This is a genomic window from Hymenobacter psychrotolerans DSM 18569, from assembly GCF_900142395.1.
Taxonomy (GTDB): Bacteria; Bacteroidota; Bacteroidia; order Cytophagales; family Hymenobacteraceae; genus Hymenobacter; species Hymenobacter psychrotolerans.
Map to the genome: position 1 here is coordinate 1 of NZ_FRAS01000006.1, position 56,992 is coordinate 56,992.

49 protein-coding genes, 1 other RNA gene and 1 riboswitch (1 of these 51 cut by a window edge) are annotated in these 56,992 nt (G+C 61.9%); of the genes, 18 read left to right on the forward strand and 32 right to left on the reverse strand.

Translation table 11 applies throughout. The features are described 5' to 3' along the window. Positions 1-274, reverse strand: a 274-nt coding sequence (locus BUE15_RS07355; RefSeq protein WP_211617602.1) for a hypothetical protein, incomplete at its 3' end; no start/stop codon positions are given. A 28-nt stretch (positions 275-302) separates the two neighbouring features. Beyond that, entirely contained in the window at positions 303-983 is a 681-nt protein-coding gene (locus BUE15_RS07360; protein WP_073282634.1) for a hypothetical protein, read from the reverse strand. A gap of 95 nt (positions 984-1,078) precedes the next feature. Between BUE15_RS07360 and pseC the strand changes: the two genes are divergently transcribed. The 7 genes from pseC to BUE15_RS07395 all read left to right on the forward strand — a co-directional run bounded on the left by pseC (position 1,079) and on the right by BUE15_RS07395 (position 9,916). Next, on the forward strand, positions 1,079-2,248 hold the full coding sequence (gene pseC, locus BUE15_RS07365; protein ID WP_073282636.1) for a UDP-4-amino-4,6-dideoxy-N-acetyl-beta-L-altrosamine transaminase: 1,170 nt from the start codon (positions 1,079-1,081) through the stop codon (positions 2,246-2,248). A 75-nt stretch (positions 2,249-2,323) separates the two neighbouring features. Further along, complete coding sequence (locus tag BUE15_RS07370) at positions 2,324-3,049, forward strand: cytidylyltransferase domain-containing protein (protein ID WP_084548891.1); 726 nt, start codon at positions 2,324-2,326, stop codon at positions 3,047-3,049. Then, positions 3,049-4,542 (forward strand): UDP-2,4-diacetamido-2,4,6-trideoxy-beta-L-altropyranose hydrolase, encoded by a 1,494-nt coding sequence (pseG, locus tag BUE15_RS07375; RefSeq protein ID WP_073282638.1) that lies wholly within the window; start codon positions 3,049-3,051, stop codon positions 4,540-4,542. Before BUE15_RS07370 ends, pseG begins: the two co-directional genes overlap by 1 nt. 44 nt (positions 4,543-4,586) lie before the next feature. Next, positions 4,587-5,627, forward strand: coding sequence for a pseudaminic acid synthase (pseI, locus tag BUE15_RS07380; RefSeq protein ID WP_073282640.1), 1,041 nt, complete (start codon positions 4,587-4,589; stop codon positions 5,625-5,627). Positions 5,628-5,635: 8 nt separating this feature from the next. Next, entirely contained in the window at positions 5,636-6,940 is a 1,305-nt protein-coding gene (locus tag BUE15_RS07385; RefSeq protein WP_244535904.1) for a hypothetical protein, read from the forward strand. Between the two features lie 92 nt (positions 6,941-7,032). Further along, positions 7,033-8,379 (forward strand): DUF7033 domain-containing protein, encoded by a 1,347-nt coding sequence (locus BUE15_RS07390; RefSeq protein ID WP_139252176.1) that lies wholly within the window; start codon positions 7,033-7,035, stop codon positions 8,377-8,379. Positions 8,380-8,434: 55 nt separating this feature from the next. After that, positions 8,435-9,916, forward strand: a complete 1,482-nt coding sequence (locus BUE15_RS07395; protein ID WP_073282644.1) for a lipopolysaccharide biosynthesis protein — start codon at positions 8,435-8,437, stop codon at positions 9,914-9,916. Positions 9,917-9,936: 20 nt separating this feature from the next. Here BUE15_RS07395 and BUE15_RS07400 read toward each other — a convergent pair whose 3' ends face one another. The 3 genes from BUE15_RS07400 to BUE15_RS07410 form a co-directional block, all read right to left on the reverse strand. After that, positions 9,937-10,833, reverse strand: a complete 897-nt coding sequence (locus BUE15_RS07400) for a bestrophin family protein (RefSeq protein ID WP_244535905.1) — start codon at positions 10,831-10,833, stop codon at positions 9,937-9,939. A 67-nt stretch (positions 10,834-10,900) separates the two neighbouring features. Next, the gene (locus BUE15_RS07405) at positions 10,901-11,719 is read right to left on the reverse strand and encodes a universal stress protein (protein ID WP_073282648.1); all 819 of its coding nucleotides are present in this window, start codon (positions 11,717-11,719) and stop codon (positions 10,901-10,903) included. A gap of 243 nt (positions 11,720-11,962) precedes the next feature. Then, positions 11,963-13,414 (reverse strand): amino acid permease, encoded by a 1,452-nt coding sequence (locus BUE15_RS07410; RefSeq protein ID WP_073282649.1) that lies wholly within the window; start codon positions 13,412-13,414, stop codon positions 11,963-11,965. A 326-nt stretch (positions 13,415-13,740) separates the two neighbouring features. Further along, a riboswitch (SAM riboswitch) is annotated at positions 13,741-13,834 on the reverse strand. A gap of 279 nt (positions 13,835-14,113) precedes the next feature. Between BUE15_RS07410 and BUE15_RS07415 the strand changes: the two genes are divergently transcribed. Then, the gene (locus BUE15_RS07415; protein ID WP_084548892.1) at positions 14,114-14,539 is read left to right on the forward strand and encodes a hypothetical protein; all 426 of its coding nucleotides are present in this window, start codon (positions 14,114-14,116) and stop codon (positions 14,537-14,539) included. A gap of 180 nt (positions 14,540-14,719) precedes the next feature. Here the strand turns inward: BUE15_RS07415 and BUE15_RS07420 are convergent, their stop codons facing one another. The 5 genes from BUE15_RS07420 to BUE15_RS07440 all read right to left on the reverse strand — a co-directional run bounded on the left by BUE15_RS07420 (position 14,720) and on the right by BUE15_RS07440 (position 19,370). Further along, a complete protein-coding gene (locus BUE15_RS07420; protein ID WP_073282650.1) occupies positions 14,720-15,478 on the reverse strand; it encodes an EcsC family protein in 759 nt (252 codons plus the stop codon). Beyond that, positions 15,438-15,911, reverse strand: coding sequence for an SMI1/KNR4 family protein (locus BUE15_RS07425; RefSeq protein WP_073282651.1), 474 nt, complete (start codon positions 15,909-15,911; stop codon positions 15,438-15,440). The genes BUE15_RS07420 and BUE15_RS07425 overlap by 41 nt, the downstream gene beginning before the upstream one ends. After that, positions 15,912-17,204 carry a Gfo/Idh/MocA family protein gene (locus BUE15_RS07430; RefSeq protein WP_244535906.1) on the reverse strand — a complete coding sequence of 431 codons (1,293 nt, stop codon included), beginning with the start codon at positions 17,202-17,204 and terminating at the stop codon, positions 15,912-15,914. A 90-nt stretch (positions 17,205-17,294) separates the two neighbouring features. Continuing rightward, positions 17,295-18,104: a M48 family metalloprotease gene (locus tag BUE15_RS07435; protein WP_073282652.1), complete on the reverse strand. Its 810-nt coding sequence runs from the start codon at positions 18,102-18,104 to the stop codon at positions 17,295-17,297. A 111-nt stretch (positions 18,105-18,215) separates the two neighbouring features. Further along, positions 18,216-19,370: a DegT/DnrJ/EryC1/StrS family aminotransferase gene (locus BUE15_RS07440; RefSeq protein ID WP_244535907.1), complete on the reverse strand. Its 1,155-nt coding sequence runs from the start codon at positions 19,368-19,370 to the stop codon at positions 18,216-18,218. 156 nt (positions 19,371-19,526) lie between these two features. On the opposite strand from BUE15_RS07440, the gene BUE15_RS07445 reads away from it, so the two are divergent. Further along, positions 19,527-20,426, forward strand: a complete 900-nt coding sequence (locus BUE15_RS07445) for a hypothetical protein (protein WP_073282653.1) — start codon at positions 19,527-19,529, stop codon at positions 20,424-20,426. 224 nt (positions 20,427-20,650) lie between these two features. Here BUE15_RS07445 and BUE15_RS07450 read toward each other — a convergent pair whose 3' ends face one another. The 7 genes from BUE15_RS07450 to BUE15_RS07480 form a co-directional block, all read right to left on the reverse strand. After that, on the reverse strand, positions 20,651-21,547 hold the full coding sequence (locus BUE15_RS07450) for a glycosyltransferase family 2 protein (protein WP_073282654.1): 897 nt from the start codon (positions 21,545-21,547) through the stop codon (positions 20,651-20,653). A gap of 123 nt (positions 21,548-21,670) precedes the next feature. Beyond that, positions 21,671-22,384, reverse strand: coding sequence for a cell division ATP-binding protein FtsE (locus tag BUE15_RS07455; protein WP_073282655.1), 714 nt, complete (start codon positions 22,382-22,384; stop codon positions 21,671-21,673). Positions 22,385-22,516: 132 nt separating this feature from the next. Further along, entirely contained in the window at positions 22,517-22,720 is a 204-nt protein-coding gene (locus BUE15_RS07460) for a fructose-6-phosphate aldolase (RefSeq protein WP_073282657.1), read from the reverse strand. Positions 22,721-22,801: 81 nt separating this feature from the next. Next, complete coding sequence (fsa, locus tag BUE15_RS07465; RefSeq protein WP_073282659.1) at positions 22,802-23,458, reverse strand: fructose-6-phosphate aldolase; 657 nt, start codon at positions 23,456-23,458, stop codon at positions 22,802-22,804. A 107-nt stretch (positions 23,459-23,565) separates the two neighbouring features. Further along, positions 23,566-23,662: signal recognition particle sRNA small type (ffs, locus tag BUE15_RS07470), an RNA gene on the reverse strand. A 143-nt stretch (positions 23,663-23,805) separates the two neighbouring features. Then, positions 23,806-24,684: a T9SS type A sorting domain-containing protein gene (locus tag BUE15_RS07475; RefSeq protein ID WP_084548894.1), complete on the reverse strand. Its 879-nt coding sequence runs from the start codon at positions 24,682-24,684 to the stop codon at positions 23,806-23,808. A 144-nt stretch (positions 24,685-24,828) separates the two neighbouring features. Next, the gene (locus BUE15_RS07480; RefSeq protein ID WP_084548895.1) at positions 24,829-25,215 is read right to left on the reverse strand and encodes a carboxypeptidase-like regulatory domain-containing protein; all 387 of its coding nucleotides are present in this window, start codon (positions 25,213-25,215) and stop codon (positions 24,829-24,831) included. Between the two features lie 193 nt (positions 25,216-25,408). Between BUE15_RS07480 and guaA the strand changes: the two genes are divergently transcribed. Further along, positions 25,409-26,941, forward strand: a complete 1,533-nt coding sequence (guaA, locus tag BUE15_RS07485) for a glutamine-hydrolyzing GMP synthase (RefSeq protein WP_073282664.1) — start codon at positions 25,409-25,411, stop codon at positions 26,939-26,941. A gap of 81 nt (positions 26,942-27,022) precedes the next feature. On the opposite strand, the gene BUE15_RS07490 is transcribed toward guaA, so the two are convergent. Then, positions 27,023-28,894, reverse strand: coding sequence for a DUF4153 domain-containing protein (locus BUE15_RS07490; protein WP_073282666.1), 1,872 nt, complete (start codon positions 28,892-28,894; stop codon positions 27,023-27,025). Between the two features lie 148 nt (positions 28,895-29,042). Between BUE15_RS07490 and BUE15_RS07495 the strand changes: the two genes are divergently transcribed. Then, positions 29,043-32,276, forward strand: coding sequence for an AsmA-like C-terminal region-containing protein (locus tag BUE15_RS07495; protein WP_073282668.1), 3,234 nt, complete (start codon positions 29,043-29,045; stop codon positions 32,274-32,276). 8 nt (positions 32,277-32,284) lie between these two features. Here the strand turns inward: BUE15_RS07495 and BUE15_RS07500 are convergent, their stop codons facing one another. Together BUE15_RS07500 and dgt are read right to left on the reverse strand one after the other, a co-directional pair. Continuing rightward, on the reverse strand, positions 32,285-34,378 hold the full coding sequence (locus tag BUE15_RS07500; RefSeq protein ID WP_073282670.1) for a tetratricopeptide repeat protein: 2,094 nt from the start codon (positions 34,376-34,378) through the stop codon (positions 32,285-32,287). Between the two features lie 129 nt (positions 34,379-34,507). Further along, a complete protein-coding gene (gene dgt, locus BUE15_RS07505; RefSeq protein ID WP_084548910.1) occupies positions 34,508-35,932 on the reverse strand; it encodes a dGTP triphosphohydrolase in 1,425 nt (474 codons plus the stop codon). A gap of 92 nt (positions 35,933-36,024) precedes the next feature. Between dgt and BUE15_RS07510 the strand changes: the two genes are divergently transcribed. Beyond that, entirely contained in the window at positions 36,025-36,330 is a 306-nt protein-coding gene (locus tag BUE15_RS07510) for a DUF3817 domain-containing protein (protein WP_073282672.1), read from the forward strand. Here the strand turns inward: BUE15_RS07510 and BUE15_RS07515 are convergent. The 5 genes from BUE15_RS07515 to BUE15_RS07530 all read right to left on the reverse strand — a co-directional run bounded on the left by BUE15_RS07515 (position 36,327) and on the right by BUE15_RS07530 (position 42,113). Next, entirely contained in the window at positions 36,327-37,025 is a 699-nt protein-coding gene (locus BUE15_RS07515) for a DUF1361 domain-containing protein (RefSeq protein ID WP_073282674.1), read from the reverse strand. The genes BUE15_RS07510 and BUE15_RS07515 overlap by 4 nt on opposite strands. A 116-nt stretch (positions 37,026-37,141) precedes the next feature. Further along, entirely contained in the window at positions 37,142-37,276 is a 135-nt protein-coding gene (locus BUE15_RS22480; protein WP_262987459.1) for a hypothetical protein, read from the reverse strand. A 97-nt stretch (positions 37,277-37,373) separates the two neighbouring features. Next, positions 37,374-38,822 (reverse strand): TolC family protein, encoded by a 1,449-nt coding sequence (locus tag BUE15_RS07520; protein WP_073282675.1) that lies wholly within the window; start codon positions 38,820-38,822, stop codon positions 37,374-37,376. A gap of 32 nt (positions 38,823-38,854) precedes the next feature. After that, positions 38,855-40,273, reverse strand: coding sequence for an HlyD family secretion protein (locus BUE15_RS07525; protein ID WP_084548897.1), 1,419 nt, complete (start codon positions 40,271-40,273; stop codon positions 38,855-38,857). Positions 40,274-40,385: 112 nt separating this feature from the next. Further along, positions 40,386-42,113 carry a peptidase domain-containing ABC transporter gene (locus tag BUE15_RS07530; protein ID WP_073282677.1) on the reverse strand — a complete coding sequence of 576 codons (1,728 nt, stop codon included), beginning with the start codon at positions 42,111-42,113 and terminating at the stop codon, positions 40,386-40,388. Between the two features lie 354 nt (positions 42,114-42,467). On the opposite strand from BUE15_RS07530, the gene BUE15_RS07535 reads away from it, so the two are divergent. The 5 genes from BUE15_RS07535 (at position 42,468) to BUE15_RS07555 (ending at position 48,133) form a co-directional block, all read left to right on the forward strand. After that, positions 42,468-44,426, forward strand: coding sequence for an ABC transporter substrate-binding protein (locus BUE15_RS07535; RefSeq protein WP_084548898.1), 1,959 nt, complete (start codon positions 42,468-42,470; stop codon positions 44,424-44,426). 91 nt (positions 44,427-44,517) lie between these two features. Further along, on the forward strand, positions 44,518-45,840 hold the full coding sequence (gene hemL / locus BUE15_RS07540) for a glutamate-1-semialdehyde 2,1-aminomutase (protein WP_073282678.1): 1,323 nt from the start codon (positions 44,518-44,520) through the stop codon (positions 45,838-45,840). Between the two features lie 168 nt (positions 45,841-46,008). Next, positions 46,009-46,869, forward strand: a complete 861-nt coding sequence (locus tag BUE15_RS07545; protein ID WP_139252177.1) for a hypothetical protein — start codon at positions 46,009-46,011, stop codon at positions 46,867-46,869. A gap of 46 nt (positions 46,870-46,915) precedes the next feature. Continuing rightward, the gene (dcd, locus tag BUE15_RS07550) at positions 46,916-47,452 is read left to right on the forward strand and encodes a dCTP deaminase (RefSeq protein WP_073282682.1); all 537 of its coding nucleotides are present in this window, start codon (positions 46,916-46,918) and stop codon (positions 47,450-47,452) included. Between the two features lie 168 nt (positions 47,453-47,620). After that, positions 47,621-48,133 carry a hypothetical protein gene (locus BUE15_RS07555; RefSeq protein WP_073282684.1) on the forward strand — a complete coding sequence of 171 codons (513 nt, stop codon included), beginning with the start codon at positions 47,621-47,623 and terminating at the stop codon, positions 48,131-48,133. Positions 48,134-48,197: 64 nt separating this feature from the next. On the opposite strand, the gene gldC is transcribed toward BUE15_RS07555, so the two are convergent. The 7 genes from gldC to kaiC form a co-directional block, all read right to left on the reverse strand. Further along, positions 48,198-48,536: a gliding motility protein GldC gene (gldC, locus tag BUE15_RS07560; RefSeq protein WP_073282686.1), complete on the reverse strand. Its 339-nt coding sequence runs from the start codon at positions 48,534-48,536 to the stop codon at positions 48,198-48,200. A gap of 97 nt (positions 48,537-48,633) precedes the next feature. Beyond that, positions 48,634-49,758 carry a DNA polymerase III subunit beta gene (dnaN, locus tag BUE15_RS07565; RefSeq protein WP_073282688.1) on the reverse strand — a complete coding sequence of 375 codons (1,125 nt, stop codon included), beginning with the start codon at positions 49,756-49,758 and terminating at the stop codon, positions 48,634-48,636. A gap of 173 nt (positions 49,759-49,931) precedes the next feature. Beyond that, positions 49,932-50,345: a response regulator gene (locus tag BUE15_RS07570; protein ID WP_073282690.1), complete on the reverse strand. Its 414-nt coding sequence runs from the start codon at positions 50,343-50,345 to the stop codon at positions 49,932-49,934. 43 nt (positions 50,346-50,388) lie between these two features. After that, a complete protein-coding gene (locus BUE15_RS07575) occupies positions 50,389-52,104 on the reverse strand; it encodes a PAS domain-containing sensor histidine kinase (protein WP_170865210.1) in 1,716 nt (571 codons plus the stop codon). After that, positions 52,097-52,423 carry a circadian clock KaiB family protein gene (locus BUE15_RS07580; RefSeq protein ID WP_073282694.1) on the reverse strand — a complete coding sequence of 109 codons (327 nt, stop codon included), beginning with the start codon at positions 52,421-52,423 and terminating at the stop codon, positions 52,097-52,099. Before BUE15_RS07580 ends, BUE15_RS07575 begins: the two co-directional genes overlap by 8 nt. 10 nt (positions 52,424-52,433) lie before the next feature. Beyond that, positions 52,434-52,757: a circadian clock KaiB family protein gene (locus BUE15_RS07585; RefSeq protein ID WP_244535908.1), complete on the reverse strand. Its 324-nt coding sequence runs from the start codon at positions 52,755-52,757 to the stop codon at positions 52,434-52,436. A gap of 9 nt (positions 52,758-52,766) precedes the next feature. Then, complete coding sequence (gene kaiC, locus BUE15_RS07590) at positions 52,767-54,515, reverse strand: circadian clock protein KaiC (RefSeq protein ID WP_073282696.1); 1,749 nt, start codon at positions 54,513-54,515, stop codon at positions 52,767-52,769. A 131-nt stretch (positions 54,516-54,646) separates the two neighbouring features. Between kaiC and BUE15_RS07595 the strand changes: the two genes are divergently transcribed. Then, on the forward strand, positions 54,647-56,992 hold the 5' portion of the coding sequence (locus BUE15_RS07595; protein ID WP_084548900.1) for a glycoside hydrolase family 2 protein. Its footprint extends 528 nt past the window's final position; only the first 2,346 of its 2,874 coding nucleotides appear in the window; the start codon lies at positions 54,647-54,649; the stop codon falls past the right edge of the window.

Sequence of the window (56,992 nt, forward strand, 5' to 3'; positions counted from 1 at the left end):
AAACGCCAAAACTGGCCGCCTGGTGTTCTTGCAGGGCATTGCTTTTCAGGTAGGTGAGCAGAAAAAACAGCTTCACATCGCTGCCCGCCAGCACCGCCGTCGGCCGTTCGCGGTGAGCCGGAAACTGCCGCCGCTTCCCCGCCAGCGTATGCCAGCGGTGGTGCCGCTCCCAGGCCGGCGCGAAGGCGGTGAGCAAGTCGTCAAACTCGGCCACGTGCAGGCTGGTCAGGGCCAGAAACTGCCGGGGCCGCTCGCGTAAGGCACGGTAATCCATGCCCAAATCTACGGCTGCTCCTCGCGGATTAACTTAGCCACCTTTTCCGAATTAGGTCTACTGTAATGACGGGCTGCGGGTGCACGCCGGTATCGTTGAGCAGGAAGCTAAGGTAATTCTGTTGGTCTGTCTTTATGATTAACCACATATCCCGGCCATTGGCATGCCGAACGGCAGCAATGTCGGTTGCAGCCAAGCCCTGATTACCAGTAACAGTCCCCTGAGGCAGTTGTATCAGACTGTCTCGGGCTACTACTTCTCCCAGGCCTCCCTGCCGACGCATATCCACCACGAAATAGGTGAGGTTGGGCGGCGGGTAATTTGTGGTCAAACCGATATCTACCCAGTGCTTAGGGGTGAATACATAGTAGCGCCCCGGCCGGCCGGGCTGGGGCAGCGCCATTACTTCATATCCGAAATATACAGGTCCGCCGAGTTGCCCTCCGACCATCAGCTGAAAATTGCGGTTCAGGATTCGGTTGCCTTCTGCTATAAACTGCAGCGTACCGGCACTATCCGAAACGGAGCAGACATCCCGGTACAGGTCTGGCGCGCCTAGGGGAAGCGGGGCGGCCGCGCCACTCAGAAAGCTTATCCCGGCTCTATTGCCAAAATACCAGTTGTAATACTCCCGTTGCGCCAGAGCTTCGGGCTGCAACCAGCCACAAAGCAGACCGAGCAGCAGGCTGATGGGGCATAGTTGTTTCATATAGCCAACCTAATATTCTGATAGCAACAGATACTGGTAAAATTAACCGAAACCAGGAAGTATGCAATGCCGCCCGGTTGCGTATTTTTGCCCTCATGCCCACTTTCCAGCCCTCCCGTCCCATTGCCTACGGCCGCCAGCACATCACCAATGAGGATGTGCAGGCTGTGGTGGAAACTCTGCACTCCGACTACCTTACGCAGGGCCCGAAGGTGGCTGAGTTTGAGGAGAAATTCGCGGAATACATTGGGGTGAAGTATGCGGTGGCTGTGAGCAACGGCACAGCAGCGCTACACCTGTGTGCGCTGGCGCTGGGCGTGCAGCCCGGCCAGCGCGTCATCACCACGCCCATCACCTTCGCGGCCTCTGCCAACTGCGTGCGCTACTGCGGCGGTGAAGTACATTTCGCGGACATTGACCCAGCCACGGCCCTGATTGACCTACAGGCGGTGCGCCGGCTGCTGGAAAGCCACCCCAAGGGCCACTTCCACGGTTTGATTCCGGTGGACTTTGCCGGGCTGGCCGTGAATCTGGAGCAAGCCCGGCAGCTGGCCGACGAGTTTGGCCTCTGGATTATCGAGGACGCCTGCCACGCGCCGGGCGGCTTTTTCACCGACTCGCAGGGCCGGGAGCAGCGCTGCGGCAACGGGCAGTTTGCCGACCTGGCCATCTTCAGCTTTCACCCCGTCAAGCACATTGCGACTGGCGAGGGCGGCATGATCACGACCAACCGCGAAGACCTGTACCAGGAGCTGCTGAAGCTGCGCACGCACGGCATCACGAAGGACCCAGGCCAGATGAGCCGCAACGACGGCGGCTGGTACATGGAAATGCAGGAGCTGGGCTACAACTACCGCATGCCCGACATGCTCTGCGCGCTGGGTATCAGCCAGCTGACCCGCGCCGACGAGGGCCTGGCCCGCCGCCGCCAGCTGGCCGCCCGCTACGATGCCGCTTTTGCCGAAATGCCCGCCGTGCAGCCGCTGGCCGCCACTGAGGGCCACGCCTACCACCTCTACGTGATTCAGGTGCCCGACCGCAAAGCCCTGTATGACGCGCTGCGCGAGCGGCAGATTTTTGCGCAGGTGCACTACATTCCGGTGCATACGATGCCCTACTACCAGGACCTGGGCTGGCAGCCCGGCAACTTTCCGCTGGCTGAAACCTATTATGCGCACTGCCTCAGCATCCCGCTTTTCCCCAGCCTCTCAGATGAGGAGCAGCAGTACGTCATCGACTGCATTCGGGAAATTGTGGCTGAATAAGCACACGTGAAGTAGCCGAATACCTGCTTCAAGCTTCCGCCCATTCACTCATCCACTCACTCACGCATCCACTCATTGCAAAACGTTGGCATCATTTCGCAGGCCCGCATGACCAGCACCCGGCTGCCGGGCAAAGTGCTGCTGCCGGTGGCGGGCCAGCCTCTGCTGCACTACCACGTGGCGCGGCTGCAAGCCAGCGGCTTACCGCTGTATCTGGCTACTACCACGAATGCCACCGATGATCCGCTGGCGGCTTTTGCCGAAACCTACCAGCTGCCCTGCACCCGCGGCGACGAGCACGACGTGCTGAGCCGCTACTGGTTGTGCGCGGTCCAGCATAAGCTGGACGTACTTGTGCGCGTGACTTCCGACTGTCCGCTGCTTGATGGCGAGGTACTGGCCGAAGGGGTGCAGGAATACCTGCAGGCCAACGATCCGCGCCTGTACCTGTCAAATGTGCTGGAGCGCACGTTTCCGCGCGGCTTCGACTTCGAGGTGTTTTCGCGGGAGCTGCTGGAAGAAGCTTTCGAGCGGGCCACGCTGCCCTCCGACCGGGAGCATGTGACGCCGTACATTCATCAGAACCGCTCCGGCCGCGTCCGGTTCCGGCATATCACGCGCCCCACTGACCGCAGCAGCTACCGCCTCACCGTGGATACGGCCGAAGATTTCGAGCTGATGCGGCAGCTAATAGAAACCTACGGGGCCGCCACGCTTTCCGCCGAAGACCTGATTGCGCTGCTGGACCAGCACCCCGAGCTGGTGGCCCTGAACGCTCACATCGAACAGAAAAAACTCTGATGCCTCTTCCCCGCCTGCTCCTGCGCGCCGACGGCAACTCCCGCATTGGGCTGGGCCACGTGATGCGGCTACTGGCGCTGGCGGAAATCCTGCGCGAGGAAGCCACTGAGTGCCTGTTTCTGGTGCGGGAACCCGGCCCGAAGCTACAGGCCCAGCTTGCAGCGGCCGGCTGCACCGTGCTGGAAGTGCCCGTGCAGCCGCTGGCCGAAGAAGCCGCGTGGTTGGTACGCCACATCCTGCGCGCTACCGATATTCTGGTGCTCGACGGCTATGCTTTCACCTACAGCTACCAGCATACGGTGCGCGGCGCGGTGGCCCGCCTCGTGTACCTGGATGATCTGCACAGCTTTCCGCTGGCCGCCGATATGGTTCTGAATCCGGCAGGCGGCATCAGCCTCAGCCAGTATGAAATGCGCCAGCCCGGCGCGCGCCTGCTGGCTGGCCCGGCCTACGCGCCGCTGCGGCGGGTTTTCCGTCAGGCTTCCCAAGAGCCCGCCTCCACTGCCCCGCCCGATACCGTATTGGTCTGCCTCGGTGGGGCCGACCCCACGCACCAGACGCGGCATGTAGCGGCGGCCCTGCTGGCGCTGCCCACGGTGGTGCAGGTACACGCCGTGCTGGGCAGTGCCTATGCCGGCTGGGACGAGCTGCACGCCTGGGCGGTGCAGCAGCCTCGCCTCGTGCTGCACCGCAATCTGCCGGCGGACGAGTTGGTGGGGCTGATGCGCCGGTGCGGGGCGGCCGTGTGCTCGCCTAGCACCGTCAGCTACGAGTATTGCGCGGCGGGTGGCGGCATCCTGCTGCTGCTGCCCGTGGCCGATAACCAGCACGATATCAATCAGTATCTGCGCGAAACAGGGCTGGCCCTGCCCTACCCCAGCGCCCCGAATGTGCTGACTTCGGCGGAAGCGGGCAAACTGGCGGCGCAGCTACGGCAACGGCAGCGGCAGGTATTTGATGGCCTGGCGCCGGTGCGGCTGCGCCAGGAGTTCCGGGCCCTGCAGCTGCCGGCTCCGCCGTTTCACCTGCGCCCCGCCCGCCCCACCGACTCGGCCCAGCTGCTGGCCTGGACCAACGACCCCACGGTTCGGCAGCATTCATTCAACCCCAACCCGGTGCCGCAGGCGGAGCACGAACGGTGGTTTGCCGCTCGCCTCGCCGACGCGAACAGCTTACTGCTGGTGGCCGAAGACGCTGCGTCGGGCCGGCCGGTAGGGCTGATCCGGTTTCAGTTGGAGAGCACGCAAGCCACGCTCAGCTACCTGCTTGATGCTGCCTACCGGGGCCGGGGACTGGCGCCGCTGCTGCTGCTGGCGGGCACCCGCTTAGCGGTGCAGCATTTCCCGCAGGCACAGCAGGTGCTGGGGCACGTGCAAACCACTAATACAGCTTCATTAAAGGCTTTCGAGCGGGCTGGCTTTCGCTTATCTACCCAGCCCCTCACGCCGGCCCCCAACTCTGTCTCGTTTGTTTGGGAAGCTGCAGGAGTTTAGACAGGAGCCGCGGCGCTTCGGTGCGGCCTTCGTTTCTTTGCAGTATGAATATCTCCTTTGGCTCCCGCCTCATTGGCTCCGACCAGCCGCCGCTTATTATTGCCGAGCTCAGCGGCAACCACAACCAGGACCTCAACCGCGGCCTGGCCATTGTGGATGCCATGGCCGCGGCTGGTGCCCACGCCATTAAGCTGCAGACCTACACCGCCGACACGATGACGCTGCCCGGCGCCTACCGCATAGACGACCCCAATTCGCTGTGGTTTGGGCGCGAGCTGCACGAGCTGTACCAGGAGGCGCACACGCCCTGGGAGTGGCACCAGCCGCTGTTTGAGCGGGCCCGGCAGCACGGCATGCTGGCGTTTAGCTCGCCTTTCGATGAAACGGCCGTGGATTTCCTGGAAACCCTGGACGTGCCGGCCTACAAGATTGCCTCCTTCGAAAACACCGACTGGCCCTTGCTGCGCCGCGTGGCCGCTACCGGCAAGCCCGTGATTATGAGCACGGGCGCCAGCACGCTGGCCGAAGTGGCCGAGGCGGTGCAGGTGCTGCGCGAAGCCGGCTGCCGCGAGTTGGTGCTGCTGAAGTGCACCAGCACCTACCCCGCCACGCCCCAGAACACCAACCTGCGCACCCTCCCGCACTTCCAGCAGCTCTTCCCCGATGCCCTGGTAGGCCTCTCCGACCACACCATGGGCGTGGGCGCCGCCGTAGCCGCCGTGGCTCTGGGAGCCTGCGTGGTAGAAAAGCACGTAACCCTACGCCGCGCCGATGGCGGCGTGGATTCGGCGTTTTCATTGGAACCTGAGGAAGTAGCCCAGCTGGTCACGGAAACCGAGCGAGCCTGGCAGGCGCTGGGGCAGGTGCAGTATGGGGTGCAGCGCGCCGAGGAGAAAAGCCGCCTCTACAAACGCAGCCTCTACGTGGCCCAGGACATCCGGGCCGGCGAGTTGTTCACGACTGAAAACCTGCGCGTGGTGCGCCCTGGTGACGGTCTGCCCCCCCGCTACTACGACCAGCTGCTGGGCAAACCCGCCCGGCAGAATCTGGCGGCCGGTACGCCGCTTACCTGGGACGCTCTGTAGGCCAGTTTATGCCCGCTGCTCCCGTACCGCCCACTATTACGGCCCGTCTGCGCGACATACTGCAGCTGCGGTTCACGGACCTGTTTGCGGCCCTGCCGCCCCGTATGCTGGAGCCCATTTCGCCGGCAAATCCGCTGAAGCGGCTGGCAAAGGTGCTGGGCTACGCGGGACTACGGCTGGTAGGCAACGTATTTCAGCCCGTGCGCAACCCGGAGCAGCTACGGGGGGCGGTGTGGCTGTACGTGGTGAGCCAGAACAACTACGAAGCGCTTCAATTTCTGCGGGACACCCGGCCGGACGCCGTGCTGGTAGCCAGCCAAAGCAAGCAGATTGGGCGCTACAACGCGGTGGTGAACCGGCTGTCGTTGCGGCGGAAGCTGCTATACTACTGGCAGTTTCCACTGGCGCTACTTGGGCTGCGGCGCACGGAAGGGGCGCGGGCCTGGCGGTTTTTCGACCTTGTTTTTAACGCCATCGGCTACTACGAGGTATACCGGAGGGCTCTTCGTCACTATCGACCTAAAGCGGTGGTCTTCGCCAACGACCATAACGACGATGCGCGCGCCCTGCTGCTGGCCTGCCAGACCGAAGGCATCCCGACTGCCTACGTGCAGCACGCCAGCGTCAGCACCAACTTCCCGCCGCTGGGCTTCGACCTGAGTTTGCTGGAAGGCCAGGATGCGCTGGACAAATACCGGCAGTGCGGGCCGGTACGTGGCCGAGTAGAGCTGATAGGAATGCCGAAAGCGGATGCTTTTCTAGCTCGCAAAAACCAGCATCCGCGGGTGCAGCGGGTGGGAATTGCGTGCAACACGCTGGACAGCACCGAGGCTATTACAGAAACGGTGGCGTATCTTGTGGACGAATTTCCGACGCTCGTTTTCACCTTCCGCCCCCACCCCGGCGACCCGCGCGACTTTCGGTTTTTAGGCCACCAGCACCCACAACTGCTGTTTTCGGATGCACGCAACGAAAACGTGTTCGAGTTTCTGCAGCAGCAGGATGCCCTGATAGCCGCCGACACCAGCACGCATCTGGAAGCTACCTTGCTGAATGTAGCAAGCCTGTATTTCCGTTTCGGCACCCATGCCGTGGCCGACGACTACTATGGCTACGTGGCGCGTGGCCTGGTAGAGCGCGCCCGCACACTGCCGGAATTGGCAGCGCTGCTGCGCCGCTATCAGCAGTACAAACCGGCCGACTTGTACCAGCGTGCGGCCTACTACAATGCCACGCTCGGCACCCCTGACGAAGGCCACAGCCAGCAGCGCGCGGCACGGCTGCTCGATGAGTGGCTGAAAACTGTGGCGTAAGGCTTAGCTTCGCCTGCTCTCAGCAGCACTGGCAGCCGCTGGCAGGTGCCGGCCATTTCCAACTTGGCGTGATACTCCCTCCTCTTCCTTCCGTGGCACCTGTTTCAGCCGAAGTGCGGCGAGCGTACGTGCTGCACCATTTCTGGCAGGCTTATGAGTCCGTACCGGTTGGTGTAGCTATAGGCTACGCGAGTGAGCAGCCACAGGTGGAAATAGCTGATTGCGCCGACGGTTTTTTTGCGGGCCAGGAACCCTACCCTGCCGCTCCGGCACATCGGACTTGGCGGGGCCGAGAGCTGCCGTTTTTCTTCGCCCCCCATCCGGAGCAGCCACTGCTGGAGCTGCTGCCCGGCAACCGCGCGCGCATCAACTTCGACCTGTTTGCGGCGGCCTTTTATCTGCTCAGCGGCTGGCAGGAGTTCTTCTCTGATGAACGGGACCGGCACGGCCGTTTTCCGTACGCGGCCAGCGTGCAGCAGCGCTACGGCTTCGTGGCCGTGCCAGTAGTAAACCACTACTTCGATATCCTGAAAACGGCCGTAGAGCATGCGGCAGGACAACCCCTGACTCCGCGCTGCTGGGTAGATGGCGCGCCTTTCGCCACCTTCATCACGCACGATATCGACGAGCTGCACAGTGCCTGGAAGGCGCCTGCCAAAGCGGCTCTGCACCAGCGCAACTGGCTACGCTTCGGGCAGCATATCTGGCGTCATTTCACCCAACCTGACGCCTGGAACAATCTAGAGATAGTACAAAAAATAATTCACGGATATGGTGCCAGAAGCACCTTTTTTCTGTTGCCGGAACACCAGAAAGCAGCAAACGGTACTCCCAATGCCGACTATATCTTCTCCACTATCTATCGGCGGTCAGCTGAGCTGCTGAAAAACGGGGCCGAACTGGCCGTGCATGGCAGCATCGGCACCTCCACCAACCCCCAGAAACTGCGGAAGCAATGCGCTCAGCTCCCCGGAAAAGTGCTTGGCAACCGGTTTCACTACCTGTACTGGGAGCCGCGCACTACCCCTTTCGTTCTGGCTGAGACCGGAATTGCCTACGACTCGACGCTGGGATTTGCGGAGCATTTCGGCTTCCGTCACTCCTATTGCCTGCCGTTTCAGCCGTTCAATTTTCTGGCCGGCAAGCCTTTCGACTTCCTGGAAATCCCACTTAATGTGATGGATGCCACGCTGCATCATCCTAACTACCTGCAGTTGGGGCCGGAGGAAATTCTGCCCGCTCTCACGCCCATGTTCCAGGAGATTGAGCGGTTTGGGGGCGTGTGCACGCTGCTCTGGCACAACGACCACTTCGACCCGGCCAACGAAACCACCGGCCCGCGCCAGTTCGCGGAACTGATGCAGTACCTTCGCAGCCGTAACACGGCCTTCGTCAACGGCGCAGATATTTGCGCAACAATGCGCCATCTGTCATCCTGAGCGGCGCGAAGGAAACAGACCTATTACCTCATTACCACCTCACCTCACCACTATTTTGGGCATAGTTCGGCGGCAGGGGCTGCGCAACACGGTTATTTCTTACGTCGGGCTGGCGCTGGGCTTCGTGAATACGGTGCTGGTGCTGCCCAAAGTGCTGGAGCCGCACCAGATAGGCCTGACCAGCGTGCTGGTGGCGCTGGCCACCATGTTTGCGCAGGTATCGGCCTTCGGATTCGGCAATATGGGCATTCGGTTTTTCCCATATTTCCGGCAGCGTGAGGCGGGGCACCACGGGTTTCTGCCGTTTCTGCTGGGCGTGCCGCTGCTGGGATTTGCGCTGGTAGCGGCGCTATACCTGCTCGGCAAGCCGCTGGTGCTGAGCTGGTACGACGATGACGCGGCGCTACTCAACCAGTATTATGGGTGGGGCCTGGTGCTGGCCTTGTTTACGCTGCTGCTCAACCTGCAGGACGCCTACCTGAAAGCCCTCTACCACACCGCCTTTTCCTCTTTCTCACAGGAAATAGTTCTGCGCCTGCTCATTACGGCCGGCGCGCTGCTCTTCGGCAGCGGCTACCTCGATTTTCACGGCTACGTGCTCTGGTACATCGGCGTCAATAGCAGTATTGCACTGCTGCTCACGGTCTACACGGCTTTTATCGGGGAGCTGCACCTGCGGCCCACGCGGGCAGTGCTGGGCGTACGGCCCCTGCGCGAGATGCTCAGCTTCGGGGCCTTTGCGCTGCTGGGCAACGTGTCTGGCGTCATCATCACCACCATCGACTCGCTGATGGTGGGCTCGAAGGTGAACTTCGATGGGGCGGGCGTGTACAGCGTGGCATTTTTCATCAGCACAGCGCTGGTACTGCCGTTTCGGGCCCTGTACAAGATTGCCTTTCCGCTGCTGGCCGACTACTGGAAAGACCAGGACCTGCCGCGCATGGCCGATTTCTACCAGCGCACTACCCGCCTCAACACGCTGCTGGGCTGCTATCTGGCGCTGGGCATTGCTCTCAACCTCGACTTCATCTTTGCCCAGATGAAACCCGCCTATGCTGCCGGCGCCACCTCGGTGCTGATTCTGCTGGCCGGCCGCCTCTTCGACGGTATTACGGGCGTGAACGGGCTTATCGTCGTCACGTCGCCGCGCTACCGCTACGATTTGCTGTTCAATGCCTCGCTGGCCGCCGCCACGGTGCTCATGAACCTGCTGCTGATTCCGCGTATGGGCCTGACCGGCGCGGCTGTAGCGGCGGCCATTGCCCTGGTTACCATCAACATAGCCCGCACGTGGTTTGTATGGCACAGCTTCGGGTTGCAGCCCTTCGACCGGCGCGTTCCGCTGATCCTGCTGGTGGCCGCCGCCGCCGGTCTGGCGGCCTGGCTGGTGCCGTTCGTGCATTCGCTCTTCGTCACGATGCTGCTGCGCTCCTCCCTGCTGACGGTGGTATATAGCGGCCTGCTGCTGCTTACCAACGCCGAGCCCCAGGTGCGGGAGGTGCTGCTGAAGCTCCGGAGGCGCGTCCGGAAGCGGTAAGGCCATTGAGCAGCAAGGAGCTACATCACATAATAGGTGCTGTCGGCCCGCGCCGTTTCCTTGCTGGTGTCCCTTTCCCCAATCATTTGCCGCAGGTTGCGCTCAATGGTGCGGGCAATGGCCGTCATGGGGGTGTCTGTGGGCTTGCCTTCGAAGGGGTCCTGCAGATGAATGGCCATTTTCTCGATCAGAAAGAACGACGACGAAATGGCCAGCACTATCAGTACTTCCAGCACACCGAATATTTCGATGAGCGCGAAAGGCAGCAGTAGCACGAAGAAAAACAGCGAAAAATGAATGTAGAGGGTGTAAGTCACCGGAAATACGGTGTTCTTTATCCTCTCACAGCGCCCCATCGAATCCGTCAGGCGGGTGAGCGTGTTGTCTAGCTCCACCTGCTGATAGGCGTTCAGCCAGCCCTCCTGCAGGGCGAAGCGCAGGTCCTGCGCGTGCAGGTCCAGCAGCGCGTTCGGCACGTTTTCGTGCCTCGAAACGAAGGCCATATCCTCAGCCGACAAGTATTTCTGCAGCACCGACAGGTCCATGCGGTGGCGCAGCGACATGCCCAGGCTGTAGCTCCAGGCTATCTGGCGGTGCGTGACCCGCTCGACCCACTCCCGCACTGCGGCCGAGTCGTAGGGCTCTTCCACAAAGCACAGCACCTGGCGCACGAAAGAGCGTGAATCATTGACGATGGCGCCCCAGGCAATCCGCGCTTCCCACCACCGGTCATAGGCCTGGTTCGACTTGAAGGCCAGCAGCAGCGAGAGTACGGTACCCAGCACCATAGGCACGCTCAGCGGCAGCGAAATAGAAATGAGATGGAAAAACCGGTCTTCTATGGCAATCAGAGAAGCATATACAAACACAAACAGTAGCTCCACTTTTATCTTTCCAAAGACGTAGGAGAGCGGCATTTTCGTTTTTAACAACATGACAATCAACCGTAAAGCACGCTTTCTATACTACCTTATCTATCAGCAATCAGGCTACGGCCAGGCAGGGCACCTTTGCCGTGATGGCCGCCTGCCGGAAGGCGCTGCCGGAGCCGGCGCGCAGGGAGCCAAGCACGCGTTTCTTCTCGCTGGCCACCACCAAATCGATATCAAACTCGCCCAGAAAGGCCAGCACTCCCTCCGTCACGTCGCGCTGCTGCACCAGGTGCACCGAGTAGGTGATGCCGGCCAGCTGCGGGGCCGAATACAGCAGGCCGAGGGTGCGCTGCAGCTGGTCGGTGTGCCGGCCCGGCTTGAATACCAGCAAAAACGTGAGGCGGGCCTCGTTGCGGCTGAGTAGCTCCATGAGCGCCTGCTCGGGCAGTTCCGGCGTTTTGGCCTCCACATCCAGCACCACCGCAATGCGGCGGAACTTGCTGGCCTCCCCATACTCGGGGATGTAGAGCACGGGGCAGGGCGCATTGGTCAGCAGCCGATGCAGGTGCGCGGCACCCTTGGCCGGGCGGGTAAGTGGCACGGGAGCCAGCACCAGGTCGATGCTGAGCTCTTGCAGGTACTGCTTCAGCTGCTGGGCGCCATCGTAGTAGAGGTGCGCCACCTGAATGGCTTCTATCTCGAGGGCGTAGTGCCGCTGCAGCCGCGCTATGGCTTTGCCGAACTCCGGGTTTCTTTCCAGCGGAGCGCGGTCGGGGCGGGGCAGCGTGAGCAGGTCCGTGATGGAGTCGGGCAAGGGTGTGAGCTGCAGCAGCGTGATATGGCAGGTTTGGCCCTGTAGCAGGTTCAGCGCATAGCGGATCAGATGTACAGAATACAAGCTTAAGTCTGTCGGAATTACGATTCTCTTCATTGTCTCTTGCCTTGGCGGCCTTAGGTAGAAAAGAGGCCTGCCACACGTCAGGCTTCTGGTCTGCAAACCAAAAGCCGCGCTATTAAAGAGGAGTTAAACCAAGATTATAAATGAATTAATCCTGTTTTCTTTATACTCATTCGCCTTGCTGCAATGTCCCCTTAGCAGCCTGCTTCGGCCGGCCCCAAACGGCAAGAGCCGGAGCATCTGCCCCGGCTCTTGCTGCGTTACGCTTCAGGTACTCTACTTGGCTTGCCGCGCCTGTTGGCCCAGCTTGCTGTGCTTGCGGCCGTAGCCGTAGTAGATGGCCAGCCCAAGCGCCAGCCACACGGCCAGCCGCAGCCACGTTTCCCACGGCAACGATACCATCATCAGTACGCAGGTGAGGATGCCGAGAATGGGCACCAGCGGCACGAAAGGCGTGCGGAAGCCGCGCGGCGCATCGGGCTCCTTCTTGCGCATAATCAGCACCCCGACGCACACCATCACGAAGGCCAGCAGCGTACCGATGCTCGTCATTTCGCCGACCACTGAAATCGGGACGAAGCCGGCAAACAGCGCAATAAACAGGCCCAGCAGCAGATTGGACTGCAGCGGCGTGCGGAACCGGGCGTGGATGCGGGAGAAAACGGGCGGCAGCAACCCGTCTTTGGCCATGGAAAAGAACACCCGGCTCTGGCCCAGCAAATCCACCAGAATCACGGAGGTGTAGCCGATGATGATGGCCAGAATCACGGCCGACGACAGCCAGGCATAAGGTGTTTTCTCGATGGCAATGGCCACGGGCGCGGCGCTGTTTTTGAACTCGGTGTAGTTGGCCAGCCCGGTCATGACGTGGCCGAACAGCATAAACAGCACCGTGCACACCAGCAGCGAGCCGATGATGCCAATGGGCATGTTGCGCTGCGGATTCTTGGTTTCCTGCGCCATGGTGGCCACAATATCGAAGCCGATGAACACGAAGAACACCACGCCGGCCCCGCGCAGGATGCCGCTCCAGCCAAACTCCCCGAACACGCCGGTATTCTGCGGGATGTAGGGCTGATAGTTGGCCGGATCGATGTACTGCCAGCCCAGCCCGATGAACACCAGCACCACGGCCACTTTCAGCGTAACTACCAGCGCATTGAACCACGCCGAGCCCTGCGTACCCCGAATGATAATCATGGTGATGGCCAGCACGATGAGCATGGCCGGCACATTCACGAAGCCATGCACAAGGGTACCATCGGCCAGCTTGGCCGTTTCAAACGGCGACATAACCAGTTGCGGCGGCACATGAATGCCATAGTTGCCCAGAAACCGGAGCAGATACTGCGACCAGCTGATGGCTACGGTGGCGGCGCCCACCGAGTATTCCAGCACCAGGTCCCAGCCGATAATCCAGGCAAACAGCTCGCCCATGGTAGCGTAGGCGTAGGTATAGGCCGAGCCCGAAACCGGTACCATGGACGCAAACTCGGCGTAGCACAGCGCCGAAAAGGCGCAGCCGATGGCCGCCACCAGAAACGACAGCGTAACGGCCGGGCCGGCGTTGTTGGCAGCGGCAATGCCCGTAAGCGAGAACAAACCCGCCCCGATAATCACCCCGATACCGATGGTGATGAGGTTGAAGCCGTTCAGGGTTCGTTTGAGGGTGTTAGCGCCGGTTTCGGCCGCTTCCTGCCGCAACAGTTCCAATGATTTTTTGAGCATACAATAAGGCAGCACGAAGCCTGGCTTCGTGAATGGGTAAATAGGCCGGTGCCTTCTGACACGGGCAGAAGCGCGGGGCCGCTTGCCGCAGGAGCAAACGGGCCGGACAGCCAGGAAATACGAGGAAAAGGGAAAGTCAGGCCGGCATCAGCCTAGCCCATTTCGGGCCGGCCGCAGCCAGCCTCAAACGGCCGTTTCAGGCGCACTCAGCAACAACAACAGCCCGTGCTACAACAGCTGCAGGCTTCCGCCGCAAAGGGGCGCGGAACAACAGCAGCAACAGAGAAACGGGCAGTAAGGCGAGGCAGGAAATCCACGGCAACTTGTTTTTATATGGTCAGGAATTGGCACCGTTCCGGCAGTGTCCGGGTGGTTGCCGACGCTTCTCAGAGCCTGTCTCTCAGCGCCTCTTTATAAAAACAATCCTTTGTCGGTAAAGAATTGATGCGGCAAAGGTACGTCGGGGCGGCGCGCATTAACAAACCGGCCCGCAGTGCGCGGCAGCGCCGTTTCCGGCCGCCGACTGCCTGTAGCGCGGGAAGTTTAAGCTCCGGATTGACTTTTTTTTATTTTATCAAAAACTCACTGAATGCAAAAAACTGGCATTTCAGTTGCGTATACCGATTTCACAAGCCTCAAGGCGGTTTCCAGACAGCCGCTGTACTTCTTCGCAAATTCAACAATTCAAATACCCCAGTCATGAAAAAGACCCTCATTCTGCTCGCTGCTTTTGCTTTCTCGGTTGGTGCGGCTTCGGCCCAGACGGCTCCTGCCAAACCCGACCGCAAAGCCCGAATGGAACAAGCCGGCAAAACCATGAAAACGCCTGAGCAGCGCGCCGACCAGGCTGCCCAGCGCCTCACCAAACAGCTCGGCCTCTCGGCTGCCCAAACCGCGCAGGTACGGGAGCTGCACCTGGCCCGCCACAAGGAAATGCAGGCCAAGCGCGGCCAGGTAGCCACCACTACCGACAAAACCCAGCGCCACCAGGAAATGAAGGCCGGCAAGGAGCGCTACGAAGCCCAGCTCAAGCAAATCCTGAGCGCCGAGCAATACACGAAATACGCCCAGCTGCGCGCCGAGAAGGCCGAAAAGCACAAAGGCCACCGCAAAGCCAAAGGCTAACCTTCGCAATGACGACACAAAAAAGCCCCGCCGGTTTCGGCGGGGCTTTTTTGTGCATTAGCTCCCTGATTTCGACAACACCCTGCCATGCTGAGCGGAGCGAAAGACCTTCGCACGTGGAACACAATCGGGCTGACGTGAGAAGGTCCTTCGCTCCGCTCAGGATGACCGGCGCTCTACTTAGGAGGACAGGGTGTTTTCTGGTTCCTGCTGCGCAAACCAGCGCAGGCGGTAGCAGTTCATGGCCGTGTCGCCGAGCTGCTCCAGCAGCTTGTAGTTGGCCACCGCTCCCACTGCGGCCCCAATAACGGGCACCAGCTGGGCCATTTTGGCCAGGTCGATGTAGTCGCGGTACTCCTGCTGGAAGGTGCGCCAGTCGAAGTCGTGCACATCGGGCGGCAGGGTGTGGCGGTAGGTTTCCCAGGTGGCGAGGCGCTGGTAGGTTTCGTTGCGGGTGTGCTGGCTGCTGAAGGCCAGCTGGAAGATGTGCAGCAGGTATAGCCGCTCGGAATAGTCGCGCGCATCGTAGCCGTAGAGGGCCGCCACATCGAAGAGCAGCTTGAGCTTGAGGCTAAGCAGCAGCGGAAAATCGGCGAGGCCGAGCAGGAATCCGCCCGCGCCCGTTACGGCTCCTTCGGCGGCGGCCGTGTTGCGGTAGGCCCGGATGCGGCGGCGCACAGTCTCTTCCCGCTCCGCCAGCGTACCTTGCTGCCGCGGCTTCTGCGTAACGTACTCGGAGCCAAACAACACGCCGCGCACCATCTGCTTGATGGCCGTGGTAATGGCCTTGTGCAGCTTTTCGGGCAGCAACGCATTCAGCCGCGCCTGCACGCGCCGCGCCACCCGGTTGAGCAGCGAAGGTGGCTGCTGCATCCGGCGCTGCCAGGCGTGCAGCTCGTCACGGGCGGGTTGCTCTGGCGCTGTATAATTCATCGGCATCGGCTAGGTAGAGATGAACAAATTCCCTAAACGAATCTGCTACCACCGCATACGTGTTTGGCGCAGCTATTTCGATTACACTATACGCAGCACCCGCGAATAGCAGGCCGTACCACCAACTCTTGTGCATGTAATCAGCAAACAACAGGCATTTTTTGCCTGCTAAAGCTGGCACTGGTGGCTCTAGTGCGAAGTCAACTACCTGAGGGTAGAACTGCAATTCACTGAGTGCATAAAAGTAAAAGCCCCGTTTGTCTGTGCCAGTTGCAGTGAACGGGTCCATACCATTTGCTTGCGCGAAATAGCGCCTGAACTCTTGTGGCAGCCTGATTCCGTGCTGCTCCCAGCGTTGCAATTCATGGGCAGTGCAGCCGGGTTGCACGCTCATGCCTTGTCTGGCCCAGTCCGCTGACAATTCATTGAGCCACTGCATCTATTTCAACCCGTATATCCGTTCGATTATTTCCACCACTTTCATTCCTTCCAACGCATTGGTGGTGGCGAAACCGCGCTTCTGGATGGTATCTACTACGTTTTCGATGACCTGGACGTGGTTGGCGGCGCTGCCCTGGTAGGGGCCGTAGTCGTTGGCGGGGTTGGTGGGGGGCAGCGCGGGGAGCTGGTAGTCCTGGAGGTGGCAGTATTCCACTTTGTCCATGTACTGGCCGCCGAGGCGCAGGCTGCCGCGCTCAGCTACCACTGTGAGGGAGCTTTCCAGGTTTCGGTCCCAGACGGCGGTGCTGTACTGCAGGGTGCCGCTGCCGCCGCGCACCAAATCGAAGGTGACGAGGCCGGAATCCTCGAAGTCGGTGAGGCCGGCGTGGTTGAAGTCGCGGAAGCGGGCCTGAATGTTGTCGATGTCGCCGAACACCCAGTAGAGCAAATCCACGAAGTGGCTGAACTGCGTGAAGAGCGTGCCGCCGTCCTGCTGGCGGGTGCCTTTCCAGCCGCCGGCCTGGTAGTAGCGCGCGTCGCGGTTCCAGAAGCAGTTGATCTGCACCAGATAAATTTCGCCGAGGCGGCCTTCGTCGTAGACCTGCTTAAGCCAGGCGGCGGGCGGCGAATAGCGGTTCTGCATCACGCCAAACACGAGGCGGCCGGTTTGCAGGGCCGTGTGCACAAGGTCTTCGGCATCGCGCTTGCGCAGCGCAATGGGCTTTTCGACCACGGCGTGCAGCCCGGCCCGCAGGCCCTGAATGGCCTGCGGGGCGTGCAGGTGGTTGGGCGTAGCCACGGTCAGGACGTCGGCGGCGGGGCCGTGCTGCAGGTAGGCTTCTAAGGAGAGAAAGAACGGGACGCCGGCAAACTCGGCGGCCAGCGTGGCCTGCAGCTCCGGCCGCACATCAATGAGGGCGGTGAGCGTGGCGCCGGGGTGGCGCGAAACGAGGGCGGCGTGGCGGTGGCCGATGTGGCCCACACCGCAGATAACGAAACGAACGGCAGGAAGAGAATCAGCCAAGGCAGGCGGGGTTCGGGGCAAGGGAAAGTTCGGCAAGCTGCGAAAAAACGTGCGCTTCTCCTGCACCTTCCCCGCCATGCCCCGGAAGTCGTTGGGCACGGCCCGGAAACCGTTGGGCACGCCCCGGAAGTCATTGGGAACGGCCCGGGAGTCGTTGGGCACAGCCCGGAAGTCGTTGGGCACGGCATGGGAATCGTTGGGCACGGCATGGAAGCCGTTGGGCACAGCCCGGGAATCGTTGGGCACGGTGTGGAAACCGTTGGGCACGAGGTATCGGCGTAGCGCGACAAAGCCAGCTTCGGGCCTGCGGAAGGACTGAAACTGGCTTTGTTGCGGGTAGATGAGCGGCAGCCGGACTTACAGCAGGCGCTTCAGCTCGTTGAAATTGGTATTGCTGACCGTGCGGCTGGCGCAGCCCAGGGCCTGGGCGTTTTTCTGGATGTTGGTGATGCGCGAGCCGGGGTTGGGGTGCGTACTCAGGAACTCGGGCGTGCCGCCTCCCCCCTGCTTTTCGGCCTTGATGAAGAAGCCGGCGGCGCCGTCGCAGTCGTAGTAGCGGGTGCCGTTGAGGTAGATGGTGGAGTACTTGTCGGCGTCGAGCTCGTAGTCGCGGCTGAATTTGAGCTGCCCGATGCCGGCGGCCAGCTGCACGAGCTGGCTGGACGAGCGGTTGCCGAGCACGATGCCCAGCAGCAGGCTGGTGCCGTACTGCTTCTGCATAATCTGGGTGCTGTGGCGGCGGTCGGCGTGGGCAATTTCGTGGCCCAGGATGCCGGCCAGCTCACTCTCGTTGTCGAGAAACTTGATCAGGCCCGAGAATACATAGATGTGGCCGCCGGGCGTGGCAAAGGCGTTTTGCACGGCATCGTCCTTGATGATTTTGACGTCCCACGGGAATTGGGTGCGGTATTTCACGTTGCCGTTGTCGAGCACGCGCTTCACCACGCCATCGAGCAGCTGGTAGGCGCGGGCGTTTTTGGAGCGCTCCAGCAGCTGGCCTTTGGCGCGGTAGGTGGAGTCGGTCTGGCGGGCAACCTGGGCGCCCAGGTCAATGTCCTGCTGAATGGAAAACAGGCTAAAGCCCTGGTTGGGCTTGCTGATGGCGGCAGTGGTGAGGGCCGCTACGCCGGCCAGCGGCAGGAGCAGCGTCAGAAAAGAACGGCGCATAAACGGGAAGTGGAGACGTGGAAAAAGTGCTGTCTATACGGCGAAAAGAAAAAACAGTGCCAAGGCTACCTGGCAGCACAGTACCCCGAAGCGGCGCTTCGGGGTACTGTGCTACACCCCGGCCCGCACCGCCGCCGCCACGTACGCCACCTGCTCTTCGGTGAGCGTAGGATGAATGGGCACCGACAGCACGGTGCGGCACAGGCGCTCGGCCACCGGAAACTGCCCGGCGCGGTAGCCCAGGTAGTGGTAGGCAGGCTGCAGGTGGTTGGGCAGCGGGTAATACACCTGGCTGGGCACGCCGTGGGCGCCCAGGTGCTGCTGCAGGGCGTCGCGGCGGCCGGGCTCGTCGGCTACCGTGAGGGTATACTGGTGGAAGACGTGGGTGCTGCGTGGGTCGCGGGCTGGTACTGCGAGGCCCGGCACGTCGGCCAGAGTGGCATCATACTGCGCGGCCACGTGCTGGCGGGCGGCAGTCCACTGGCGCAGGTAGCGCAGCTTCACGCGCAGCAGGGCCGCCTGCAGGGTATCGAGGCGGGAGTTGAGGCCGATGTGCTCGTGGTGGTACTTGCGGGTCTGGCCGTGGTTGGCGAGCTGGCGCAGGTAGGCGGCGCGGGCCTCGTCGCGGGTAAACAGGGCGCCGCCGTCGCCGAAGCCACCGAGGTTTTTGCTGGGAAAGAACGATGTAGTGCCTACCTCTCCTACCGTGCCCGCCACCCAGGTGGCGCCGCCGCTGGTCGTGAACGTAGCGCCGATGGCTTGGGCGTTGTCTTCAATCAGGGCCACGCCGTGGTGGTCGGCGAGCGTGCGCAAGGCTTCCAGATCCGCGCACTGCCCGAACAGGTGCACGGCCACAATGGCGCCGGTCCGGCTCGTAATAGCGGCCTCCACGGCCTGCGGGTCGAGGTTGAACGTATCGGGCCGCACGTCGGCGGGTACTGGCACGAGGCCCAGCACGGCGGCGGCTTCCAGCGTAGCCACGTAGGTGAAGGCGGGCACAATCACCTCGGTGCCGGGCGGCAGGCGCAGCGCCATCAGAGCCAGCTGCAGGGCATCGGTACCGTTGGCGCAGGGCACCACGTGCGGGCCGCCAAGATAGGCGCTCAGCTCCTGGGCAAACTGCTGCACGGCCGGCCCCTGAATGAAGGCAGCTTCGTCGAGGGCGTGGCGCAGGGCCTCGTCCAGCTCGGCCCGGATGGGCGCATGCTGGGCCGGCAAATCGAGCAGCAGAATAGGACTGGAAGGAAGCGGCAGAGTATCGGGCACGGATGGCAGGCAGTTTTACAGCCCAAAGATAGAAGCACGCTGCCAGCAACCGCACCACCCGCCGGGGCGCAACCTGCAGCGTTCTGGTTGCGTTAAGCGAGCCAGGGGCAGCTACATCGCAGCTGCGCTATATGTTCCCTTAACTTTCTCCCTACTATGTTCAGGAAAACTCTCACCCTCCACGCGCTGTCGGCCATGTTGCTGATGGGAGGCGTTGCTTTCACGCAGACCAGCTGCACCGAAGGCCAGAAGAAAGAGGTGTCGGCCGAAAGCGACCAGGCCTATAACGACTTCGCCACGTTCGTATCGGATACGGAAGCTAAAGCTGACGCCGTAGCCAACGAAGCGGAAGCCGACTACGACCAGGAAACCGCGCAGCTCAAATCCGACTTCGACGCGAAAGTAGCCGCCGTAGACAAGTACGCCGACCAGTACGACGACGCCCGCCGCCAGGAAATAGAGGCGCTGCGCACGCGCTACACCACGGCATACGACAAGCGCGAAATGTCCTGGAAAAATCGTTCGGGTGGCACTGCTACCAGCGGCACTATGAAGGTGGGCAAGTACTACAAGCCCATGAACCCGGCCGCGCAGATTACGGCCGCCAACGCCCGCACTACCTACGAGAACTTCGTGCGCAACATCAAGCAGAACGAAGACAAATACGACATCGACGACTGGCGCTATATCAACTCGGAATGGCGCGCGCTGGATGAAGCCTACGACAAAGTGAAAGGCGACATCCCGGCCAAGGACTTGGCTGAAATCCAGAAGGAAAAGCTGAAATACGCCGCTTTCAAATCGTTCGATAAAACGGAAGCCCGCGTAGCCCAGGGCGCCGACGCCGTGAGCGGCGAGGCCAAAGAAGTGAAAGCCGAAACCGCCGACGAACGGAGCAAAGTAGGCCAGGCCGCCAGCAACACTGCTTCCGACGTGAAGGAAGCCGGCAAAGACGTCGGCCAGGGCGCAGCCAATGTTGGCAAGAAAGTGGGCGGGGCCGTGAAAGGCGCCTACAAGGAAGTGAAGTCGGAAGTGAAGAACACTGACAACGACTAAGCCTAGCAGCACCCACCCAGGGTAAGAGCCGGTTTCCGCGAGGGAGCCGGCTCTTTCATTTGGGGCAATACAGCTTGAAAAAGCACGTCATTCCGCGCTTGCCCAAGAATCTCGCCAGTAAAGGACTTACTATCACAACCTCAGCACGCTAGATTCCCCACCTGCAGTCAGCATGACGAACTGTGGTTGCTGTCTGCACGTGCAGACGCCTTGGTAACGCGGCCTTATTTCAGCTCGGTCAGGAGCCAGTAGAGCTTCAGAGCGTCGAGCTGGCGGAGGCTGGGCTGGGCTGAAAGCAGATTGCGCCGTACCTGCTGCTGCCGTAGCTGAAACGCGCCGCGCACGGCTTCTCCCAGCCCCCAGCGGTGCAGCTGCAGCGCCGCTTTCAGCAGCTTGGTGTCGGCGCCCAGGCCTTCGGCGCGGTACAAGCCGGCCAGGTTGCGCACGGCATCGTGGGTTTTCTGCAGAAACTGAGCCGCCGGCTCCAGCCCGTCGTGCAGCACGGGGTTGTCGAGGTGCAGCACTTCTACGCCCGCCTGCCGCAGCAGCCACCCAAATTTAGTGTCCTCGTGGCCGTAGCGTGTGAGGCTCTCATCCAGCCCAAAACGGCGAAACAGGTCGGCACGCACCAGCATGTTGTTGAGCGCAAGCTGGCCGTGCGGGGCGCGCTGCCGAAGCGCCGCCGGCCGGGCCTCGCGGCGGCGGCCATACAGCCAGCGCAGGTGCAGCTCCGTGGCCGCCGGGGCCGCCGGCTCGTAGGCGGTGCCTCCCACCAGCACCGGTGCCAGGTGGCAGGCGGCGGCGTAGCGGGCCAGAAACTGCGCGTCGGGCAGCAGGCTGTCGTTGTCGAGCAGCAGCAGCCACTCCTGTTTCGCGGCGCCGGCCAACTGGTTGCGGATGGCGGCGCGGCCTACATTGCAGGGCAACTCCTGGTAACACACGCCGGGCAGCGCGGCCAGCGCGCGGTTTGGGAGGCGCAGGGCTTCTTTGGAGCCGTCATCAAGGCAGTGGATTTCCAACGTACCGGGCCAGCCGGCAGCCTGGTCCAGCAGTGCATGCACCAGCGGCGTCACGTCGCGGTTGTACACCGGAATCAGTACCGACAGCCCAGGGGAATTCACGTACAGCTTGCTATCTAATGGTGCAATGGAATTGCTCTGCTCGATTCACGGTAAGCAAAAACCATTCTACTATCTGGCGAGAAGGGAGCAGCGCAGCCGTTGCAGGCCTGCTGCGGCTATATCTTAACTGATAGCCGTCAGGGAAAACGGCGTTGTTTCGGAATCCACCAGCTGGCCCTGCTCGCACTTGAGCACGCGCTTGGGGTACTGCTGGATGATCTGGTAGTTGTGGGTGGCCATCAGCACGGCCGTGCCGGAGTTGTTGATTTCCACGAACAGGCGCATGATGCTGTCGGCCACATCCGGGTCGAGGTTGCCGGTGGGTTCGTCGGCGAGTAGCAGCAGGGGCTCGTTGAGCAGGGCGCGCGCAATTACCACACGCTGCTGCTCGCCGCCGGAAAGCTGGTGCGGCATCTTGGCCGCCGAGTTGGCCAGCCCTACCCGCATCAGCACCTCCGAAATGCGCTGCTGCTTGCGGGCCTTGCCGCTCCAGCCGGTGGCATTCAGCACAAACAGCAGATTTTCGGCCACGGTGCGGTCGAAGAGCAGTTGAAAGTCCTGGAAGATGATGCCCAGCTTGCGGCGCATGAACGGCACTTTGCTGCTGCCCATCAGCTTGGGCAGCGGAAACCCAACCACGGTGCCCGTGCCACCGCCCAGCGCCAGGTCGGCGTAGAGGGTTTTAAGCAGGGAGCTTTTGCCGGAGCCGGTGCGGCCCACGAGGTAGGCAAACTCGCCTTTGTCGAGCGTAAACGTGACCTTTTGCAGCACGGTATTCACGTCCTGCATAATGTAGGCGTCGTGCAACTCAATAACCGGGTTGGAGGCAGTAGGCATAAGGGCGAAGATACAGGAGCCGGGCTTTCCCGAAAATACTATTCCGGGTGAAGCAAAAGCCAGCCGGCCGATACATTATGGCCTGTGCTGTACTTCCGCTTCACCCGGAACAGGATGCGCGAAGGCAGAAACTCAGATTTCCAGCTTCTGGAGCTTCCCGAATTCCAGCCCTTCAATGACGGATGCCAGCGCTACTTCCTTGTTTTCGAGGCCGTAGCGGTGCAGGTCTTTCAGGGGCCGGTCGGCGCGGAAATACGCAATCAGCACGAAGTTTTCGTCGCGCAGCTGGATATAGTCCGGAATCTTGGCCTTGCCCTTTACTTTGATGATGTACATGGGGTTGATTGCTGATGGTTGGTTGTGGATTGCTGATTGTTACGCCTGAGCGTCCAACAATCAACAACCAGCACTCAACAATCAGGCATTTACCTTGGCGTGGTCGGCCAGGAAGGTAGCCAGGCCTTTCTCGGTGAGCGGGTGGTTGAGCAGGCCGGTGATGACGTTCAGCGGGCAGGTCACCACATCGGCGCCCAGCTCGGCGCACTGAATCAGGTGCGGCACGTGGCGAACCGAGGCGGCCAGCACCTGCGTGGGGTAGCCGTAGTTCGAGAAAATATCCACAATCTGCTGAATCAGCTGCAGCCCGTCGGCCCCGATATCGTCCAGACGGCCCACGAACGGCGACACATAGGTGGCACCGGCTTTAGCGGCCAGCAGCGCCTGCCCGGCCGTGAAAATCAGTGTGCAGTTGGTTTTGATGCCTTTCTCCGAGAAATACTTGATGGCTTTTACGCCGTCCCGGATCATGGGCACTTTCACCACGATGTTGGGGTGCAGCTCGGCCAGGGCCTCACCTTCCCGGATGATGCCGTCGTAGTCGGTCGCAATTACCTCGGCCGACACGTCGCCGTCCACGATTTCGCAGATTTGCTTGTAGTGGCTCATCACGGCATCAGTGCCGCGGATGCCTTCTTTCGCCATCAGCGAAGGATTGGTGGTCACGCCGTCGAGCACGCCCAGCTCCACAGCTTCCTGAATGTCCTTCAGGTTGGCAGTATCAATGAAGAATTTCATGCGGGTAGGTTGGAAATAAAGATGCCCCAAAGCTAGCCATTCGCGGGCAAACAAGCCGCGCGGCTTTCTTCGGGGCACCTTCTTATGAATCTGACTGAAAAGGGCAAAAAAAAGCGAGCCAAAATCGCACCGCTCAACCGTCTACCCTTGCTACCTTCCGGTCCTGGGGGAGTTCAACAGGAGCTGGTCGTTCTGACTCGCCGTTGCAAAGGTACGCACATATTTGGGTTTTCGATGAGCTGGGTGCACAATTTCGCCTTCAGGGCCACGTGCGCAGGCTTGTTGTTTGATTATCAGGGACAATTTTTCGTCTCCTGCCTGCCACGCGGCCTTGGAGCAATGGCCCGTTATTCTTTTGTGAAGTGCTGCACCGCTACGGCTTCGCCCTGCGTCACGCGCAGCAGGTAGCTGCCGGCCGCCAGCTTCTCCAGCGGCAGCTCTACGGTGCCGCTGGCGCCGGGCAGGACCTGAACGATGGGCTGCACCGTCCGGCCCAGCATGTCCAGCACCTGCAGGCTGGCTACCTGGCGACTGGCCGGCAGCTGCAGCGTGAGCTTGCCGGCCGCCGGATTGGGATACAGTGAAACAGCCAGTGTGTTGCGGGCGGCCTGCGTAGACTGGGGCGTGCCGAAGGTGAGACGCATGTTGGCCAGCGCCGTGGATGTGGCCAGGGCGGTGGCACTGGTGAGGGCCGTAGATCCTGTGTAGCGGCGGGTGCTGTTGCGGCCCGTTGTGAAGCCGTAGCGGTATTTGGGCTGCTGGCCCGTAGTGGAGCTGGTGGCTCCGCCGTTGCGCAGCACCAACACGGCCAAGTTGTTGCTGCTACCGGTATAGGCGAAAGGCCGGTTCAACACCACTTCCATGTAGCCGGTGGGCGCGTTGTTGGTGAGGCTGCCCTTGAACACGCGCTGGTAGCCCGTGGTGTCGAGAGTGCCGGCGGTCAGCTCAGTAGCCGTAGTGGTCTTGAAGTAAATCACCACGTTTTCGATGGGCGTCACGATGCTACCCTCCACCTTATCGAAGGCGACGCGCGTAATGGAGCCGGTAGCCGTAATCTGGGAGCCAAGGTAAATGGCCTCATTGGCCGAATAAGGCGACCCATAACCCAGGGGCGCCGAAGCCGACGTGGCCGTGCCGTTCACGATAGTCACGACCTGGGCGGCGGCAGTGCCCGGGGCGAGAAGTCCGGCACCGAAGGGCAAAAGAAGGAGTAAGAGTTTTTTCATGCAGCAGGTGAAAGAAGGATGGGGTGGAAAGAAGGCAGCACCGGCAGTTTGCCAGCACTGTTACTTACGCAATATACCCCAAGTCTTATACTTGCCACATGCCAGCCGGAACGGCCGGTAATTTTTCGTGTTTCCGCCCGGGGGCTAGGCCTTCTCCCAGGCTTTCTTCGCCGATTTCACCTGTTTCTTGAGTTGCTTTTTGTAGCGGGCCACGGGGCGCATTTCCACTACCAGCGTGCCGGTGGCGGGCATTACGGCCGTGGTATCATAGTAGCCGGCAAAGCTGAAGCGGAGCGCCGGCGTAGCGTCCGGGCTCGGCAGCAGAAACTGCCCCACAGAATTGGTAATCACCGACGAGTTGCGGTTGTTAGCCAGCGCAACGGTAGCCCCGGCCAGCGGCTTGCCAGCCTGCCCTGTTACGGAGCCAACCAACTGATACACCGGCGCCTGCTGCATTGTCCCTGGCACGCTAATGGGCGCTGCCGTGGGTGTCAGGCACAACAAAGAGAGAAGTAGAGAGAAGGAAAGCATAGGCGAAAGGAAATCAACACAGAAACGAATACAGCTTACTAACGCAAATTACACTATTAAGGGTTAAAATGCGGACAACAAGTTGGAAAATGAGTATTTATAGCACAAAATCAATTATATATAGTATAACCCAGCCACGAAGGTGGCCGGAAGCAGGTTTGGCGCCACCAACCGCCCTGCTTACCTTTGCTCCATGCCTCAACAAATCCTGATTCTCGATTTTGGGTCGCAGTACACCCAGCTCATTGCCCGGCGCATCCGGGAATTGAATGTCTACTGCGAAATCCACCCGTATAACCACGCCCCGGACCTCACTGAGGATATCCGGGGCGTTGTGCTTTCGGGCTCCCCGTGTTCCGTGCGCGACGCCGACTCGCCCAACCCCGACCTGAGCCGCTACCTGGGCCGCGTGCCGGTGCTGGGCGTGTGCTACGGCGCGCAGCTGCTGGCCCACCAGCAGGGCGGCGAAGTGCTGCCGGCCACCATCCGGGAGTATGGCCGCGCCCGCCTAGCCCGCGTGCACCACGATTCGGCCCTGCTGCACGGCGTGCCCACCGAGTCGCAGGTCTGGATGTCGCACGGTGATACCATTAAGACCCTGCCTGGTGGCTTCGACATCATTGCCAGCACTCCTGAGGTGGCAGTGGCAGCGTTCAAGATTGATGGCCAGGAAACCTACGGCATCCAGTTTCATCCGGAAGTAACGCACTCGACCGACGGCAAAACCCTGCTCCAGAACTTCGTGGTGAACATCTGCGGGCTGGACCAGAGCTGGACGCCGGAGCACTTCGTGGACAGCATGGTGGAAACCCTGCAGCGCACCATTGGCGACGAGGACCAGGTGATTCTGGGCCTTTCGGGCGGCGTCGATTCCTCGGTGGCGGCGCTGCTGCTGCACAAGGCCATCGGCAAGCGCCTGCACGGCATTTTCGTGAACAACGGCCTGCTGCGCAAAGATGAGTACGAGGATGTGCTGCACTCCTACAAAGACCTGGGCCTGAACGTGCGCGGCGTGGACGCCTCGCAGGAGTTCTACGCGGCCCTCACCGGCCTCACGGACCCCGAGCTGAAGCGCAAGGCCATTGGCCGCACCTTCATTGAGGTGTTCGATAGGGAAGCGCAGAAAGTGGACGGCGCCCGCTGGCTGGCCCAGGGCACCATCTACCCCGACGTTATTGAGTCGGTGTCGGTGAAAGGTCCGGCCGTGACTATCAAGAGCCACCACAACGTGGGTGGTCTGCCAGAGAAGATGAACCTTCGGATTGTGGAGCCGCTGCGGGCCTTGTTTAAGGACGAGGTGCGCGAAGTAGGCCACACGCTGGAGCTGCCGGTGAATATTCTGCACCGCCACCCCTTCCCCGGCCCCGGCCTGGGCATCCGCATCCTCGGCGACATCACGCCGGAGAAAGTGGATTTGCTGCAGCGCGCCGATGCCATCTTCATCAACGGCCTGAAAGAGCATGGCCTCTATGAGAAGGTGTGGCAGGCCGGCGTGATGCTGCTGCCCGTACAAAGCGTAGGCGTGATGGGCGACGAGCGGACCTACGAACGAGTAGTGGCCCTGCGCGCCGTAACGAGCGTGGACGGCATGACCGCCGACTGGGCCCACCTCCCCTACGAGTTCCTGGCCGAAATCAGCAACAAAATCATCAACCAGGTGCGCGGCATCAACCGCGTGGTGTATGATATTTCGAGTAAGCCGCCCGCAACCATCGAGTGGGAATAGCGAGTAACTGAGTAGCGGAGTAACTGAGTAATCGTTCTGGCTTTATCAGCCCAGCAATTATTCAGTTACTCCGCTACCCAGTTACTCTTTCAGTTCCAGCAAGGCGTCGCCATAGAACGAGTAGGTTACCTTGTCGTCCTCGGCTTGCCGCTGCAGACTGCGCAGATAGAGGCTGAGCGAGGCTTTTGGGGTATGAACGCGCAGGGTCAGTTGCTCAGGAATCAGTTCAGTGGATTCCAGCGCGTTTGCTTTGCGCTGCTGTACTAATGAATCGGCCACTGCGCCCGGCTGCATGGCCAGCACACGCTGCCACTCCCGGTTTACTTGCCGCTCCAGCAGCAGCCGGTGGTGGTTGCCGGTGGTTCGCAGCCGATATGTCCCTTCCGGCAGGCGTAGCGTGACCAGCGTGTCGTTATTTTCGTGCTGGGATGCATCCAAGCGCCGCAGCCAGTAGCGGCCTTGCCCCAGCGGCTGGGCATCGGGCTGTTCGGCTGAAAACGAAACCCACCGCTCTGGGGCCACTTCTACTGCATAGTCTACCCAGCGAGGCAGGCCGCTGGCCGCGAATGGCCGTTCGTTCAGCCAGCTGCGCTGCTTCCATTCTGCCTGACTACGGAGCGAATCGGGCAGCGAAAAACGGGTGGCGAAAAACGGCTGCAGCTGCGCCAGTTTGTCGCGGGCCACAAAAAACTCGAAGATGGACGTGATGCGCCGGGCAGCCTCTTTCGGCAGCTTAGGCACCCGCTTGCCCGCCCCGTCCAGCTTGCCATCTTTCAGCAGCTTGTACTCCGCGGCCAACTCACGCAGCTGGCTGAGCTGGCTGCGCTCGGCCGTAGCAAACGCGCCCCACGGCCCCGCCGCCGACAGAAACACCACCGCCGCCAGCGAGGCCGGAATCCAGATGATGCCGCGCCCTTTGCGCAGCAGAAAGTAAGCGGCCATACCTGCCAGCCACAACGCCAGTATCAGCACGAAGTAGCGCTCCTCGGTGATGCCGTACGCCCCTACCCGCGTTCCGATGGCCACGAACAGCAACCCCAGCAGCGGAAACAGCGCCCGGTAGAACCAGCGCGCAAACGTCCGTATCCAGGTATTTTCGGCCGCGTTACGGATGGGGTGAATGAGTAGTAGCGCAAATATGCCCGCCACCGAAAACGCCAGAATCAGGGTAGAAACCCAGCCTTTGGGCAGGGTCCAGAGCACCACAATGCGGGCCAGGTAGGCGTAGAGAATCACCAGGTACAGCACCACCAGCGGCAGCAGCACAAACTGCGTGAACAGCTTCAGGCCCTTCGGGTAAGTGGTATCCTGCTCCAAGGCCTTCCAATCGTGCGGGACGCCGGCCAGAAAAAACCACGTGTTGAACCCTGTCGCCAGCACCGTAAACAGATGCTCGTAGATGTGCCGGTCAAGCTTTACATCGAACAGATTCTCGACGGCTACCAGCGCCAGCGCGCACCCCGCAAACAACACGCCTGAGTACAACCCGCCGGTCAGAATGCGCAGAAACAGCGTTTCGTTGTAGCGCCAGAAGCCCGGCGTATCGGCCTCACGGCGCAGTTCGGGCAGGTAGGGCACCACGGCCACCAGCAAGTGCAGGCCCAGCAGCAGCAGCAGCAGGCGCAGCCCCCATTCCGAGGTTGGCTCGGTGGGACACAGCACGTACCAGAGCCCCAGCAGCCCTACTGCCCCCGCGTTAACCAGCACCCGCGCCAACGCAGACCAGCGGTACCGCTCCCCGGCCAGCGCCACACTCAGCGTGAGCGTAAGCCCCAGAGCCGCCGCCGACACTAGCGGAAAAAGCCAGTCCAGCGCATCCCTTTGCTTGTAGTCGAGGCGCTGGTAGTAGATGGCTACGGCGCCCAGCAGCAGGCTGCAAAGCAGAGGTAGCGGAAAGCGTTGCACGGCACGGGCCGCTTGGGCGGTCAGGTGCTGCAGGGAAGGTAGGCGCATAAGGGTATAGGGAGAGACTGCGCCACAAGAAACATACTATTCCGGCTTCTTCCCTATTTTCCGGCCGAGCTGCGACCCCCCGTATCACAGCAGCTATTTCTACGTACTAGGCAAAGCGCTGGCGGCCGCCTTCTGCCTTCTCCTACCCATGAAAAAACCTTCGTTTCGTCAATTTCTGGCTATTGCTGTGCTGGGATTGGTGCTGACGGTGGCAGGGGCAGCCTGGCTGCTGGGCACGCGCTGGGGGCAACGGCACCTGGAGCAGCTTATTCGGGAGCGGCTGGCCCGCAACTCTACGCTGGTGCTGGCACCGCTGGAGGTGGAAATTTCGGCGCTGCGCCATTTTCCGCACATCACCGTGTCGTTGCGGCACGTGCTGCTCACCGACACGTCATTCCGGCGGGCGGTGCCAGTGCTGCGTATCGGGCAGGCCGATGCGCGGCTGGAGCTGGGCCACATCTGGCGCGGCGAGTTCCGGGTAAGCCACCTGACGCTGCGTGATGCGGAGTTCCGGCAGCTGACCGACTCGCTCGGGCACGACTGGGGCCTGCGTGGGAAGGGTCCGCGCCGCCACACGCCCAGCGTGCCGCCCAACCTCGATGTGGATTCGCTGGTGCTGGTGAACGTGAGCGTGCAGGACCGCAACGAGCTGCACAACAGTGGCTTTCATGCCCGGGTACAACACGGCCGGCTGGTGGTGCAGGTTCGCAAAGGCCTGGCCACTACCACCGGCCTCCTCGACGGGCAGCTGGACTACCTGCGCAGCGGGCGCGGCAACCTGTTCGATAAGGAACCCGTGGTGGCGCATATCCGCTACCGCTACGACTTCCGGCGGCGCGAAGGCACTTTCCTGCGTACCCGGGCCACGCTCAACGGCGACACGGTGCTGGTGAACGGCACGCACCGGGGCGCGGCTCCCAATGAGTCACGCGGCACCCGCCTCAACCTGCGCTTCGAGGGCCGGCAGCCGCTGCTGGAAGTGCTGCACGTGGCCCTTCCCAGTAGCCTCGACCATTTCCTCGACGATGCCCGCAGCCCCAGCCGGGCGCATATCTGGTACAGCATTCGGGGTGTCAGCGGCCCTACCACCCGGCCCCGCACCGTGCTCCGCTTTGCCCTGCGCAACGCCCAGGTGCAGTGGGCCGATTCGGCGCGGCGCATTCGGCGCTGGGATGCCCGCGGCGTATTCGACAATGGCCCCAGCCACTCGCCGCGCACTACCAGCCTGTCGTTTGAGCAGTGCCGCATCTATTCGAATGCTGGTGAGCTGGATGCCAAGCTGACGGTGTCTGACTTCACGAAGCCGCACCTGCAGGGGCACGTACGGGGCCGCACCGAGCTGCAGACGCTGGCCTCGGTGGTAGTCCCGAAACTCTGGCGCGCCCGCCACGGCCAGGCGACCATCGACCTGAAGCTGGATGGCACGCTCCCCGAAATACCCGACCGCGCTACCCGCCGGGCACTACGCGCCGAAACGCTGCTCCCCCCCATTGCAGCCCGCGGCACAGTACAGCTCGAAAATGCCTCGTTCAGCATTCCAGACCGGCAGGCTAATATGGTAAACCTAAACGTGCGTGTCCGGCTGCGCGACAGTTTATGGACGCTGGAAAATTTATCGGGGCAGCTCAATGGGATGCGGGTGCGGGCTAACGCCACTACTACGTATCTGCTGGCGTATTTCAGCGGGCAGCATCCGGTGACGACCGTAGTGGGCACGTTTGCGGTAGATGAGCTGCACCTGAAAGAGCTGAGCCGGCTGCTGGCCGCCCCGCAGGGCCGGAGCCGCCCACCCGCCCGCACGCCGCGCCTGGGCCGCACGCCCAACCAGGAGCTGGCTACCAAGGCGCTGAATCTGCTGCCGCCGGGCCTGCGCCTCAGTATCCGGCTGCGGTGCGGCCTGCTGGTGCTGGCTTCTGATACGCTGGAACAGCTGGCAGCCACGGTGCGCCACAACGGCCGCACTGTGCAGCTCCGCGACCTGCACATGCGCGTGTGGGGCGGGCAGGTGAGCGGCGTCGTGGGCTGGCCCACCGACACGCTCGACCTGCAGCCGGTGGCGGCCCAGCTGGCCGTGCGGTTTGCCTCGCTCAACTACCAGCAGCTCCTGACGCGCCTGACGCGCCCCTCGCGGCGGGCACCGGGCGCGGCCAAAGACCCTACGCTGCGGGAAGTGCTGCTGGCCGCTAACGGCCAGGCCAACGTGCTGGTAAGCAAACTGGTGCTGCCGGCCGGCAACAACCTGACCAACGTACGGGTGCGCATCGACAAGAACGGCCCCAGCTTCCAGGTGCCGGCTCTCACGTTCCGGTCCAGCTCCGGCGGCACCGGGCGCCTGAGTGCCAGCGCCCAACTCAGCGGCACGCACCTGACTCAGGCCCGCGCCGACCTGGACCTGCGCTACTCCACTCTCGATGTGCAGCACCTGCTTCAGCTGCTGGCTTCCCTGAGCACTGTGCCGCCCCCCGCCCCCGCTTCTACCTCACGCCGCACTGCTCGCCCAAGCGGCTCCTCCCCTTTTCTTGATGGCACCATCACGGGGCGGGTGAACGTGGTGGCCGACCAGATTCGGTACGGCGCCTTGCGGGGGCAGGCTTTCCGGCTCGTGAGCAGCCTGGAAGCCGGCGCGGCGCGGGTAGAGCACTGCTCGCTGCGGGCTTTCGGGGGCGACATTTCGTTGCGCGGGGTGCTGCAAACCTACACCGAAGGGGCGTACCATCCGCTGCACGCACAGCTACGGCTGCACCGGATTCAGCTACCGGAGCTGTTTGGGCTGGCTACTACCCTGGGCCTCGATGTGCTGGGCAGCGAGAACATCCGGGGCACGATGAACGGCGAAACAGACCTGCACACGCAGCTGGACAACACCTTCCTGCCCAACCTGATGCAGACGCGTGCCTTCCTCAAAACCGACCTGCACGAGCTGGAGCTGCTCAACGTGGAAGCCCTGATGGAAGCCCTCCGGTTTATGCGGCAGGAGCGCACCAGCCGGCTGTATTTCGAGCCGGTGAGCCCCCGATTTATCCTGGACGGCGGCCGCCTGCTGATTCCTGACCTGCAGCTCAACAGCAACCTCACCGACATGAGCGTGAGCGGCGAGTATTACCTCAACGGCCAGGCCAACCTGTATGTGGGGCTAAGCCCGCTCCAGGCCCTGTTCGGCAACAACGAGAAGCGCATTGAGCGTATCCGCAGCGGAGAGGCCGCCCAGCGCCGCAGCCGCGGCCTTGTGTATCTGAACCTGAGCCGGGCTCCGCGCAGCCGCTACAAAGTCCGGCCGTTCCAGAAGCGTGAGCAGCGCCTGAACCGGCAGGCTATGCAGCAGGAGTTTCAGGAGCTGCTGCGCACCCAGAAGCTGGATACCACCCTGCGGCTTCTGCAATAAGGAAAGGCTCAGCGCGGCAGCGTCACCGTAAATTCAGTGAACCGGCCTTCCTCACTTTCCACCCGCAACGAGCCTTCGTGACCCTTCGTGACAATGTCGTACGCCATCGACAAACCCAGGCCCGTGCCTTCGCCCTGGGGCTTGGTCGTGAAGAAGGGCTGGAAAATCTGTTCTTTCACCACCTCCGGCATGCCCGTTCCGTTGTCGCGCACCCGAATATGAATATGACCATCTACCTGATGGGTGCTGACTTCCAGCGTAGGCAGGTAGGCATCCTCCAGGGCAGCCTGCCGGGTAGCCAGGGCGTGAAAAGCGTTGGTAAACAGGTTGAGCAGCACCCGGCCTATTTCCGTGCGCACCAGCCGCACTTCCTGCATGGTGGCATCGAGCGAGGTGTGCAGATGCACCTGCAGGGTGGGGTGAGTGGCCTGGGCGCTCCGGTAAGCCAGCCGCAGCTGTTCTTCTACCAGCGCATTGAGGGCTACTGGCTCCTGCGGGCTGGTGCCGGTGCGGGCGTGCGTGAGCATATCCGTGATGATGGAGGACGCCCGCTGCCCGTGCTGGCTGATTTCCTGCAGATTCTGCTTGAGGCCGGCCAGAATCTCCCGTTGCAGGCCGTCGGCCGTGGCAGGCACCGGGCGGGTGCTGTCCTGGTCGAGCAGGGCCACGCTCACCTCGGCAAAATTGCGCATGAAGTGCAACGGGTTCTGCAGCTCGTGCGCGATACCCGCCGATAACTCGCCCACGAAAGCCCATTTTTCGGCCGCTACCAGCTGCTGCTGCGTGGCCAGCAACTCGGCCTGCTGCTGCTCCAGCAGCGCATAGGCCCGCTGTTTCTGGCGGTTGCTGCGCCAGAGCACCGCACTCAGCCATCCTACCAGCCCCAGCCCCACTAGCGTAACGACGAGCAGCCACTGCTGCTGCCGGTTTTTCTGCCGGATCAGCTGCTCGTTGCGGGTCAGCTGGCTGATGCGGGCCTGCCGCCGGGCCAGCTCGTAGCTGTACTGCACGGCCGCTAGCCGCCGGATCAGCTCCCGGCTGCTCAGGCTATCCTGGTAAATGCCAAACAGCCGCTGGTACCGATACGCGTCCGGGAACCGGCCCAGCTGCACGCTGGCCTGCGTCAGCACCTCACTCACGTCCCGGATATTCTCTTTCACGCCGCTGCGGAGGCTGGCCCGCAGGCTGGCCTTGCCGTAGAAGGCGGCACTATCGGGGCGGTTGGAATGCAGGTGGGCGCGGGCCAGCACCAGCTGCGTCCAGGGCAGATAGCCTACCACGTCCAGCTGCCGCAGCTTGTGCAGCACCCGGTAGCTGTAGGCAAAGGCTTCGGTGAGGCGGCCCTGCCGCTCGGCCATATCGGCCACGTTCATCTCATCCACCAGAAACCCCGGTTCGTCGCCCAGGCGCTTAGTGAGGGTGGCATCCTGCTCGTAATAGCGGCGGGCAGCATCCCAGTTGCCCTGGGTGCGGTACAGGTCGGCGAGGCCGCGCAGGCCCTGCGATATGCCGGGCTGATTGTTGGTTTGCCGCGCCAGCGCCAGGCACCGCTCCAGATGCCTGCGGGCCTTTGTATACTCGCCTACTTCCGTACTGATGATGCCCATTTGCGCATTCATCAGTACCAGCCAATGCTGGTCGTTCAGGGTTTCGGCCAGAGTGAGAGCCTGCTGCGCGAAGTCCAGCGCCTGCGTGTAGTTGCCCTGGCCGGAGCAGATGTATGCCAGATTGTAGCTGCAGGCCAGGTGGTTGCGCTGGTCGTTGAGGGCTGCAAACTTCTGCCGGGCCTGCTGGGTGTACAGCTGGGCGGGGCCGTATTCGTTGCGCTTGCGGTAGTAGAAACCCAGCCCCAGCAGCGCTTTGGCCTCGCCGAACCGGTAGCCGAGTTGCTGGGCCAGGCGCAACGCCTCTTCAAACGTGGCTCTCGACTCGCGGGGCGCCTTGGAGCGCTGCTCAAATGCCAGCGTGTTAAGACGGTTTACTCGCCCCGTATCTGCCTGCGGATGAGCCTCAACCTGCGCCCGCAGCTTTTCCAGCACGGGGGTCTGGGCGGTAGCAACAGACGTAGCGAGCAGAAGCGACAGGAAGGGCCAGAATTTCAAAGCAAGCAGCTAAGCAGGAATAGAATAGGGATAAAAGCCGGAGCCCTACAAAGCTACTATTTTTCTCCGCTGCCGGGCTTAGTGCTTTTCCGTCGGCTTCTGGTTTTTATTACCCGGCCAAAGCGCCTGCTAGAAGCCCTTGGGCAGGTCGATACCACGAATGGTGCGAAACAGGCTCAGGGCATTCTGGTCGGTGAGTCCCCCGATATAATCGGTGAGCAGGATGATCTGCTCGTAGGCAGTGGCATCCTGCTGCGGCCCCTCGGCCCGGAACTGCTCGGGCAGCAGATGCAGCAGCTTGCGCGAACGGGGCCCGCTATGCGGGTCGAAGGTGGCGTGCAGAAACGCATCGAGCAGGCCAGCCAGCACCTCAAAGCCGGCGGCTTCTATTTCCAGCACCGGGCGGCTGCGGTACAGATGCTCCACCGTGAGGCGATGCACCTGCTGGAGCTGCTCCCAGCAGTCGAGCTGCTGGACCAGGGGCTCGTCGGCGCGGCCGCGCAGCAGGCTGTCGGCGCGGTCGGCGAAAAGGCGGGCCGTTTGCTGCACCAGGCGGTTGATGAGGCGGGCGCGCAGATAGCCCAGCTCCTCGCGCCAGTCGCGCCATTCTATGGAGCCGCGGCGGCCAGGGGCGTCGCCCAGCATGTCGCGCAGCAGCGCCAGCCCGGTCTGGCACGGAATCAGGCCCAGCTTCAGGCCATCTTCAAAATCGATGATGCGGTAGCACAAGTCATCGGCGGCCTCCACCAGAAAAGCCAGCGGGTGCCGGTGATAAAAGCCTCCGATGTCGGTGCCGGGTGGCTTGCTGAGCAGGCCCAGCTCACGGGCCACTTCCAGAAAGCGCGGCGCTTCGGTCTGAAAGTAGCCGTACTTTTTTTCGCTGGTGCCGCGCGTCTGGCTGGCTTCTTCCACCACCGAGGGCCGCGGGTATTTCGTGAAGGCGCCCAGCGTGGCATACGTCAGGCCCAGGCCAGCCGAGCCGCTGCTGTGGGCGGCGTAGGTGTGCGTGAGGATGCGGAAACCGGCCGCGTTGCCCTCAAACTGCTGCAGATCGGCGCGTTGGGAGGCATTGAGCATGCGCACAAATGGCTCGGCGGCGGCGCTGCGGAAATAAGCTGAAATGGCATCCTCGCCAGAGTGCCCGAACGGCGGGTTGCCAATGTCGTGGGCGAGACAGGCGGCAGCCACAATGTCGCCAAAGTCGGAGTCGAGGTGCGGCAGAGCGGCGGCCAGGGCGGCGTTTTCTTCGAGCAGCAGCCGGCCGCCGAGGCGCCCCAGAGAGCGGCCCACGCAGGCCGTTTCCAGCGAATGGGTCAGGCGGGTGTGCACGAAGTCGGTTTCGGGCAGCGGCATGACCTGGGTTTTGCGCTGCAGCCGCCGGAATGCGGAGCTGAACACCACCCGGTCGTAGTCGGCGACGAAGGCACCGCGCACGGGCGGCGCATCCGTCACGAGGTGCAGCTGGGGCTGCTCGGGGTAGCGGCGGCGGCTCAGAAGCCGCTCCCAGCTCATGGCGGGGGCGTCGGCGGAAGAATCGGTCTGGAGGTGCATCATGGGGCCGGCAAGGTAAAACACCCGCTTCACTTCTGCTCTACCGCGCCGCCTGCCCGGCGTTCAGGCAACTATCAGGCCGTATCTTTGGGCCCATGGATTCTTCTCTGTTCTCAACTTCTCTGGGCCGCCTGCGGGTGGTCGGGTTTCTGGAAGGCTGGTCTTTCCTGATTTTGCTGCTCGTGGCTATGCCCCTCAAGTATCTGGCCGGCGAGCCGCTGGCGGTGCGCTACGTGGGCATGGCGCACGGTGTGCTGTTTGTGGCCTATGTACTGCTCGTGCTGCAAAATGCGCTGGAGCACAGCTGGGGAGTGCGCAAGACGGCCCTGGCCCTTATTGCTTCCTTCGTGCCGCTGGGCACCTTCTGGGCCGACAAGCGCCTGTTCCGCGACCCGAGCTAGAACGTCCGGCCTTCGGGGTCTTCTCCGCGGCGCCCCAGCAGGCGCACCGTGGCGTAGCCCAGCACCAGAAACACACCGTACAGCAGCGTGACGCCCCAGGTGCCGGTATACGATGCCGGGTGCAGAATGCGGCTCAGAATGTCGTAGAAAAGGGCCAGCGGGTTGGTGATGATGTCCCAGGAGTTGAAGCGCAGGTAGCGGCCCAGGTAGATGCCGAAGCTGCTCAGCAGCAGCGCTACCGTAGCAAACGCCCAGCCGGCGCTCCAGCCCAGCCGGCGCACGACCAGCGCCTGCATATCCGTGAGGGAGGCGTAGGCCAGCATCAGCCCGTTCCAGGCGCAACTCAGAATCAGGGCCAGATCAAACCAGTAGGGCACTCCCTGGCGGGGCTCCAGGTGAAACAGGTCGGTGAGGATGTAGGGCGCGTTGGGGAAAAACAGCAGCCACACCGCCCCTACCGGCAGCAGCACCCGCGCCTTCAACCGGCCCGCCGTGAGACTAAGCAAGGTACTCAGGCCGAACGGAATCAGGGCCAGAAACAGGTTCCAGAGCAGGAACACGAAGGTGAGCTGGTGCGTCAGGACTACGCGGAACGTTATCAGCACCACACTCAGCGTCAGCGACGCGCCCAGTACCAGCAGCAAACTCAGGCGCTGGCGAAACTCGGGCAGGGCAAAGGATATTGGCAGGGGCATAGCTACAAGTACGGAATTTCCGGGCTTGAAAACGACACCCCTGCCAACGTATTGCCCAGCAGGCTATTCTTTTACGCAGCTTCTGCAGCCACACGGCCGCGCTGCTTGAAACCGGCTTATTTCAGCCAGATAGAGTAGATCAGCCAAAACGCCACGATAACCAGCATGATATACCATCCCCATTTGCCAGTGTCGCGCGGGGTGCCGCTGTGCAGCCGGGGGCGGCGCTTCAATTCCGGAAGAAGACCCATATAGTAGAGAGGTTAAGTACTGACTGCTAACACCTACGCCCCCCCTGCCTGTTCCGGGCCGGCCGGGTAATACGCGCTATTTATGGTCTGCTGGCCCCTACGGCTCTACCCCACCGGCGGCCCAGCGTAGCGTCGCCTGGGTTTGGGCATATTTCGCCTGCAGCTCGGCCAGCTTTACGCGGGCTGTTACCAGCGACGATTCGCGGGCATTGAGCAGGAACACGGAGCTTTCCCCATTTTCGAAGCGCACCTGCTCGCCGGCCCGCAGGCGCTCCGCGTTGCCGACCACCTGCTCCTGCAGGCGCAGCTGTTCGCGCAGGGCTTCCCACTCATTGGCCACGGTGCGCACTCCGGTCTGGATTTCGCGGGTATCCTGCTGGAGGTCCAGCTCGGTTTCGCGCAGCTTCAGGCGGTTGAGCTGCAGCTTGGCGCGCTCCTGGCGCAGCAGCAGCGGGTAGGCAAAGCTCACGCCCAGCTTGTAGTTGTTCTGCAGGTAACTGCCGCTCAGGCTGGCCGGTTTTTCGGGGTTGAAGGGCTGGCCGGCCTGCAGCAGGTTGTAATCGACGGAAAGCTTGGGCAGCAGCTTGTTGGAAAGCAGGCGCCGCTCCACGCCCAACTGGCTGATCTTGGCCCGGCTTTTCTGCAGCTCCGGATGAATGCGCTGGGCCAGCTCGGTTAGAGCCGCTACCGAGTCGGGGGCCAGCGGCTGCCAGGCGGCGGGGCCGGGCAGCACCTGCGGGCGGGTGGCCTCGGGTAGCTCCAGCGGCTGGTTTTGCTCGTTCCAGAGGTAGTTGGAAAGCAGCAGCGTGGAGTTGCGGAACTGCACCCGGGCCTGCGTGAGGGTGGCCTGCCGGTTCTGCAGTTCCGTCAGGGCCTCCACCGAGTCGATGGCGGCCAGGTCGCCGAGGCGCACGCGCTGGCGCACGGCCTCGAAGCGGGTGTTGGCCAGGCTCGTATTGCGGTCCAGCAGCTGCAGGCGCTGGTAGTTCAGGCTCCAGTCCCAGTAGTCTTTGGCGGCCTGCAGCAGCAGCTTGTTGAGGGCGCCGCGCCGCTCGGCTTCGGCCAGGCCCTGCAACGCCTGGGCCTGGCGCACGGAAGCGCGCCGCTCGTCTATCAGCAGGCCCTGGGCCAGAGGCACTGAGAGGCCCACATAGCTCAGCCCGGCCGGCGAGGTGTAGCTCTCCGGATTCACGTAGGGTCCTACTCCCCTATCGAAGCCGGCTTTCAGGTCGGCTCCGAACCACAGCGGCACGCGCAGCTGGCTGTCCCAGTCGTGGAAGTAGTCTTTGCCGCCGAAGGTTTTGCCGTAGTATTTGCTGGTGGCAGCGGGGTCGAAAAGGCCGCGGGCGTAGCGCACTTCCTGCAACGCCCGCTCCGGCAGCAGCCCGGCCTGCCGGGCCACCGGATGCCGCAGCGCCACAAAAGTCAGCAGGTCGGAAAGGCTGAACACCTGCCCGGAATCGGAGGCGGCATCGGGAGCCGACGAAGGCACCGCAGGTATCAGCCCAGCTGGCCGCTGCGCGCCTACTGGCCCAGCCAGGGTCATTAATGCCGCTGCTACTATCAATCGGAGCCGTTTCATTTTGCGTCTTCCTCCTCTCCGCCACCATCTTTTGCGCCCTTGCTGGCTTTCGCGCCTTTGCTGGTGCCCAGCGTGCCGGTAGTGCCGGTTGCGCCCGAATTGCCCACAAAATCAGGCGGGAAACCGTTGAGCTGGCGCCACAGCTCATACCAGATCGGCACATCATCGAGCAGCGCCCAGCCATATACACCGGAGCCCACCCGCAGCGGTTTGGGCCAGGGCTCCAGCTCCGGGTCGGGCGTCACAAGAATGCGGTACTGCCCCTGGCTGTCGATGTTGTCGATGACGGCCACGCGCCCCCCGAACGTGCCGAAGCTGGTGCCAGGCCATCCCGAAAATACCAGCGCCGGCCAGCCATCAAACTGCAGCCGCACCTTGCGGCCCACGCTCAGCAGCGGCACGTCCATGGGGCGTACGTAGAGCTCGGCCGCCAGGGCCGGCGTGTTGGGCATGACGGTTACAATCGGCTCACTTTCCTTCACTATCTCCCCGATACCGGCCTTCAGCGCCCGCACCACGTAGCCGTCCTGCGGGGCCCGGATGTGGTAGTAGCCGGCCCGGATGCTGAGGTTGGCCAGCTCGTTGCGCATCTTGGCAATCTGGCCTTCGGTATCGAACTGGTACGCCGTGGTAGAGCGCCGGTCCGACTCCGACTTGGCAATCTTATCCTGGTATTCGGCCTGCAACGACGACAGTTCCAGCTGCGAGTTGAGGAGTTCCTGGCGGCTGGCGTTCAGCTTGTTTTCTACGGCCTGCCGCTTGGCGGTGCTTTCCTGAAACTTGAGGCGGCGCTGCTCCAGCTCGGTCAGGCTCTTGAGGCCCTGCGCGTACAGCGCCTCCTGGCGGGCCAGCTGCTGCTGCGCAATGCTGAAATCGTTGTTGGCGGCCTGCAGCTCGGCTTCGTCGGAGTTTAGTTTCAGGCGGCTCTGGGTCACCTTGTTGCGGGCTTTGTCGAGGCTGATGCGCAGGCCGCTGCGCAGCGCGTCCTGCTGGCTGCTGAGGGCGGTGCCTTTCGCGCGGTTTTCTTCCAGCGCCGAAATCTTGGCCTGCAGCTGCTCCTGCGTGCGGGCCAGCAGCTCGGGGTCGAAATACTTTTCCTTGATTTCGGTGATGACAACCAGCGTGTCGCCCTGTTTCACCTGCTGGCCTTCCTCTACTTTCCAGGCCGCAATACGGCCGGCAATGGTGCTGGGCACAATCTGGGGCCGGTCCTGGGGGCGCAGGGTGGTGAGCGTGCCGGTAGAGCGGATGTTCTGCGTCCAGGGCATAAAGCCGGCTACCAGCACCAGCAGGCCCAGTACCGTCAGCCAGCGGGCCACGGTGCGGCCGGCCTGCGGCGTCTGCACCTGCTCGAAGGAACGAAAACGGCCGGTATGCGGGTCGGTTTCAGCTAATGGATGTTCAGCAAAAGGCATAATGGAGAATGACTGAGTTGGGGGTAAGCCGGAGTGCCGCAGGGGCTGGTAGGCGGAGCTTCCTAACCAAGCCCGTGCCGCCGCCCTGCCGTGGGCACGCTTCAGCTTATACTTATAGCAGCGCTTGTAGTTCCGGCAGTTGCGAGGTAGTCTCGAAAGGCCCGTCGGCCACGATACTGCCTTCGCGCAGCAGGGCCAGTCGGGAGCACAGGCTCAGCACCCGCACATCGTTGGAAGCCACCAGCACGGTCCAGGAATGGACGGGGTTCAGCAGGCGCTGCAGAATCCGGAGGCGCTCGGCAGGCTCCACGCCCGACAGGAAACTGTCGAGCAGCAGCAGGCGCGGGCGGCGCACCAGCGTGCGGGCCAGCAGCAGCTTGTGGCGCGAGCTGTCGGCCAGCGGAGTTCCGATGCCCAGCGGCGTGCTCAGCCCCAGTGGCAGCGCATACACCTCGTCGCGCATGCCCACCAGCTCCAGGGCCCAGGTTACGTCATCGGGGCTGATGCCGGGCTGCTCCAGGGTGAGGTTTTGCAGCAGCGTCCCCTCAAACAGGTTCTGGTGCGAAATAGTATCGCCGACAACGCGGCCCAGCGCTTCGGGCGAAATATCCTGCAGCGCCAGCCCATCAAACGCCACTACGCCGGTGTAGCCTTCCAGCAACCCGGACAGAATGCGCAGCAGCGTGGTTTTGCCCGAGCCGTCGGTGCCGGCCAGGCCAATATGCTCCCCGGCCTGCAGCGCCAGCGACACTTGCTGCACAGCCTGCTTGGTAGCGCCCGGGTATTGATACGTCAGGTGCCGCACTTCCACCCGCAGGCCGGTGTGCTGGGTGGTCAGGGGCAGGTCGGAGCCCACGCTCGTTGCCACCACGGGCAGGTCCAGCACGTGCCCGATTTTATCGAGCGAGGTAAACGCGTCGTACACCACGTCCAGCTTCAGCAGCACTTTCTCTACCGCCGAAATGGTCATGATGATAACAATTTCGGCCGCCACAAACTGGCCGATATTGATTTGCTTGGCAATGAGCAGCCAGCAGCCAATAATGAGCAGGGCGGCTGTAATCAGGGTTTTGAAGGCCACGAACCCCCAGAACTGGGTGAGCAGCACCCGGAAGTGGCTCTGGCGCGAATTCAGGTAGCCCTGCACCAGCTCGTCGGTGCGGTTGAGGGCCATTTCCTGGCGCGGCGGGTGGCGGAAGGTGTGCACGGTGCGGGCCACATCTTCCAGCCAGGCCACTACCCGGTACTTGTACTTCGACTCGGTGAGGCTGGTGCTCAGGCCTTTGCCGCCCGTAAACCGGATCATCAGGCCCAGCAGCGCAATCAGCAGCAGGCCGAAAGCAATGAACACCGGATGGTAGAGCGACAGCAGCAGCAACCCGAACAGAATCTGGAGCGCCGCGGCCGAAAACTCAATCAGCAGCGAAGAAACTCCCTTTTGCAGGGTCGGGGTATCGAGCAGGCGGTTCATCAGCTCGGGCAGGTACTGGCCGTTCAGGGCCTCGGTCCGGACGCGGGGCAGGCGCACCGCAAAGTCCAGGGACAGCCGCGCAAACAGCCGCTGCTGAATAAACTCGACCAGGTAGAGCTGCATTACCTGCAGGCCACCTACCAGCGTGGTACCCAGCACGATAAACACAATCAGCACAATGATGGACGTGCTTATCTGGCCGCTGCTGATGAAGCCGATAACGGACTGCACGCCCAGCGGCAGGGAGAGGTTGATGAGGCCGGCCAGCGCCGCATAAACATAGAGGTACGTAATATCGCGCCGCTCCGAAGCCAGCAGGCGCAACAGGCGCTGGCCGGGGGTGAGAGCAGAACCGGAAGAGTCAGCCATACGGAGTACTGGTAGTGTGGTGTAGACAGAGCGAAACCCGTGCTTGCGCACCGGCCGGCCTTTAGCAGAAGCTGAGAGGGCATAAGATTAACCGGCTCCCTTCTCCTGCCAGATAAGCCGGTGCAAAGTTACCGGGCGCGTCTGAGCCAAAACTTAAGATGGTGTTAAATGGAGCTTAATTTTAAATTAAAGCATAGCGGCAGCGCTATTGCCGGGCTTCCGTGGTAAGCCGCTGTACGAGACACCAGTTGCGGGCGGACACATCTTCCCGCAGGTTCCTGCGTACCTTTGCCGGGCAAAGCGCCTTCGGGCAATCTGCGCCTCTCTCCCGTCCTTTCTCCCGCATCCTCTGCCATGAGGTACTTTTCTGCTCTCGGTCTTGCTACTTTCTGCACCGGACTGGCCCTGGCTGCTTCGGCCCAGGTAGCGCAGCCAGGCCGCACCAGCACGCCGGCTGCTGCCAAGCCCGCTACGTCGGCCAAACCGGCTGCTCCCAAGCCTACGGCGGCACCCGCACCCAGTAAACCGGCTGCGCCGGCCAAAACCTCCGGCACAGCACCTGCTTCGGCCAAGCCCGCTACGTCGGCAACTACGCCGCCCGCCAAAGCGCCGGCAGCGGCCCCCAAGCCGGCCAGCACCGCACCGGCCAAACCAACGGGCCCGCCCCTGCCCGCCAACATGGGCTCCACTGACCTGAAGACCCGCTACAAAAACGGCAAAACCCTGCTCGACCAGACCCGCTACGACCTGGCCATGCAGGAGCTGGAACCCCTGACGGCACCCGGCAACAAGTTCGAGCGGGCCCCGGAAGCCGCTTATCTGTATGCGGTGGCGGCTTCCCGCGCCAAAAAATGGGCCGAGGCCGAGCAGATGCTCAACCTGCTGCGCAGCGAGTATGCGCAGTGGCCCAACCTGCCCGAGGCGTTTTTCCTGCAGGGCCAGGTGTCGTTTGAGCAGGGCGACTTCGAAAATGGACTGCGCGTGCTGGCTCAGCTGCCCCCCGACCTCCTGAGCGCGCAGGTTGCCAACATGAAAGCCCGGTACCTGTCGCGGGTGAAGGACAAGGCTACTTTTCAGAGCCTGCTCAAAACCTACCCGCAGGATGCCGTGCTGGGCCGCGCCTTCGCCGAGAAGCTGGCCAATGGCGGCTGGTACACCGACGCCGACCGGGGCCAGCTTGACCAGCTTATCACGCAGTTTTCGCTGGACCGCACCCGCTTCACGCCCCGCCCCCGCGTTCTGAAGAAAACCAGCTACAACATTGCTGTGCTGCTGCCCTTCGAGTTCAGTGACCCCAGCTGGGAAACCCGCCGCAAAAACCAGTTCGTGACGGACCTGTACGCCGGCCTGCGCCTGGCCCAGGACTCGTTGCAGCGCGAGGGCCGCCCGGTGCAGCTCTTCGCCTACGATACCGGCGCCGACACTTTGCAGCTGAAACAGGTGCTGGCCTTGCCGGAGCTGGCTTCCATGGACATGCTCATCGGGCCGGTTTATAAATCCGGCTCCAAGATTCTGGCCCGCTACGCGCAGCAAAAGCAGATTACCTGCGTCAACCCGCTCTCCCAGGACGGCGACTTGGTGCTGGATAATTCCTGGCACTATCTGTTTGAGCCCAGCACGGCCACCCAGGCCCGGCAGGCGGCCCAGTTTGCCTATTCGCGCCTGGGCGGAACCCGCACGGCCGTGGTGCTCTACGAGGACACCAAGGACGAAGCCGCTTTCGGGCAGGCGTACAAGTTGGCCTATGAAGCCTTGGGTGGCCGGGTGCTTCAGTTGCGCCGCATCAATTCCGACGTGGAAGAGTCGTTGGCAGCGGGTTTTGCCGGAGTCGATTTGAAGTCCATCGGCCATCTGGTGGTTGCGTCCGACGCCAAGAAGGCTGGGCCGTACACGCTGGGCGCGCTCAAAACCCAGGACGCCCGCCCGCCCCTCATCACCTACAGCTCCTGGCTCGACAACAACCGCATTGGACTGGGGCGGCTGGATGCCCGCGACGTGTACTTTGTGCACCCCAAATTCCTGGACCGGGCCAGCCCCGGCGTGCGCCGGTTCCGCCAGCTGTACATGCAGCGCCAGAACCTGCCGCCCTCCGTGTTTGCCTTCACCGGCTTCGAGCTGCTCTACTATTTCGGCTCGCAGCTGCACCAGAACGGCACGGCGTTCCAGCAGAATCTGGCCGCCAGCGGACCGGTTTCCGGCACTGTCTTCCAGGGCATCGGCTACCCCGGCGGCGCCCACGACAACCAGTACGTGCCGCTCACCAAGCTGGAACGGCTGGAAGTGGAAGTACTGAACCCCGTAGGCCTGCGCTAGGTTGTTCTACCGAGCCCCGGATGCCTCAACCCGGCCTTTTCTATTCCTGATTTGCTGACCCCGCCGCCAAGTTGCGGCCCAATTTCTACCCATGTCCCAAGCCACTGTTTCTCCCCGCCTGAACCTCACCACTTCCGACGCACTGTTTACGCGCGCCAAAAACCACATTCCCGGCGGCGTCAATTCGCCGGTACGGGCCTTCCGCGCCGTGGGCGGGCACCCGGTGTTCATGCAGTCGGCGCAGGGGGCGTGGCTGACCGACGTGGACGGCAACCGCTACCTGGACCTGATCAACTCCTGGGGCCCGATGATTCTGGGCCACGGCCCCAAAGTGGTGCTGGACGCCGTGCAGGGCGCCATCCAGAACTCGTTGTCGTTTGGCGCGCCCACCCAGCGCGAAGTCGAAATGGCTGAGCTCATCAAGCAGATGGTGCCCAGCATCGAGAAAGTACGGCTCGTGAACTCCGGCACCGAGGCCACGATGTCGGCTATCCGCGTGGCGCGGGGCTACACGGGCCGCAACAAAATCATCAAGTTTGAAGGCTGCTACCACGGCCACGGCGACTCATTTCTGATTGCAGCCGGCTCCGGCGCCCTCACCCTGGGCACTCCTGATTCGCCGGGCGTCACGGCCGGCGTCGCGCAGGATACCCTCACGGTTCCCTACAACGACCTGGCCGCCGTGGAGCACATCATCGGCGCCAACGAAGACCAGGTAGCCGCCCTGATTCTGGAGCCGGTAGTGGGTAACATGGGCCTGGTAGCGCCCGCCGAAGGCTACCTCCAGGGCCTGCGCGACTTGTGCACCCGGCACGGCATCGTCCTCATTTTCGATGAGGTGATGACCGGCTTCCGGCTGGCCCGCGGCGGCGCGCAGGAGCTGTACGGCATCACCCCTGATATGACCACGCTGGGCAAAATCATCGGGGGCGGCATGCCGGTGGGCGCGTATGGCGGCCGCCAGGACATTATGGACAACGTGGCCCCGGCCGGCAAGGTGTACCAGGCCGGCACGCTTTCCGGCAACCCCATTGCCACCGCGGCCGGCATTGCCCAGCTCACCTACCTCAAGGAGCACCCCGAGCTGTACGACGAGCTCAACCGCATCACCACCCGCCTCGCCGACGGCACCCGCCAGATCTGCGCTGAGCTGGGCCTGAACTACACCGTCAATCAGGTGGGCTCCATGTTCAGCGTGTTCTTCACCGATAAGCCCGTGACCAACCTGGAGGATGCCAAAACCTCCGATACGGAAGCTTTCGGCCGCTACTTCCGGGCTATGCTGAACCGCGGCATTTACTTGGCGCCGGCGCAGTATGAGGCTCTTTTCGTGAGCACCGCCATTACCGATGAGCTGGTGGACACCTACCTCACGGCCTGCCGCGAAGCCATGCGCGAAGCTCACGGCCTGTAGCCGCAAGTACCATCAGCCGGCCTGTTTGGTGGGCTGGGCAACGGGTGGAAAGAAAAAGTCTTCCGGCAGCTGGCCGGAAGACTTTTTTTATGAAGTAGCCGGCCACCGCAAAAACACAGCTGCCACTGGCACCGGCGTGTTACCTTTGCGGCAACTACCCGTGCTGCCATGCCCCGATTTCGCCCACTGCTGCCGCTTTTTCTGTTGCTGTGGCTTGCCATGCCCGCTATGCTGCTCGCGCAGGCCAAAGGCCCTGCCGCGGCCAACAAGCAGCTTTTCGACCGTACCGTCGATGAGCTGAACTTCCGGACCATGGAAACGGTCTACGACAAATCGTTTACGCGGCGCAAGTTCCCCGTGACGCTGCGCACGGCCAAGGCCCGCCGCGAGTTCACCGACTTCAACGGCCGCGACGATCTGCAGAAGCTATTCCAGAACTACAACGGCGTGTCGGAGCGCTATAAGGCGCGGTTTGGCAAGGGCCGCACCGACTTGGTGGAGTTCGAGAAGCAGCTCAACGCCACGCTGGTAGACAAAAACTTCGAGTTCTTTATCCGGGTGCTGCCCCGCGACGAGCGGGTGGCGCTGATTCGCTCGCTGCAGCGCATCATCCGGCAGGGGGCGGCGCAGTTCAACGCCTCGGAAGATCCGGTGGCCGAGGACCTGGCCGCTGATGGTGCCGCCGTGCCGCCCGCCGATGTAGACGCCCCGGCTGCTACGGCTGCCGCCACCGAAGACCCCAGCCCGCAGCCCGAAGCCAGCCTCACCACCACTACCGTCACGAGCAGCAACCGCCTGAGCCCCCGCTCCCTCGATGTGCCCGTGCGCCACGACTGGGTTGATTATCTGACGCTGCTGCTGGCCGGCACCTCCACCCTGCTGTTGCTTTTCCTTATCACCAGCGTGCTGCCCGACCTGCGCGCCCGCCTCGATGGGCTGGCTGACGAGCTGGATAACCAGCAGCCCGCCCCCCGTCCCAGGTCACGCGCGTTGCCCGAGGACCGGTATGAGGACGATGAGGCCAACTAACCTAATCGCACGTCGCGCCCAGACTTTGTAATTCAGCATTCCCTTCATGATTCTCACCGACCAGCAGATTCTCGCCGAAATTGAGCGGGGCAACATTGTCATCGAACCCTACGACCGCGCCTGCCTCGGCACCAATTCCTACGACGTGCATCTGGGCCGCTACCTGGCCACCTACCGCGACCCGGTGCTGGATGCGCGCAAGCACAACGAAATAGACGTGTTTGAAATTCCGGAAGAAGGTTTTGTGCTACAACCCGGCACGCTGTATCTGGGCGTAACGGAGGAATACACCGAAAGCCACGCGCATGTGCCTTTCCTGGAGGGCAAAAGCAGTGTCGGCCGCCTCGGCATCGACATTCACGCTACGGCCGGCAAAGGCGACATCGGCTTCTGCAACACCTGGACGCTGGAAATCAGCGTTTCGATGCCCGTGCGCGTCTACCACCTCATGCCTGTAGGCCAGCTTATCTATTTCGCTGTGCAGGGCAATGTAGAGACATTCTACAACCGCAAAGCCAACGCGAAATACAACGAGCGCACGGTGAAACCGGTGGAATCGATGATGTGGAAAAACCAGTTTTAGCCGCACCCGGAAGCCCCCTTTCCGCTACTTAACTGGCAGCAGAAAGGGGGCTTTTTTTGTTTGTAATAAACTCATTGGCACAGTTTTTCGTTAAGACAGGACAGCTGCCAGTGTTTTCACAGCCGCCAGCCCACTCCGATTTCTGACCTGTTAACGATATTTCGAACGATGAGAAAGCAACTTGCCACCGCCGCTCTGCTACTCGCCGCGACTCTTGGTTCGCAGGCTCAGCAGAAGCCTTCCCTGGCCCCGAAAGATAAAACCCAGGCGTCGCCGCGCCTGAGCCCGGTACAGGAGCGCGCTAAACGCCTCTCCGACCAGATGGTGCGCGACCTGCGCCTCAATGGCTACCAGGCCACTCGCCTGCGGGCCATCAACGAAGACAAAGTAGCCAAGATGGCAGCTATTGAGCGCAAAAATGCCGGCAACAACAAGCTGATCGACGAGCAGTGCCAGGGCGTCTGCAAGGAGCGCGACCAGGAGTTGCAAGCCGTACTCTCCAACGAGCAGTACTCGGACTACTATAGCTCCCGCTCCGCGTTCTATAAGTTCGACCGGGACTACGCCTCCCGTTCGGCCAATACCAGCGAAACGTTCATCAACTCGGTGCAAAACCCCTCTCCTGCTTCCAGCGGAGCCGTTATTGCCCCCGCCCGTACTACTAGTACGCAGACCCGCTAGCATACTTACTGCATAAAAAAAGCCTCGCCAACTTAGTTGGCGAGGCTTTTTTGTGGCCGAAGTGCTACTTCTGTTTCTTGTTTTCTTCGTCGATGTGGTCGGTGAGCACGCGGCACAGGTCGCGCATCTTGGTGGCCATTACCACGTCGTTGGTAGCCGTCATGATGGTTTCGGCCATAGCCCCAATGTTGTCGACCACGAAGTACTTCATGGCATCTACGGGCATGTCTTTGGTCCAGAGGTCGATTTTCATGGTGCCATCCTGGTTCCGGTCCCAGATGGCCACGTTGATGGCTTTGGCAAAGTGAATATCGGGCCCCGCATCAGTGGCCGACCAGCTGATGGCTTCAGGCACTTTCTGGTCGTCGAGGGCAATGCTGAACCGAATTTCGGATTTTTTCATGGGTACAATAAGTGAATGAGTGGATGAGCGAATAAGTGAATTGGGCCATCAAAAAGACTCACCCATTCACTTATTCGCTCATTCACTCATTAAAAAACTAAACGTAGTTGTTCAGCATCACCGGCATCACGAGCATCAGAATGTTCTCGTTGTCGTCGGCGAGGGTAGGCATGAGCAGGCCGGCACGGTTGGGCGTGCTCAGTTCCAGCGTAATTTCCTCGGAATCGATGTTGCTGAGCATCTCCTGCAGGAATTTGGCATTGAAGCCGATTTCCATGTCCTCACCGTCGTACTGGCAGGCCAGCTTCTCGTTGGCTTCGTTCGAGAAGTCCAGGTCTTCGGCCGAAACCGTCAGCTCGGAGCCAGCCAGACGCAGGCGTACCTGATGCGTGGTTTTGTTGGAGTAGATGCTGATACGCTTCACCGAATTCAGCAGCTCCTGGCGGCTGATGATGAGCTTGTTGGGGTTGGAAACCGGAATTACGTTCTCGTAATCGGGGTACCGCTCGTCAATGAGGCGGCACACGAGACGCATCTGGTTGAAGCTGAAGAAGGCGTTGGAGTTGTTGAACTCGACGCGTACCGGCGTGGCTTCGGAGGGCAGCGCCCCTTTCAGCAGGTTAAACGCTTTGCGCGGTATGATGAGGTTGGCGGTCTGGCCGGCGCCTACGTCGGAGCGGCGGTAGCGCAGCAGTCGGTGGCCATCAGTAGCTACGAAGGTTACCTGGTTGTCGGCCAGCTGCACCAGAATGCCGGTCATGGCGGGGCGCAGCTCGTCGGTGCTCACCGCGAAGATGGTTTTGTTGATGGCGCGTGCCAACGACGACGACGGAATTTCCAGCGGCGCCGACCCTTTCACGACGGGCACGCGCGGGAAGTCGGTGGCGTTTTCGCCGGCCAGCTTGTAGCGGCCGTTGGAGCTGGCAATTTCGATGGTGTAGGTTTCCTCGTCCAGCGTGAAGGTTACGGGCTGGTCGGGCAGGTTCTTGAGCGTATCGAGCAGGATGCGGGCGGGCGCGGCAATGCGGCCACTTTCCCGAGCCTCTACGGGCAGCTCCGTTATCATGCTGGTCTCCAGGTCGGAGGCCGTAATGGTTAGCTTGCCGTCTTCAATCTCGAAGAGGAAGTTCTCTAGAATCGGCACCACGGGATTGTTCGTGACCACGCCATTGATGCTCTGGAGCTGCTTGAGCAAGGCGGAAGACGAGACGATGAACTTCATAGAGTAAAAGAGGTTGTCGGCGTTTTGGAGAAGAGGACAAAGATAGGAAACCGGCGCGGGGTTTTCTAGCGCCAAACCGGGCCAGCCGGCAGTTAGCCGCCGCCGAATCTGGCCGGGCCGCAGCCAGTGGCCGGAAGCAAGCGTATCTGCTCAAACCAGCGCCTACTCTACCCTTAGCGCACCGAAACAGACCCGCTGAAATGCGTCCGGAGCAACCGGCTGAGCTTGTCGGCGTTGAGAGGCTTCTGCACAAAGGCCAGAACGTTGTGCTGCTGCAGACGAGCGGCGCTGGCCGGATGCAGTGGCGTGGTCAGCATTACGACCACCAGGGCCTGCCGGGTGGCCGCGGGAAGCTGGGCGTAGGCTTCCGCAAAAGCATAGCCGTCCATCACCGGCATGTGCACGTCAAGCAGAATCAGGGATGGCGCTGCCCCGGCCGGTAGCTGCAGCAGCAAGTCCAGGGCGGCGCGGCCATTCGAGGCCACCAGTATCTTGTCTGCTACGTTGCAGCGCTCTAGCAGCAGCTGGCTCAGGTACGTTGTCGTCTGGTCGTCATCTACCAGCAGAATGCAGGATAGTCTGTCCATAAACTCAGGATATGACAACAGTAACACGGACCGGCGCTTCTTGTTAGCGCTTGAAGTACGCAAAAAAGCTGGCGCCCTTTCCAACCTGGCTGTGCACGCTCAGGTGGCCGCCCGCATTTTCCATGATTTTCTTCACCATGTACAGCCCGATGCCGCTGCCCTCCACATGGTCGTGGAAGCGCTGAAACATGGCAAACAGCTTCTGATTATTGGTCGTGTCGAGGCCCAGGCCGTTGTCGTGCACTTCCAGCACGTGGTACTGCGGCGTCTGGCGGGTCAGCAGCCGCACGTGCGGCTCGCGCTCAGGCGAGCGGTACTTGAAGGCGTTGCTGAGCAGGTTGTAGACGACGGAGCGCAGGTTTTTTTCGGCAAACGAGATAGTAGGACACTGCTGCACGTCTACTTCCAGCTGCCCGCCGCTTTGCAGCAGCAGCGGCCCCAGGTCCAGGCTCACTTCCTGCACCAGAGTAGCCAGATTGACTACGGCCACGGGCTGGTCGTTTTCCTTCTGCAGCTTGGTTACTTCCGTCAGGTGCTCAATAGTGCGCTTGAAGCGGTCCACGGAGTCCTGCATCATGGTTAGCAGCAGCAGCGCCTGCTCGTTGCCGGAGGTGCTGGCGGCTAGTTCCGGCTGCAGAGCATTCAACAGGCCCTCAATGTTATTGATGGGCGCTTTCAGATCGTGCGAGGCGGTGTAAATGAAGTTGTCCAGGTCGATATTGGCGCGGGTAAGCTGCTCGTTGTTTTCGCGCAGCTGCCGCTGGGCCAGGTCGATACGCTCCTGGGCCAGCTTTTGCTCATGGATATCGGTGTAGGTGCCAATCCACTGAATTATCTCGCCGGCCTCATTGCGCGAGGGCAGCGCCCGGCCCAGCATCCAGCGGTAGTTGCCGAACCGGTCCAGAATCCGGCATTCCACTTCCAGCTGCGTGCCCGACTGCAGGCAGTCTTGCCAGCGGGCCACGGCTACCGGCAAATCGGCGGGATGGATGCGGGCCGCCAGCTGGTTGTTGAGCGCCTGGCTGGCGGAAGTGCCGGTATAGTCGAACCAGCGCCGGTTGAGGTAGGTGTTTTCTCCCGCCGGATTGGCCGTAAATGCTATTTGCGGAATACCTTCGAGCATGCGGCTGGCCTCCGCCGCCACCCGCTCTACTTCTATTCGCGCCGATTCCTGGGTTTTGAGGGCGGCGCTGGTGTGGGCCAGCAGCGCGTTTTGCTCTTTCACCTGCGCCTGCATGGCGCTTATTTCGCGCTGCGCCGACATATCCGTGATGATGACAGCCAGCACAGACGTTTCGTCGAAAGTCAGCACGTTCAGAGCCAGCGCAAAAGGCCGCAGCATTCCGTCGTTGCCGCGCAGCGGCATTTCCCCCTTGCTCTTGCCGCCCCAGCCGTTGGCCAGCAGCATCTGCCAGTAGCTCTCGAACTCGGGCGGTACAAAGCTGGCGAAAGTGGTGCCCATCACCGATTCCAGTGGCGTACCCAGCAGGCCGGCCAGGCAGGCGTTGCAGTAGAGCACGGTAGTGTCGCGGCTCAGCAGCAGCGCTCCTTCGTTCATCTGTTCGATGAGCGTGCGGTAGCTCTGGTCGGCGCCTTCCAGCGTAAAGATGCGGGGGCCGTCGGCGCTCTGCACGGCCAAGGCATCAATGGTGCCGGTGCGGATGGCCGTCAGCAGGTCCTCAGCCTCCTCCAGCTGCTGGCGCAACTGCTCGTTTTCGCGGATCAGCTCGGCGGTAGTAAGCATCGGGCGGTCAGGCATGGGCATGCGGGTCGTCGGGGTCAGGAGAAAGCCCTAGCAGCGTGAGTACCCGGCGACGGTCCGACAAGTCGCCCACCAGCCAGCGCATCAGGCCGGGACTTTTCTTTACCAGCGTAGGAGCCGCCACAATCTGCGCCTGCTGGGCCATTTCCGGCTGCTGGTAAATATCCACAATTACCAGTTCGTATCGGCCAGTCAGGTACCGCTCACAGATATCCTTGATGTTGCGTACCGCCCGGCTGGAATTGGGCGTGGCACCAGTGATATAGAGGTGCAATATATACTCGGGGGCCGGGACAGGGCCTTGTTCTGATTCCATACTTGGAGACCTACTTCTTCTCCATGGCCCGCAGATCAAGCCCTACCAGCACCCGCTCCTGATTCGATAGGTCGCCGATGATTTTGCGGATAGGTGCCGGCACTTTGCGCACCAGCGTTGGAATGGCCAGAATCTGGTCGCCTTCTGCCAGCTGCGGATGTTGCAGCAAGTCAATGACTTCAATCTGATACCGGCCCTTCAGGTGCATTTCGCAGTAGCTGCGCAGGTTGGCCAGTGCCGTTATGGATTTTACAGTCTGCCCGGCTACGTATAGGCGCAATTCCCAGGTTTCCTCCTCCATTGCAGTAGGGTCTGAGGCCAAAGTCATCTTCATAATGTGGTACTACGGGTTAAGCGGAGAGTCGGACGGATTCTGAGGCTGATAAGACACGAAGTCGCGCGCAATTTGCTGGCGGCTTTGCGTGAGGGCCTGCTGCCGGTGCTGGTCTTCTTCTGTCACGCGGCGCAGCTCCTCCTCCACCGATTCAAACTCCGTACGTAGGTTGGAAATGCTAGCTTCCAGTACCCGGCGCTTGCGTTCCAGCTCCCGGTCGCGGCGTTCTGCCTCTTGTTGGGCCGCCATGGCATGGGCCTGTTCCTGAATAGTCTGAGCCAGACGGCTGGCACCTGTCACGATGCCGGAAGGCCCGATTATCACATCGAGCAGCTGCACCCCCTCGCTGGTGACGAGAAACTCGCGCACCTGATTGGAATGCGCCATGCCTCGTGCTTTCAGAATGCTGATGCCCCGGTTCCGCTCCCCTACTCCCTCCAGGTCGCGCACATGAATCCAGGTATCTACCAGCGACGATACGCCCTCTTCGGTCATTTCCTGGGTGGCGTTGCGGCCGCTTATCAGAGCCGTAAACAACGCCGTGATGCCCTGCACTTTCAGGTAATCGATGAGGCGAGTAAGCATAGCTCCGACCTCTGAGATGCTGCCGACCGATATCAAGTTGCTGATCGGATCTACTACTATAGTACCCGGCTGCTTATCCTTCACCAATTTGTGCACGGTCACTAGGTGCTGCTCTAACCCATTGAGTGTGGGGCGCGAAGCTTCAATGAACAGCAGCCCCTGCTTCACGTAAGGCTCTAGGTCGATGCCCACGGTAAGCATGTTGCGGATAAGCTGGGCCGGTGATTCTTCGAAGGCGAAAAACAGGCACCGCTCGCCCCGGCGGCAGGCCTCTAGCGCGAAGGAGACGGCCAGCGTGGTTTTGGCCGTGCCAGCGGTGCCCGTGATGAGCGTGCTGGTACCGCGGTACAAGCCGCGGCGCGTAAACATATCGTCGAGGCCCGGCACACCGGTGGAGATGATGTCGTTGGAGACAGTATGCTCCAGCCGCAGTGAGGTGACAGGCACCACGGAAATGCCGGCGGCCGTGATGATGTACGGATATTCGTTGGTGCCGTGCGTGCTGCCGCGGTACTTTACGATACGCAGGCGACGGGTAGTAATCTGGTCGATTACGCGGTTGTCGAGCAGAATGACGCAGTCTGACACGTATTCTTCTAGGCCCTGCCGGGTCAGGGAGCCTTCTCCCCGCTCGGCAGTGATGATGGTGGTCACGCCTTTGTCTTTCAGCCAGCGGAATAGCCGCCGGATTTCGGAACGCAGCACGGCCTCGTTGGGAAAGCCCGAAAACAGCGACTCAATGGTGTCGAGCACGACGCGCTTGGCCCCAATGGTGTCGATGGCGTAGCCGAGCCGGATAAAAAGTCCTTCTAGGTCATACTCGCCGGTTTCCTCAATCTCCGACCGGTCGACGTGGATGTGGTCGATGCGTAGCATTTTATCTTGCTGCAACTGCGGCAGGTCGAAGCCCAGCGAGGCCACGTTTGCGGCCAGCTCCTCTACGGTTTCTTCGAAAGCCAGCAGCACGCCCGGCTCGTTGTGCTGCTCGATGCCGCGCACCAGGAACTCGATGCCCATCAGGGTTTTGCCGCAGCCGGCACTACCGCACACCAGCGTAGGACGGCCTTTGGGCAGACCGCCTTCCGTAATTTCGTCGAGGCCCTCAATGCCGGTCGGCACCTTGGGAAGCGTGGTCAGAGACACGCGAGCAGAAGTAGAATTAGAGTCGGGCATGAGGAAATAGCATAGAGGGCGAAGGTACACTATTTGCCTGCACTTGCTGTAGGCCGCTGAGCAAGGCAGGATACTACAGGGAGCCGGGCCGCAGAATTGAGCTTAAGTTGGCTGCTCCTCCACCCTTCCCGATGAAAACACGTCTGATCTTCCGCATTGCCAGCCTGCTGCTGTTCTGCTTTGGGGGCGAGGCTGCTGCGCAGTCTGCTGGCCGCAAACAGGTGCAGTACCTCTCCGGCCCCGATAACACCCGCACCGCCACCTGGGACTTTTTCTGCACCGGAGGCCGCCGCAGCGGCTCCTGGACCACCATTCAGGTGCCCTCCTGCTGGGAGCAGCAGGGCTTCGGTAGCTACAACTACGGCCGCGACTACAAGACCTACGGCAAAAATTTCCGCTTCGCCGACGAAAAGGGCCTGTACCGGAGTCAGTTTGAAGTGCCGGCAGCCTGGCAGGAAAAGGAAGTTTTCATCGTGTTTGAAGGCTCTATGACGGACACCGAGGTGAAGGTGAACGGCCAGCTGGCCGGGCCTATTCACCAGGGCGCTTTCTACCGATTCCGGTACAACATCACCGACAAGCTGAAGCCCGGCCAGCCCAACCTGCTGGAAGTTACGGTCAGCAAGATGTCGGCCGATGCCTCCGTGAACAACGCCGAGCGGCTGGCTGACTACTGGGTGTTTGGGGGCATTTTCCGGCCGGTGTATTTGGAAGCTTATCCGCGGCAGTTCATTGCCCACACGGCCATCAATGCGCAGGCCAATGGCACGTTTGCGCTGCAGACGGCCGTGCGCGGCCTGCGCCAGACTACCACGGTGCAGGCCGATATTCTGGACGCCACCGGCACGGTAGTGGGTACGGCGCGTGGCACAGCAGGCCCTGCGGATACGCTGGTTACACTGAAAACCACCGTGCCGAAACCGCGCCAGTGGACGGCCGAAACGCCCACGCTGTACCGCGCCAATGTATCGTTGTGGGCCGAGGGGCAAGTACTCTACCAGACGCAGGAGAAGTTTGGGTTTCGCACCATTGAAGTGCGGCGCGGCCAGGGCATTTTCGTGAACGGCACGCAGGTGAAGCTCAAGGGTATCAACCGACACAGTTTCTGGCCCGAAACCGGCCGCACGCTCAACGACTCGATTCACCTGCTGGACGTGCGGCTGATGAAGGAAATGAACATGAACGCCGTGCGCATGGCCCACTACCCGCCCGACGCGCGGTTTCTGGACCTCTGCGACTCGCTGGGCTTGTACGTGCTGGATGAGCTGGCCGGCTGGCAGAAAGCCTACCGCACGCCGGTGGGCCGCAAGCTGGTGCGCGAGATGGTGACGCGCGACGTGAACCACCCCAGCATTCTGTTTTGGAGCAACGGCAACGAGGGCGGCACCAATAAGGAGCTGGACGGCGACTTCGGCAAGTACGACCCCTCGGGGCGGCCGGTGCTGCATGCCCACCACCGGCCCGGCAACGCCTTCAACGGCATCGACACCAACCATTATGAGGACTACTACAGCACCCAGAAAATCCTGGCCGATTCACTGATTTACATGCCCACCGAGTTTCTGCACTGCCAGGATGATGGTGGCGGTGGCACGGCGCTACACGATCTTTGGGAGCTGCACTGGGCCGCGCCCCGCTCCGGCGGCGGCTTTCTGTGGGCGCTGGTAGATGAGGGACTAGTGCGCACCGACCAGCGCAACATCATTGACGTGAACGGCGTGAATGCGCCCGACGGCGTGCTGGGGCCGCACCGCGAGAAAGAAGGCAGCTTCTACGCCATCCGGGAGGTTTTTTCCCCTATTAAGATTGAGCTGCAGGAGCTGCCGGCCAAATTCAAAGGTGACATTCCGGTGGAAAACCGCTACCATTTCACCAACCTGAGCCAATGCTTTTTCCAGTGGGAGCTGCTTGATTTCCGCAAGCCCGGCGAGGCATTTACGGGGGCTACCGCTGCGCAGCGCGGCCGGCTTGCCAGCCCCAATGTGGCGCCGTTGGGCCGGGGCAAGCTGCAGCTTAAGCTGCCCAAAAACTGGCAGCAGCACGATGCGCTGGTCCTCTCGGCCTACGATGCGCAGAAAAACCTGGTGTATAAGTGGACCTGGAAAACCGGCAGCAACGCCCAGCTCCTGCGCGACATTCTGCCAACTTCTCCCGACAAGCTGCCGCCCGTAGCCGTGGCGGAAACCGACAGCACCCTCACGCTGCAGGCCAGCGGCATTACGGTCGGCTTCGACAAGAAAACCGGGCAGCTTCGCGGCATCAAGGGCAACAACAATAGTCCGCTTTCTTTCGGCAAGGGTCCAGTTCTAGTGAGCGGTACCGCCACCTTCCGCGGACTGCGGCACTTCTCCGAAAACGGCAACGAAGTGGTGGAAGCCACTTACCAGGGCGACCTACAACAGGTACGCTGGACCATGCAGCCCACCGGCTGGCTGCGCCTCGATTACGACTACCGCCTCCACGGTGACTTTGCCTTC

What these genes read in the sequence shown, in the direction of transcription:
- BUE15_RS07360 (WP_073282634.1), bottom strand. Translation starts at nt 983, where the DNA reads ATGAAACAACTATGCCCCATCAGCCTGCTGCTCGGTCTGCTTTGTGGC.
- pseC (WP_073282636.1), top strand. Translation starts at nt 1,079, where the DNA reads ATGCCCACTTTCCAGCCCTCCCGTCCCATTGCCTACGGCCGCCAGCAC.
- pseG (WP_073282638.1), top strand. Translation starts at nt 3,049, where the DNA reads ATGCCTCTTCCCCGCCTGCTCCTGCGCGCCGACGGCAACTCCCGCATT.
- pseI (WP_073282640.1), top strand. Translation starts at nt 4,587, where the DNA reads ATGAATATCTCCTTTGGCTCCCGCCTCATTGGCTCCGACCAGCCGCCG.
- BUE15_RS07385 (WP_244535904.1), top strand. Translation starts at nt 5,636, where the DNA reads ATGCCCGCTGCTCCCGTACCGCCCACTATTACGGCCCGTCTGCGCGAC.
- BUE15_RS07400 (WP_244535905.1), bottom strand. Translation starts at nt 10,833, where the DNA reads ATGCCGCTCTCCTACGTCTTTGGAAAGATAAAAGTGGAGCTACTGTTT.
- BUE15_RS07405 (WP_073282648.1), bottom strand. Translation starts at nt 11,719, where the DNA reads ATGAAGAGAATCGTAATTCCGACAGACTTAAGCTTGTATTCTGTACAT.
- BUE15_RS07410 (WP_073282649.1), bottom strand. Translation starts at nt 13,414, where the DNA reads ATGCTCAAAAAATCATTGGAACTGTTGCGGCAGGAAGCGGCCGAAACC.
- BUE15_RS07415 (WP_084548892.1), top strand. Translation starts at nt 14,114, where the DNA reads ATGAAAAAGACCCTCATTCTGCTCGCTGCTTTTGCTTTCTCGGTTGGT.
- BUE15_RS07420 (WP_073282650.1), bottom strand. Translation starts at nt 15,478, where the DNA reads ATGCCGATGAATTATACAGCGCCAGAGCAACCCGCCCGTGACGAGCTG.
- BUE15_RS07425 (WP_073282651.1), bottom strand. Translation starts at nt 15,911, where the DNA reads ATGCAGTGGCTCAATGAATTGTCAGCGGACTGGGCCAGACAAGGCATG.
- BUE15_RS07435 (WP_073282652.1), bottom strand. Translation starts at nt 18,104, where the DNA reads ATGCGCCGTTCTTTTCTGACGCTGCTCCTGCCGCTGGCCGGCGTAGCG.
- BUE15_RS07445 (WP_073282653.1), top strand. Translation starts at nt 19,527, where the DNA reads ATGTTCAGGAAAACTCTCACCCTCCACGCGCTGTCGGCCATGTTGCTG.
- BUE15_RS07455 (WP_073282655.1), bottom strand. Translation starts at nt 22,384, where the DNA reads ATGCCTACTGCCTCCAACCCGGTTATTGAGTTGCACGACGCCTACATT.
- BUE15_RS07460 (WP_073282657.1), bottom strand. Translation starts at nt 22,720, where the DNA reads ATGTACATCATCAAAGTAAAGGGCAAGGCCAAGATTCCGGACTATATC.
- fsa (WP_073282659.1), bottom strand. Translation starts at nt 23,458, where the DNA reads ATGAAATTCTTCATTGATACTGCCAACCTGAAGGACATTCAGGAAGCT.
- BUE15_RS07475 (WP_084548894.1), bottom strand. Translation starts at nt 24,684, where the DNA reads ATGAAAAAACTCTTACTCCTTCTTTTGCCCTTCGGTGCCGGACTTCTC.
- BUE15_RS07480 (WP_084548895.1), bottom strand. Translation starts at nt 25,215, where the DNA reads ATGCTTTCCTTCTCTCTACTTCTCTCTTTGTTGTGCCTGACACCCACG.
- guaA (WP_073282664.1), top strand. Translation starts at nt 25,409, where the DNA reads ATGCCTCAACAAATCCTGATTCTCGATTTTGGGTCGCAGTACACCCAG.
- BUE15_RS07490 (WP_073282666.1), bottom strand. Translation starts at nt 28,894, where the DNA reads ATGCGCCTACCTTCCCTGCAGCACCTGACCGCCCAAGCGGCCCGTGCC.
- BUE15_RS07495 (WP_073282668.1), top strand. Translation starts at nt 29,043, where the DNA reads ATGAAAAAACCTTCGTTTCGTCAATTTCTGGCTATTGCTGTGCTGGGA.
- dgt (WP_084548910.1), bottom strand. Translation starts at nt 35,932, where the DNA reads ATGATGCACCTCCAGACCGATTCTTCCGCCGACGCCCCCGCCATGAGC.
- BUE15_RS07510 (WP_073282672.1), top strand. Translation starts at nt 36,025, where the DNA reads ATGGATTCTTCTCTGTTCTCAACTTCTCTGGGCCGCCTGCGGGTGGTC.
- BUE15_RS07515 (WP_073282674.1), bottom strand. Translation starts at nt 37,025, where the DNA reads ATGCCCCTGCCAATATCCTTTGCCCTGCCCGAGTTTCGCCAGCGCCTG.
- BUE15_RS22480 (WP_262987459.1), bottom strand. Translation starts at nt 37,276, where the DNA reads ATGGGTCTTCTTCCGGAATTGAAGCGCCGCCCCCGGCTGCACAGCGGC.
- BUE15_RS07520 (WP_073282675.1), bottom strand. Translation starts at nt 38,822, where the DNA reads ATGACCCTGGCTGGGCCAGTAGGCGCGCAGCGGCCAGCTGGGCTGATA.
- BUE15_RS07525 (WP_084548897.1), bottom strand. Translation starts at nt 40,273, where the DNA reads ATGCCTTTTGCTGAACATCCATTAGCTGAAACCGACCCGCATACCGGC.
- BUE15_RS07530 (WP_073282677.1), bottom strand. Translation starts at nt 42,113, where the DNA reads ATGGCTGACTCTTCCGGTTCTGCTCTCACCCCCGGCCAGCGCCTGTTG.
- BUE15_RS07535 (WP_084548898.1), top strand. Translation starts at nt 42,468, where the DNA reads ATGAGGTACTTTTCTGCTCTCGGTCTTGCTACTTTCTGCACCGGACTG.
- hemL (WP_073282678.1), top strand. Translation starts at nt 44,518, where the DNA reads ATGTCCCAAGCCACTGTTTCTCCCCGCCTGAACCTCACCACTTCCGAC.
- BUE15_RS07545 (WP_139252177.1), top strand. Translation starts at nt 46,009, where the DNA reads ATGCCCCGATTTCGCCCACTGCTGCCGCTTTTTCTGTTGCTGTGGCTT.
- dcd (WP_073282682.1), top strand. Translation starts at nt 46,916, where the DNA reads ATGATTCTCACCGACCAGCAGATTCTCGCCGAAATTGAGCGGGGCAAC.
- BUE15_RS07555 (WP_073282684.1), top strand. Translation starts at nt 47,621, where the DNA reads ATGAGAAAGCAACTTGCCACCGCCGCTCTGCTACTCGCCGCGACTCTT.
- gldC (WP_073282686.1), bottom strand. Translation starts at nt 48,536, where the DNA reads ATGAAAAAATCCGAAATTCGGTTCAGCATTGCCCTCGACGACCAGAAA.
- dnaN (WP_073282688.1), bottom strand. Translation starts at nt 49,758, where the DNA reads ATGAAGTTCATCGTCTCGTCTTCCGCCTTGCTCAAGCAGCTCCAGAGC.
- BUE15_RS07570 (WP_073282690.1), bottom strand. Translation starts at nt 50,345, where the DNA reads ATGGACAGACTATCCTGCATTCTGCTGGTAGATGACGACCAGACGACA.
- BUE15_RS07575 (WP_170865210.1), bottom strand. Translation starts at nt 52,104, where the DNA reads ATGCCTGACCGCCCGATGCTTACTACCGCCGAGCTGATCCGCGAAAAC.
- BUE15_RS07580 (WP_073282694.1), bottom strand. Translation starts at nt 52,423, where the DNA reads ATGGAATCAGAACAAGGCCCTGTCCCGGCCCCCGAGTATATATTGCAC.
- BUE15_RS07585 (WP_244535908.1), bottom strand. Translation starts at nt 52,757, where the DNA reads ATGAAGATGACTTTGGCCTCAGACCCTACTGCAATGGAGGAGGAAACC.
- kaiC (WP_073282696.1), bottom strand. Translation starts at nt 54,515, where the DNA reads ATGCCCGACTCTAATTCTACTTCTGCTCGCGTGTCTCTGACCACGCTT.